Here is a 56,558-nt window from a genome sequence, read left to right as displayed (position 1 = left end):
GCGCTCGCCGTAGACGGCGGCCAGGGAGAGGTCGTGCATGGCGGCCACGACGGTGATGCCGTCGTCGCGGCGCATGTGTTCCACGAGGTCGAGCACCTGTTGCTGACGGCCGATATCCAGCGCGCTGGTCGGCTCGTCGAGCAACAACACCTTCGGTTGCTGCGCCAGTGCGCGGCCAAGGACAGCGCGCTGGAGTTCGCCGCCGGAGAGGGTGCTCGCGACGCGGTCGGCCAGCGGCCCGAGCCCGAGGCGGTCGACCACGTCGGCGACCACCTTCCGGTCCCGCGGTCCCTCGACACCGAAACGGGGGACGTGCGGGGTGCGCCCGAGGGCGATGAGTTCGCGGACCGTCACGCCGTCGGGCACGACGGGACGTTGCGGCATGATCGCGATCATCCGGGCGATCTCGCGCCGTTTGCTGCGGCCGATCCGCCGACCGGCGACGGTCACCTCGCCTTCGACGGAGGTGCCCGCGGGCAGCAAGCCGGCCAGTGCGTGCAGCAGCGTCGTCTTGCCGGCGCCGTTGGGGCCGATCATCGAGACCCATTCACCTTGCGTCACCGTCAGATCCACGGCGTCGACCACGGTGCGGCCGCTGCGCACCACGGTCAGCCCGCGGCAGGTCACCACGTCGGGGGCGCTCATCGGGCCACCCGTCCGCGGCGTAGGACCAGGAGGAAGAACGGCGCGCCGATCGCGGCGGTCACCACGCCGATGGGTAGTTCGGCCGGCGCGATCACCGTGCGCGCCAGCAGGTCCGCGCAGACCAGGAACACGGCACCGACGAGCACGGACAGCGGCAGCAGCAGCCGGTGCCCGGGCCCGACCAGCATGCGCACCGCATGCGGAACGACGATGCCGACGAACCCGATCAGTCCCGATACCGAGACCACCGCCGCGGTGCCGAGCGTGGCCACCGCGATGAGGAGCAGGCGCACCCGGACTGGTTCCACGCCGAGGCTGGCGGCCTCGGTGTCGCCGACGAGCATCACGTCGAGGGTTCGGCGGAAGGCCATCACCACGGCGATGGTCACCAGCACGTAGGGGACGACCACCTGGATCTGGTTCCAGCCGTCGGTGGCCAGCCGACCGAGCAGCCAGGAGTACACCTGACGCAGGGTCTCGCTGTGGCGCTGCATGAGATAGGTCTGACCGGCGTTGGCGAACGCCGCCACGGCGACGCCGGCGAGGATGATGACGGTCTCGCTGCGCCCGCCGCCGACGGTGCGGCCGAGCAGGAGCGTGGCCGTGACAGCGGCCGCGCCGCCGATGAACGCAGCGGTGGGCACCGCCGCCGAACTCATCGACAGCCCGGCCACGATCGCCGCGGTGGCGCCGAGACCGGCGCCGGACGACACGCCCAGCAGATACGGGTCGGCCAGCGGGTTGCGGAATACGCCCTGATAGGCGGCGCCGGCGATGGCCAGCGTCGCACCGACCAGTGCGCCCAGCACCACGCGCGGCATGCGGATCTGCCACAGGATGGCGTGCTGTTGGTCGGTGAGGCCGCTGTCGACGTCGATGCCGGGCAGCGCATCCACCAGGGAGAGCACCACGCCGCGTGCCGACAGGCCGGCGGGGCCGACGAGAATCGCCCCGAGCATCACGGCGGCCAGCAGCACCGTCGCGCCGATGATGATCGCCCAGCGGGCGCGGGGCCGGTTCTGCCAGCGCCCGCCGGCGTCGCCGCGGGTGGAGTCGCCGCCGGGAACTGTCCCGGCGGATACGAGGTCGGTGCCGGTCACCCGACCGGTGCGGGCTGCGTCGCTGGCAGCGTGGCCAGCAGCCCACTCAGTTGCTCCACCAAGTCGGCCAGGCGCGGACCCCAACGCGAGGCGATGTCTTCGTCGAGCACGTACACGCGGCCTTCGCGGACGGCCGTGATCTGGTCCCAACCGGCACGCTTGGCGACGGCTTCCGGGGTGACGCCGCAGCACTGGTTGTCGGCGAGGAAGATCAGATCCGGATTGTCGGTGATGATCTGCTCGGACTGCAGTTGCGGGTAGGTCACGCCGCCGATGTCGGCGCCGGCGATGTTCTTCAGGCCGAACAGTCCGTACACGTGGCCGATGAAGGTGTCGCCGGCCGCGGTGAAGAACGTCTGATCCAGCTCGTGGTAGTAGGTCAGACCGTCGGCCTGCGGGGCCGCGAGGACGGCCTTGTCGATGCGGGTCGTCATCTCGTCGACCAGCTCGGCAGCGGCGTCGCCCTCACCGACGCTCACACCGATCTTCTCGATCTGGGCGTACGCCTCGGCGACGGTGCTCGGCGCGGGCTGGTCCAGGACGGTCACCCCGGCGCGCTCGAGCCCGGACACCACGTCCGGCGCGAGTTCATTCGACACCACCAGGTCGGGGGTGTAGCCGAGGATCGCCTCCAGGTTCGGGGTGTACCCGGACAGGGCGGTCTTCGGGGCGTCCTCCGGGTAGTCCGACTGATCGTCGACGGCCACCACGCGGTCGCCGGCGCCGACGGCGAACAGCGTCTCGGTGGCCGACGGACTGAGCGAGACGATCCGGGCGGCCGCGGTTTCGGTGTCGGTGACCCCGCCCGAGCCGGTATCCGACGAGCAGGAGGCCACGAGGGCGGCGGTCGCGAGGAGGCTCGCGAGGGCGATACCGCGACGGCGGCGGTTGCTGACTGTCATGAAGTAGTTCCTTCTTCCGAGGAATCAAGTCATTCGTCACGACGGAGCTGACCTGACTCATCCGCCGTGTGGCGGCATCACAGTTGCGGGGACAGCGCCGGATTCGCACCGGCTTCACTGGACGTCGTGACGACCCGACCGGCGGTCGGGTCCACCGCGCGATTCTACCCGTGCACCCGCACGCAACAGAACTCGCGCAGTCCGCGATTGGGCCGCGCGGGGACGACCGGAGCGGCGACGGTACTACTATTTCCCCGAGATACAAGTGTTTCCCCGATAGCGGGTTTGGAGAAGGAAAAGATGACGTCCTCGGAGAATTCGGCGTTGGTCGAGCGGGTCGGGCACTACTACGTTGCCGACCACACCTATGAGATCGGGCATGAGAAGGTTCGCGAATATGCGCGCGCCGTGCAGGATTACCACCCCGCCCACTGGGACATCGCCGCGGCGAAGGAGCTCGGTTATAGCGGGCTGGTGGCGCCGTTGACCTTCACCTCGATCCCGGCGATGGCCGCGAACCAGAAGCTCATGCAAGAAGTGGTCGTCGGCTACGAGACCTATGTGCAGACCGAGCAGTCGTTCCACCAGCACCGGCCGATCGTCGTCGGCGACGTGCTGACCACCGACGTCGAGCTCACCTCGGTGCGACGCATCGCGGGCAAGGACATGATCACCATCACCAACACGCTGGTGGATCAGCACGGCGAGACGGTGCACACCATGGCCACCACCGTCGTGGGCGTGTCCGCCGACGAGGTGGATCCCGGGATCGCGCAGGCCGTCGCCAAGGTGATGATGCACGACGTCGACATCCTGTCCGTGGAAGCCGCCGCGGCCGACTACGTGAAGACGGTCCGCGAAGGCGAGCCCGCGCCGCAGTCGCAGGCCGGTGCGACCCGAACCGTCGGTTCGCGCAACTTCGACGACCTCGCCAAGGGCGACGCCCTGCCGGTGCATCACAGCGGCCTCACCCGTGGCGACCTGGTCAACTACGCCGGGGTGGCCGGCGACGCCAACCCGATCCACTGGGACGAGAGCATCGCCAAGCTCGCCGGTCTGCCGGACGTGATCGCGCACGGCATGCTCACCATGGGCATGGGTGCCGGTTCGATCTCGGCGTGGTCGGGCGATCCGGGTGCGGTCAGCAAGTACGCGGTGCGCCTGTCGGCCCCCGCGGTGGTCCCGGCCGACGGTCGCGGCGACATCGAGTACGGCGGCAAGATCAAGTCGCTCGACGCCGAGACCCGTAGCGGCACAGTCATTTTGACCGCGAAGTCGAACGACAAGAAGATCTTCGGCATGGCGACCCTGGACCTTCGCTTCTCCTGACCTGGCCCTGAGTCACCAGTTGTGCGCGGCCGGAAAATAATTGCGTGTAGGTGTTTCGGACCGCGTCGAGGTGTGACATAGTTGTTGGGCGGGTGACAGATCTGTGCCCGCCAATCTGAAGAAGGCAGTAAAACAGCATGGCACAAGGGACCGTCAAGTGGTTCAATGGCGAAAAGGGCTTCGGCTTCATCGCCCCCGACGGTGGTAGCGAAGACGTCTTCGTCCACTACAGCGCGATTTCGGGCAGCGGCTTCCGCAACCTCGAAGAGGCGCAGCGAGTCGAGTTCGACATCGAGCAGGGCCCCAAGGGTCCGCAGGCGACCAACGTCGTTGCGGTCTGATTAAGAGCTCTTCACAGCAACGCCCCGGTTCCTAGAACCGGGGCGTTGCTGCATCGCCGGGGCACTGAACCCCCGCAGCTCCCGCGAAATGCTTCCGTTCCCGCGAGAGGCTTTGGTTCCCGCGGGCGTCGGGAGGGGCCGCGGGAACCGAGAACTCTCGCGGGAAGGGGTGCCGCGGGACTAGGTTTGCGGCATGGACGTGCCGGCGATCGATTTCGCTGCGGAGCTGACTGCGTCGGTGCAGTCGGTGCGCGAATATCTGCGGGTTGCGACGTCGCTCGCTCCCGCCCCGCCGTCGACGACACGCGACGGGTGGATCGCCGTCGAGCCGGGCGGCCGCTCGCCCTGGATGCACATGCGGGAGGTCGGCGTCACGGAGGTCGCGCCGTTCGGAGTGCTCGTGACGTTCGTCTGGCGGCCGCTCCTTGCCGAGGATGAGTCGGTTCGCGATCACGGTGGCGGTGATGCTCGACGTTTCGCGGTATTCCTCGGTGCGGGCAACCTCGTCGAGCAGTTTCAGCTCGATCGGTGGATCACGACGCTGGACCTCGGCCTCGACGGTGCCGGTTGGCGCGACGACGCGGTGCTGATGGGCGGTCTATGGTTCGTCCGACTGGCGGGCAACTGACCGCGGCGGGCCCCTGAGCGGTCCGACATGGACGCAGCTGTACTGACCGGCTTCTGCCAGCGCGGAAGCATGTTCGGTCGGCTGCGGCGATCCTGACCGAACGCGATGCCGCACCCGCGGTGGCGTATCGGGCCGCCCGCTTGGGGAAGGCGATAGCGGACGACGACGCGGGGCCGGTGACGCGCGGCATGCGCGACGGTGCGCTGTCGGCGGAGAAAGCGGACGCGGTGGTGACCGGGTTGGCACACCTGACCGATCGCGTGAACCTATCGGAGGAGAAGCGGGCCAAGGTCGTCGGCGCGCTGCTGGTGCAGACCACGCCGGCGCGGGTGCCCGTCGCCGAACGCGATGATCTGAACGCGATGACGATGGACCGCACCGACGACGGTCGGGTGGCGGTGACCCTGGATCTGGACACACTCGCGGCGGAGGAACTGTGGGCGGCGCTGGATCCGTTGACGCGGCCGGTGCCGGAGCCGGACGGCTCGGAGGACACGCGGTCGGCGAAGCGGCGGCGTGCCGATGCGGTGACGCAGGTGGTGCGGACCTATCTGTCGCATTCGGACCGGCCGGAGTCCGGGGGAGTACTGCCGGAAGCCACGCTTCCAACGCGATGCGTTGTTGGAGAATTCCATATCGACGTCGGGTCCGCGCCGCACGGTGCGGCGCGGACCCACCCGGTCGGGTTGATCAGCCGGTGGCGATGATCAGCGGCACCAGGAGTTCAGCGACGGTCCAGCCGCCGTGGTGGCCCGGCATCATCGTCTCCATCGGTTCGTGGACGCTGCGGGTGAGCAGCGTGTCCCGTCCTGCCACGGCCACCACGTCGCCGATGCGTTCGGTGACGTGCGCGGCGGCGGGGGCGCCGAACCAGCGTTCGGCCAGCACCTGGTCGCGGGTGGCGACGTGCGCGTGGCCGTCGAGTTCGTGTGCCCAGCGTGTGAACACATCGTCGGCGCGACCGGGCTCGGCGTAGACGTGGCGGACGCGCGCCTCGCCGCCGACGGCCCGGACACCCTCGGTCAGCGCCGGCGTGGTGTCGATGTCGATGCGGCGCCCGGCGGTGATCATGCCGTGGTCACCGGTCACCACCAGCGTGGCGCCGGGTTGCAGGGCCTCGACGATGGCCGCGGCCACGTCGTCGATCCGGCGGAGCCGTTCCTGCCACTCCGGGGTGCCCGGTCCCCACCGGTGACCGGCCGCATCGAGGTTGGGCAGATAGGCATAGACCAGCCGAGGTCCCTGATCGCCCGCCGCCAACAGCTCGACGGCTTGGTCGCGCACCGCATTCGGCGACGAGGCATCGCGATAGTCCGCGGGAGTGCCGTAGGCGGCGCGCGTGAGGCCCGACTCGCGGAAGAGTTCGGGCATCAGCGTGATCACCGCGGCGCCGGCGTGGGTGAGCTCGTCGAACGCCGACGGCATCGGCTGGACCTCGGTCGGCGGGTAGAGGCCGTCGGCGGGCGGCCCGTCGGCGGTGTCCAGGGTCCACCGGAGGGCGTTGAGAGTGTGCTCGACGGCCGGATCGAGGTCGCGCGGTGCGAAGCTGTAGCCGAGGACGCCGTGCTCGGCGCACGGCAGGCCGGTGCCCAGACTCGTGAGACTGGTGGCCGTGGTCGACGGAAAGCCGACCCGCAGCGGCATGGCGCGATGGGCGAGGAGCGTCGGCGCGAACACCGAATGTTCGTGCAGCAGCAGGTCTCCCAGTCCGTCGACCATGAGGATCACCACGGTGTGGCTGTCCGGAATGGGGAGTGGTCGGTCGGCGCCGAAGCCCAGTGCGCTGGACGCTGATCCGGCCAGATCGGCGAGGGTGGGGTCGTCGGGCCAAGAGCCGGGGAGCAGTTCGTGGAGACGGTCCATGCCTGCGACGCTACGGAAGCCGACCGCGTTTGTGGCCCACAATGGGGGACATGGACGAGAGCACACCGCCGGTTCGCTATCCGGAAGCCGTGACAGTCGCCGATTTCGCCGCCAACCTCGCGGCCGTCCGGGCGCGGATCGCCGCGGCCGCGGCCCGTGCGGGACGCGATCCCGACGAGGTTCGCCTTCTACCGATCTCCAAGACCGTGCCCGCTGACCGCGTGCGTCTCGCGGTGGCCGCGGGGTGCCGTCAACTCGGTGAGAACAAGGTGCAGGAGGCCAAAGGCAAGGCCGCGGCGCTCGCCGATCTCGACGTCTCGTGGTCGGTGGTGGGCCATCTGCAGACCAACAAGGCCAAGGACGTGGTGGCCTTCGCCGACGAGTTCCAAGCGCTCGACAGCATGCGGGTGGCGCAGGCGCTGGATCGACGACTGGCGGCGGCCGACCGCACTCTGGACGTGCTGGTGCAGGTGAACACGTCGGCCGAGCCGCAGAAGTACGGGCTGGAACCGGCCGACGTGTTGCAGTTTCTGCGCGAGGTGTCGGACCTGCCCACCCTGCGCGTCCGCGGTCTGATGACGCTGGCGCTGTTCACCCCGGACTCCGAACTGGTCCGCCGGTGCTTCCGTCGGCTCCGCGCGGTCCGCGAACGGGTCCGGGACGTGGACGCCGACCTGCTCGGGCCGGGCGAACTGTCGATGGGCATGTCCGGCGACTACGAGGTCGCTATCGAAGAAGGATCGACCTGTGTTCGCGTCGGCCAGGCGATCTTCGGTGCCCGCGCGACCCCGGACAGTCACTACTGGCCCTCGGCCGCCGACCCCGCACCGTCGGGAGACTAGGGTGAATGGCACCGAGTGACATAAGTGATTGGAACGGTGAACTGTGACTGACATCAACACGGCTGCGGCGCGCGGCGGCGATGCTCGTGCCAACACCATCGACGGGATCCTGCGACGCAGCGCCGCCGTCAACAAGGAGCGGGTCGCCCTGCGCTTCGGTGGCCGCGAACTGACCTACGCGGCGCTCGACGACGCTGTCTCGCGGGCCGCGGCTGCACTTCTCGACCTCGGGCTCACGGCCGGCGACCGCGTCGCCGCCTACGGCACCAACTCCGATGCCTACGTGATCGGCTACCTGGCCGCGGCGCGCGCCGGTCTGGTGCACGTGCCGATCAACTACGCGCTCACCGGGGAGGAACTGAGCTACCTGCTGGCGCAGTCCGGCGCCCGCGCCGCGCTGGTGGATCCGGCACTGGCCTCGCAGTTGGACGCGGTCCTGAGCGCGACCGCCGTCGAACATGTACTTCCGCTGCGGGAGGCGGACGGTTCGCTGCTGGAATTGGCGACCGCGGGCGAGGCGCTCGACTTCGAGTCGGCGGCCTCCGGCGAAGATCTGGTGCAGCTGCTCTACACCTCGGGCACCACGTCGAAGCCCAAGGGCGCCATGATGACTCATCGCGCACTGGTCCACGAGTACACGTCGTCGATCGTGGCGCTCGACCTCGCCGCCGATGACAACCCGCTGATCTGCATGCCGCTGTACCACTCGGCAGGCATGCACGTGTTCATGGTTCCGTACCTCGCGGTCGGCGCCACCGTCACGCTGCTGCCCGCGCCGGACATCCCGGAGATTCTGCGGATCGTGGAAGCGGACCGGATCGGTGCGCTCTTCCTCGCCCCGACCGTGTGGGTGCCGTTGGCCGCACACCCGGACCTGGACACTCGCGACCTGTCGTCCCTGCGTAAGGCGCAGTACGGGGCGTCGATCATGCCGGTGACCGTCCTGAATCGTCTCCGCGAGAAGTACCCGGACCTGGGCTTCTACAACTGTTTCGGTCAGTCGGAGATCGGTCCGCTGGCCACCGTGCTGCGCCCGGAGGAGCACGCGGAGCGGCCGTCGTCGGCCGGCCGCGCGGTGCTGTTCGTGCAGACCCGCGTGGTCGACGCCGACGGCAACGACGTGCCCGACGGCGAACCCGGCGAGGTGCTGTACCGGTCGCCGCAGCTGTGCGAGGGCTACTGGGACAACCCGGAGGCCACCGCGGCGGCGTTCGAGGGCGGCTGGTTCCACTCCGGCGACCTCGTGACCCGTGACGCGCAGGGCTACCTCACGGTGGTCGACCGCATCAAGGACGTGATCAACACCGGCGGCATCCTGGTCGCCTCCCGCGAAGTGGAAGACGCGCTCTACACGCACGACGCGGTGGGCGAGGTCGCGGTGATCGGTGTGCCGGACGAGAAGTGGATCGAAGCGATCACCGCGGTGATCGTGGTCCGCGACGGCGCGCAGGTGACCGAAACCGAACTGATCGCCCACGTGAAGGAGCGCCTGGCGCCGTTCAAGGTGCCCAAGGCGATCCGCTTTGTGGAGTCGCTGCCGCGCAACCAGAGCGGCAAGCTGCTCAAGCGCGAGCTGCGCGACTCCTGATCGCCCAGCGGGGACGTCACGACGACGAGGACAACAACCGGACCAGGTAGTTCGCCGAGCGGGCGACGTTCGGGTCCTCGTCGTCGCGCAGGCGCGACAGCGCTGCCACCGTGGGCGGCCCCGGCACCTCGGCCAGGGCCTGCGTGAGGCGCAACCGCGCGCCGGGATCGGCGGCGGCGTTCACCTGCGTCACCAGCAGGTCCACCAGGTCCTCGGCGCGGTCGCGCCGCCGCGCCAGCGCACCGAGGGCCTCGGCGGCATCGACGTCGGCCACGCCGTCGATCACCATCTGCAGGAGCACCGGCAGGGCCTGGGCCACACCCCGCGGCCCGACGGCCAGTGCGGCCCGCCGCCGCAGTACCGGATCGTCGTGATCGAGCAGCGCCGACAGCGTGGCGGTCGCCGCGTCCGACGGTGACTCGGCGATCGCTTCGACGGCGCGACGTCGCACCAGCGGGTCGGGGTCGTCGAGCGCGGACGCCAGCGGGCCGAGCGCTGCATCGCCGGAGCGACGCAGCGCCCACTTGAGCGCACCCGCGGTAATGGGCTCGGTCTCGGCCAGCACAGCCTGGGTCAACGGCTCCGCCAGGCGGACCGCGTCGCCCGCGTCCATGCCGAGTGCGCTGAGTTGGCGTCGTACCGGCTGCACCGACTGCAGGCCGCGGATCAACGGCAGCAGCTGCTCCACCTGCGCCCATCGCTGCGGCGCGCCCGACCGCAGCGTCGACAGGCGCTCCAGCAGATCGGCCTCGGCGGCGAGTCGTTCCTTCGTCTGCGTGATCAGCCGGTCGATCAGTGCGCCCGGGTCCGCCCCGGAATCCGCCAGTGCGACAGCGACTTCCGCGAGGGACAGGCCGAGGGTCCGCAGGCTCTCGATCCGGAACAGGCGCTGGAGATCGCCGTCGTCGTACTCGCGGTAGCCGCCCGCCGATCGCGTCGACGGCGTGAGCAGCCCGATCTTGTCGTAGTGGCGCAGCATGCGGACACTGACGCCGGACTGCTGTGCCACCTCGCCGATCTGCATGGTCGTCTACACCTCGTCCAGTCCGGCGTCGGGGTCGTCGAGCAGCCGCTGTGTGGCGGCGGCGTGCACACGCACCGCCTCATTGTCGCTCGATGCGGCGGCCCGCAGCGGGCTTTCGGCAGCTTGGCCGAGTGCCGCCAGGGCCCGGCTCAGACTGCGGCGCAGCGGCCGATCGTCGCGGCCCAGACGTGCGGCCAACGACCAGGCGAGCGACTCGCGCAGATCGTCCGGCACCAGCACCACCGCGGCGCGCCACGCGCTCGCGGCGAGATCGTCGTCGGGGGAGTCGAGCAGTTCTGGAGTGATCGCCGACCAGCCCCGCGGGTCGCCAATCTTCGACATCGTGTGCAGCGCTTGGCTTTTCGCCTCCGATCCACGGCCGCGGACCTCGCGCAGCAGCAGCGGCAACGTCGCCTCCACGTCCTGGCGAACCAGCGCCCAGGTCAGCATGTCGCGGACGAAGAAATCCCGCTCGATCGCGCACCGCTGCACTAGGAGCGCGGGATAGCGGGCAGCGGGTTCGGTGCCCGCGGCGAGTGCTGCACGCAGCCGCACCGAGGCGTTCGGTGCGGTGAGTGCCGTCGACACCTGTTCGTGGCGCATCGAGACGGTCATGGGCTTCTCCTTACGGTTCCGGGTCGGTACCCGATACCGAGTGAACGGCCTGACACCGTGTCAGGGTCAAAGGGACCATTGCGTGCGCGCAACCATTCGCGCAGAATCGATCCATGTATGCACGCAGAGCAGCGCGTTGGGCGGCATCGCTGGTGACGTTGGGGTTGGTCGTGGGATGCTCGGCCGAGGACGTGGCCCTCCCCAGCGCCACGACCGTCGAGGCGGGTGCGTCAGAGGTGGCGACGGGACTCGACGCGCCCTGGTCGATCGCCTTCTATGGCGACACGCCGCTGGTCAGTGAACGCGATTCGGCACGGATCGTAGAGCTCGACGCCGACGGCGAGTCCCGCGAAGTGGCCCGCGTCGACGGGGTACGTGCCGGTGGTGAGGGCGGCTTGATGGGCCTCGCGGTCCGCGACGACTACCTGTACGCGTACTACTCCACCGCATCCGACAACCGCATCGAACGCTTCGCCATCGACGGCGAGCCCGGCGCACTGTCGCTCCGCGACGGGCAGGTGATCGTCGACGGCATTCCGGTCTCGGCCCATCACAACGGCGGCCGCCTCGCTTTCGGCCCCGACGGCCGGCTGTACGCCACCACCGGCGATGCGGGGCAGCCGGACCGGGCCCAAGACCCGAATTCGCTGGCCGGCAAGATCTTGCAGATCGCCGACCCCGACGGCACCCCGGACCAGGTGCAGGCGCGGGTGTACTCGATGGGCCACCGGAACTCGCAGGGACTGGCGTGGGCGCCGGACGGCACGATGTTCGTCGCCGAGTTCGGGCAGGACACCTGGGACGAGCTCAACGTGATCACCGAGGGCGCCAACTACGGGTGGCCGGTGGTGGAGGGCATCGCCGGGCGCGAAGGCTTCGTCGATCCCGTTCAGCAATGGTCACCGCAGCAGGCGAGCCCCAGCGGCATCGCCTTCCACGACGGGCGGATCGTGATCGCCAACCTGCGCGGGCAACGCCTGCGCACCGTCTCCGCGAGTGCGCCGTGGGGCACCACCGACACCCTCCAGGGTGCCGGTCGACTCCGCGATGCGGTGGTGGCGCCCGACGGTTCGCTGTGGGTGCTCACCAACAACACCGACGGGCGCGGCCGGCCGGGCGCCAACGACGACCGGATTCTGCGCGTCCAGCTCAGCTCTGGCGACGTCGAACCATCTCGGTGATCCACGTCGGCGCATAGGGCGAGGTGCAGTTCGGCGCGGTGGGGTAGTCGCGCAGCACGCCGAGGCGTTCGCCGATCGCGAGCGCGCGCGGTCGCCGGCCGGGGTCCTCGATGCCGATGTGGGCCAGGCACGTGTTCATGGCCCACTGCAGGCGCTCGGGCGCGTCGGCCATCTCCGCTTCGATTACGTCCAGGAGACCGTCGAGGTCGAGGCTCGCGAGGTCGTCGGCCTTGGCCGCCCGCACCACCCGGTCGGCGGTGAGCGCCCAGCCCGCACTGGCGACCACCGGATCGGCGTCGGCCAGCCACGCGACCCGCAGTTCTTCGGCATGCGGGCTCTTCTTCACCACGTAGCCCACCAGCCAGTCGTGCACCTTGGGGGTGCGCGTCTGCCGGATCATGGTGTCCAACTCGTCGCGGCGGAACTGCTTGGGTCGGCACACGAGGATCGCCAGGAGGCGCGCGGCGCTGTCGTCGGTGGCCCACAGGGCTGTCGCGAGATCGGGTTGCGCCTTGAACTTCTTGGCGACCGCGCGCAGCGCCGTGAGGTGCACCGCGTGATCGTCGCCGTGACGGGTGTTGACGGCGAGGAACGTGGGGTCGCGCAACTCCGCGAGTTCGGCTAGGACGTCGTCGAGTACGGGTGCGGTCATGCGGCCGAGGATAGTGCGCCGCGTACCCTCGTAGCCGTGGTTGATCTCGCATATGTCATCGCAGGTTCCGAGGCCACCGGCGGCGCCGGTCTGCAGGCCGACCTGAAAACCTTCCAGGAGCTGGGCGTCTTCGGCGTCGGTACCATCACGTGCATCGTGTCGTTCGACCCGAAGAACGGCTGGGGTCACCGCTTCGTGCCCGTGGAGCCTGGCGTGATCGCCGACCAGTTCGAGGCCGCCAACGGGGTGTACGACCTCGACGTGGTGAAGATCGGCATGCTCGGCACCCCGGCGACGATCGACGTGGTCGCCGACTCGCTGAACAGCCGCCGCTGGCGGCACGTGGTGCTCGACCCGGTGCTGATCTGCAAGGGGCAGGAGCCCGGCGCCGCTCTCGACACCGACACCGCGCTGCGCGAGAAGGTGCTGCCGCAGGCCACCGTCGTGACGCCGAACCGCTTCGAGGCGCAGATCCTCTCCGGCATCGAGCAGATCCAGACCGAAGAGGACCTGATCGAGGCGGCGCGCCGCATCCACGCGCTCGGCCCGGAGTACGTGATCGCCAAGGGCGGCGTCGACCTGCCCGGCGACGACGCCATCGACGTGCTGTTCGACGGCGAGACGGTGACGGTGTTCCGCGCGCCGAAGATCGGGCAGGAGCGGGTCTCCGGCGCGGGCTGCACCCTGGCCGCCGCGATCACCGCGGAACTGGCCAAGGGTGCCGCCGTGGCCGACGCCGTGGCCTTCGCCAAGGAGTTCGTCACCGCCGGCATCGCAGCGCGGGTCAGCGGGAACGCGCCGTTCGACGCCGTCTGGCAGGGCGGCTACGTGGAACAGCTGAGCCTGAACGACTAGCGGTACTCGCTGTTCGCGGCGATCACGCCCGCGCCGCGCAGATAGCCGAGCAGCCCGGTGGTCAGGGGCAGGTCCGCCAAGTCGGCGGGGGCCACCCACCGGACCTCCTCGGCGTCGTCGCCCGAACGCAGGACGCCGCCGGTGACGGTGCCCGCGAAGTCGTGCACCTCGAAGAGTTCGTCGTCGCCGAACGGCACCGTCGCGGTCCACAGTTCTTCGCCGACGGTCACCTCCAGGCCGGTCTCTTCGTGAACCTCGCGCACCGCGGCTTCCTCGAACGTCTCGCCAGGCTCCACGTGACCGCCGGGCACCGACCAGCGGCCGCGCTGCGGGTCGTGGCCGCGCTTGACCAGCAGCACACGTCCGTCCTCGTCGACGAGGACGACACTGGCGGCGAGGACGATGCGCATCCGTCCACCGTAGCGGGGCGCAGTCGCGGTGGGCGTGCCCGATAGAGTCGCGTCGTGCGCAGTCGGGGGATAGTCAGTTGGATGCGGTGGATCGGTGACCTCGGGTGGTGGCTGTTCGTAGTGGCGACCGTGCTGCACATCGGAGCGCTCCCGGGCGACGGAATGCCGCGCCGCTACGCCGACTACGTGGAAACCGACCTCGGCTGGACCGCCTACACGCCCGTCCACAGCATCGGCTCCGGATTCACCCAGTGGAACATCGTGGCCACCGCCGCGGTGGTCGGGCTGGTGGTCGCGGCATGCGCGGCGGTGGCCGAGAGTGTGTTGCCGCCACGCGGTCTCTGGAGTGCGGCCGCACCGGCCGCCACCGCGGTCGGCGCCGGTGTGCTGTTGGTGGGCGCTTCCTGGGCCGATCCGGCGCGGGGATCGGTGGTGGTGACGCCGTGGCTGGTGCTTCTCGTGCTCATTTCCGCGGTCGTGATCCGGGAGGTGGGCGTCCGGTGGACGCGCTCCCGCGTCGACGAGGTCAGCCGTCGAGGAGCTGACGAAGCACCTGCGCCTCACTGATCTGCGGCTCCTTGGTGGCCGTCAGCAGCGTGAGGTTCCCCGCTGCAGCGAACTCACGCAGCCGGGCCAGCGCCTGCTTCTGCTCGTCGTCGGCGAGCTCGTCGCGATACCGCTGCGCGAACTCGTCGAACTTGGCGGGGTCGTGGGCGTACCACTTGCGCAGCCCGGTCGACGGCGCCACTTCCCTGCACCACAGGGTCAGGTGGGCGCGGTCCTTGCTGAGGCCGCGCGGCCACAGTCGGTCCACCAGTACCCGCGCGCCGTCGTCCGGGGCCGGATCCTCGTAGATGCGGCGCACCCGCACGGTCTTCTCCGTCATCGCTGCGGCCCGTCCTCCGGTTGTCGTGCGTTCTGGTCCTGCAGTCCCGCCCCGCCCGCCAGTGCGTCGGCGCGCGCGAGCACAGCCTCCAGCATCTGCGGCGTGAGGCGCCCGGTGAACGTGTTGTGCTGACTGACGTGGAAGCAGCCGAGCAGGATCAGGCGGCGGCCGTCCGGGTGCTGCACCCGAACCTCGGCGCCGTGCCCGAACTTCGGTCGCGGCCGCGGCACCGCCCAGTCGGCGTCGATCAGCACCGACAGCAGCGCCTGCCAACCGAACGCACCCAGCACCACGACGGTGCGCAGGGTCGGCGCCAGCAACTCCAGCTCGCGGGCCAGATACGGCGAGCAGGTGCGCCGCTCGGCGGGGGTCGGCTTGTTCTGTGGCGGCGCGCAGTGCACCGGTGACGTGATGCGTGCGCCGATCAGTCGTAGTCCGTCGTCGACGGACACGGCGTCGGGCTGATTGGCCAGTCCCGTCGCGAACATGGCGGCGTACAGGAAGTCGCCGCTGCGGTCGCCGGTGAACATGCGGCCGGTGCGGTTGGCGCCGTGCGCGGCCGGGGCCAGACCGAGGATCAGGAGGCGGGCATCCGTCGGCCCGAAGCCGGGAACCGCTCTGCCCCAATAGATCTGGTCGACGAACGCGGCCCGCTTCTCGCGAGCCACCTCCTCGCGCCACGCCACCAGTCGCGGACATGCGCGGCACGTGGTGATCAGCGCGTCGAGCGCACCGAGGTCGCCGACCGCCCGGGCGCGCCGCGGGGCGGTGGTGCCGGAAGGAGCCATGACTTCACGGTAGCTGCGAACCGACGGCAGCGGGTGGCCTCGGTCTAGGCTCGGGGCATGTCCGGACCGCAGGCGTCGCCCGCGCTCTCCGCGCTGGTGTCGGCCGCCGCGGAGGCGGCCGCGACGCGTGCGCGCACGGCCAAGATCGCCGCGCTGGCGGCGGCGCTCGCGCAGGTGCCGCCGGCGCAGGCGCCCATCGCGGTGGGCCTGCTGCTGGGCAGCCCGGTGCAGGGCCGCCTCGGCATCGGGTGGCGGACGGTCGCGAACGTGCGCCCGTCACCGGCCGACACCGCGTCGTTGTGCATCGAGGACGTCGACGAGGCCTTCACCGCGTTGGCGACCGCCCGGGGCGCCGGCAGCGCTGCGCGACGCACCGCGGCGCTCACCGACCTGCTCGGCCGGGCGACCGCGACCGAACAGGACTTTCTGGTGCGCGTGCTGACCGGCGAGATGCGCACCGGTGCGCTGGCCGGTGTGCTGACCGATGCGATCGGACAGGCGGCGGCGGTGCCGGTCGCCGTGGTCCGGCGCGCCGCCATGCTGTCCGGGGACCTCGGCGAGACCGCGCGCGCCGCGCTGGCGGGGGAGGACCTGACCCGGATCACGTTGACTCCGGGCGTGCCGGTGCAGCCGATGCTGGCGTCGTCGGCGCCGAGCGTCGAGGAGGCCGTGGCAGCGCTCGGTCCGGTGTCGGTCGAATACAAACTCGACGGTGCGCGGCTGCAGGTGCACCGGGTCGACGGCGTGGTGCGCGCCTACACGCGGAGTCTGGCCGAAGTGACCGACCGCGTCCCCGAGATCGTCGAACTGGTCGGCGGTTTCCCGGGTGGCGACCTGGTGCTCGACGGCGAGACGCTCACCCTCGACGCCGACGGCCGGGCCCGGCCCTTCCAGGACACGATGAGCCGGTTCGGCGGCCGGGCCACCGGCGACCGGCCGCTGTCGGTCAGCTTCTTCGACGTGCTGTACGCGCAGGACCGCAGCCTCGTCGACGCCCCGCTGTCCGACCGGCACGAGCTGCTGCAGGCGATCGTCGGCCCGGCCCTGATTCCCGGTGCCCTGATTCCCGGTGCGCTGATCCCGGGCGACGGTGCGGTTGCCGACTCCGCCGAGCGAGCCCGTGCTGCGCGGGACACGTTCGACGCGGCATTGGCCGCAGGCCACGAGGGCGTCGTGGTCAAGGCACTGGGCGCCCCGTACGCGGCCGGCCGCCGCGGCGCGGACTGGATCAAGGTGAAGCCGGTGTACACCTTCGACCTGGTGGTGTTGGCCGTCGAACGCGGCTCGGGACGACGCGCCGGCTGGTTGTCGAACCTGCACCTGGGTGCCCGCGACCCGCAGGGACGGTTCGGTGACGCCGGCGGTTTCGTGATGGTCGGCAAGACGTTCAAGGGGCTGACCGACGACCTGCTGCGCTGGCAGACCGAGTACTTTCCGACCATCGCCACCGGCGACGACGGGTACTCCCTCGCGCTGGCCCCGGAGACGGTGGTCGAGGTGGCGATCGACGGCGTGCAGCGGTCGAGCCGCTATCCCGGCGGCCTCGCGCTGCGCTTCGCGCGGGTCAAGCGCTATCGCATCGGTGCCGACGTCAAACCCGCCGCGCAGGCCGACACCGTCGACGACCTGCTGCAGCGGCTCCCGCCGCGGGGATAGCCGACCCCGAGACCCCACGTCGGCGGGTGGCGGGCGATCGGCCCTGGCAGAATGAGGCGGAAGAAGCCCGCCTGCCCACGGAGGAACCTTGGCCGTCGTTCGCACCCTCCGCACCGCCGGTGCCGTCGTCGCGACGACGGCCGCCGCGCTCCTGCTGCCGTTGACCACGACGCCGACGGCGCAGGCGGCGCCGCCCAGCCTGCTGGCGCCGGACACCGAGGGACTGACGCCCCAGTTGGCGATCGCCTACACCCTGGCCGCGCACGAAGCCCATGCGGCGGGGGTGCCGCTGTGGATCAACTCGGGCAAGCGCAGCCGCGCCGAACAGGCCGCGCTGTGGCGCGACGGGCTGCGCACGTACGGCAGCGCGTCGGCCGCCCGCCGGTGGGTGTTGCCGCCGAACGAGTCGACCCATGTGACCGGACAGGCGATCGACGTCGCACCCCGCGCGGGTGCGGCGTGGCTGCAGCGCAACGGCTTTCGGTACGGATTGTGCCGCTCGTTCGACAACGAATGGTGGCATTTCGAACTCGCGACGCTCCCCATGACGCCGTGTCCTCCGCGGGTGCCGGACGCCTCCGCTCGGCCGCGTCGCTGACGCCGTGGGCGGGGAGTCGGCTGGCTGCCCCGCAGGGTTCTGCGTCACAATGGAGCGGTGCCCGAGTATCTGTCGTACGAAGAGTTCGGCCGCAGCTTCTTCGAAGTAGCGGTCACCGAGTCGCGTATCGGCGCCGCCTTCAGCGCGATCGCGGGCGAAGAGTTCCAGGTGGGACCACTGCCGGCCGGACCCGGCGGTGTGGTCAAGGTGGTCGCCGACGTGCACATCGCCGATCCGCAGATCACCCGCGTGGTGGGGGAGCTGATCACCTTCACCGTGAAGCTGCCGCTGGCCATCGGACTGCTGATCGATCTGAAGGTCGACCGCATCCACTACGACGTCGAAGGCCTGATCACGCTCCCGTTGACGGTGCGCTGCGCCAAGCCGCTGGAACTGCGCATCGAGGTGGATCCGCCGGCGCCGCGCGACGTGGTGGTGGACGTGAACTCGCGGAACATGCGCGGTGAGATCATCCGCAACCTGGCGCAGGTCGACGCCGAGATCCGCCGGGTGATCGCGAAGACGGTGGCCGAAGAGATCGACAAGCCGGAAGTGCGCAAGGCCCGCTACATCAACGTCGCCGCCGAACTCGCGCGCGCCCTCGAGGGGGCCACCGAGGAGGAGGCGGACGCGCTCGCCAACGTCGCCGAGATCGCTGAGACGGAAGCCTTCGCGGCCCTCGTCGACGACGAACCGCACGGGATCCGCGCCCTGGAGTGAGACGTGTGGGCCGGACTCTGGCAGTGGTCACGGATTCCTGGTTGGCTGGAGCCATGGCCATCAACGAGTCCACAGAAGACGGTTTCTACGTGCAGGCTGATCAGCCGTACGAGCGGGACACCCGCTACATCGAGACCCGCATCACCCGCGACGGCGCCGACGGTTACCCGGTGGAACCCGGCCGCTACCGGCTGGTGGTCTCCTACGCCTGCCCGTGGGCCAACCGCACGATCATCGTGCGCCGGCTGCTCGGCTTGGAACGCGCCATCTCGATGGGCGTGTGCGGCCCCACCCACGACCAGCGGTCGTGGACCTTCGACCTCGATCCCGGCGGCGTGGACCCGGTGCTCGGCATCCCCCGGCTGCAGGATGCCTACTTCAAGCGCATCCCCGGCTATGAGAAGGGGATCACCGTGCCGGCCATCGTCGACGAACGCAGCGGTGCGGTGGTCACCAACGACTTCCCGCAGATCACCATCGACTTCGAGACCGAATGGGTCGACTTCCACCGGCCCGGCGCGCCGGTGCTGTACCCGGAGGATCTGCGCGCGGAGATCGACGAGGTGAACGCGCTGGTCTATCGGGACGTGAACAACGGCGTCTACCGGTGCGGATTCTCCGGTTCGCAGAGCGCGTACGGCGCGGCCTACGACCAGCTGTTCAGCCGCCTGGACTGGCTCTCGGAGCGCCTCGCCACCCAGCGCTATCTGGTCGGCGACACCATCACCGAGGCCGACGTCCGCCTGTTCACCACGCTGGCTCGCTTCGATCCGGTGTACCACGGCCACTTCAAATGCAACCGGCAGAAGCTGTCGGAGATGCCGGTGCTGTGGGCGTACGCCCGCGACCTGTACCAGACGCCCGGCTTCGGGGATTCGACGAATTTCGATCACATCAAGCGGCACTACTACGAGGTGCACCGCGACCTGAACCCGCTCGGCATCGTCCCCAAGGGCCCGGACCTGTCGAACTGGACCACCCCGCACGGTCGCGAGGCCCTCGGCGGCCGTCCGTTCGGCGACGGCGACGCCCCCGCCCCGCTCTCCAACACGGGACACTAGGTCCCAGCGCCCTCACCAGAGACGAAATCCCCTGGTGAGGGAATAGTCCTCCCGCCCCGTTGGTTGGAACTCCGTGGAATACAAGGAGGTCCGCGGAGTGGGGTTCAGGCGTAAGAAGGTCGGTTCGAGTCAAACATTCGCGGCCCTGGCGGTACCCAACTTCCGGATGTACGTCACCGGCGCCTTCGTGTCGAACATCGGCACCTGGATCCAGCGCGTCGCGCAGGACTGGCTGGTGCTGCAGCTCTCCGGCGGATCGGCGATGGCCGTCGGCATCACCACCGCCCTGCAGTTCCTGCCCGCGGTGCTCCTCTCACCGTGGGGCGGACTCCTCGCCGACCGCGTCGACAAGCGGAAGCTGCTCATCCTCACCCAATCGTGGATGGCGATCTCGGCCCTCGGGCTCGGCGCCCTCACCGTCGCCGGCGTCGCCGAGACCTGGCACGTCTATCTCTTCGCCTTCATCTTCGGTATCGGTGCGGCGCTCGACGCCCCCGCCCGGCAGGCCTTCGTCTCCGAGGTGGCCGGCCGCGAGCACCTGACGAACGCGATCGGCCTCAACAGTTCGTCGTTCAACGCCGCGCGACTGATCGGACCCGGCATCGCGGGCCTCACCATGGCCTCGGCCGGCGTCGGCTGGGCCATTCTGACCAACGCCGTCAGCTACCTCGCCTTCCTGGTGGCGCTCAGCATGCTGAACCGGAGCGAACTGTCCCGTTCGGAGCCCGTCGCACGTGCGAAAGGTCAACTGCGCGAAGGCTTCTCGTATGTGGCGCAGCGCGCCGACCTGCTCATCGCGCTCGGGGTGGCGTTCGCCGTCGGCACCTTCGGCATGAACTTCCAGATGACCAACGCGCTGATGGTGCGCGGCGAGTTCCACCTGGGCGCGGAAGCCTACGGGCTGCTCGGCTCGATCATGGGCATCGGTTCCCTCCTGGGCGCGCTGATCGCCGCGCGCCGCGGCAAAGTGCCCAGCCTGCGTTTCGTGGTGGGAGCGGCGACCGTCGTCGGCGTCATCATCACCGTCTCGGGCCTGGCCCCCAACTACCTCTGGTACGCGATCAGCCTGCCGATCACCGGACTCGTGGTCCTGCTGACCTTGACCGCCGCCAACATGTACATCCAGACCAGTGTCGATCCGCAGGTGCGGGGCCGGGTGATGGCGCTGTACATGACGGTGCTGATGGGCGGCACGCCGATCGGTGCGCCCCTGCTCGGATGGCTCGCCGAGATCTTCGGCCCCCGCGCCTCCCTGATCGGCGGCGGCCTCCTGCAGCTGTTGGTGATCGGTCTGGTGATCCTGCTGGTGCGCCGCCGTGCGGTTGCCGCCGCGCCGGTGTCGCAGGTCGACGAGGAGACCGACGTGGTCGACGTCGAACCCGCAGATCCCGATCCGGCAGACCCCGATCCGGCAGTCCCCGATCCCGTGGGCGTCAGCTCGTCGGAGTCCAGCCCAGCAGCACCGCCACGAGTGATCCTGCCAACACCACCGTCGCGACGACCAGTGCCCACGCGGTGACGATCACCACCAGCCACAATGTCCGCAGATAGACGGGCATGAAGGCGGCCAGCAGCGGCTGCCGGGTGGAGTCGGGTGTGATCCGGCCGGTGAACGAACCGACCAACCGGGCGGCCTGCCACAGGCTGCGCGGCCGCCAGATCGACGTGGGCCCGCTCGCGAGGGCGGCGATGTCCGCCAGTTCCGTGCCGGACCGCACGTCGGCGACGTAGTCGCGCGCCTGCGCGGTCAGGTGGTCCGGACGCTCGATGGCGCGGGTCAGCGGGGCGAGTCGACGGTGCACGAGCACCGGCAGCAGCACGGCGGGCAGGCACAGCAGCACCACGATGAGGATGCCGACCGGTACCCGCCACTGATCGGCGTGCCGCCACGACAGGACGCCCACGGTCATGGCCAGCAGTCCCAGGCTCGCGGCGAGCGCCGCGATGGTCAACAGCAGGGCGCGCAGCCCGCGGCCGGTGACGGCCAGGCTGCGCGCGAAACGGTCGGCCACCGTCCGGGAATCGGGCATGGCTCACTGTACCGACGCGACCGGCACCGGTAGCCTTGCGCGAGTGTCCGGAACCGTTGTGAACCCCGCCAGCCCGTCGAATCCCGCGCCGATCAAGTCGGTCAACGCCCGTCTCGCCGACGAACTCGGCGTCGCCGAAGGCCAGGTGGCCGCGGCGGTGAAACTGCTCGACGAGGGCTCCACCGTTCCGTTCATCGCCCGCTACCGCAAGGAAATCACCGGCAGCCTCGACGACGCGCAGCTGCGTCGTCTCGAAGAGCGACTGACCTACCTGCGGGAACTGGACGAGCGTCGGCTCGCGGTCCTGGCGTCGATCGAGGAGCAGGGCAAACTCACCGACCAGTTGCGGGCGGCCCTGATGACCGCCGACACCAAGGCCCGGATCGAAGACATCTACCTGCCGTACAAGAAGAAGCGGCGCACCAAGGCGCAGATCGCACGGGAGGCCGGCCTGGAACCGCTCGCCGACGCGCTGCTGGCCGATCCCACGCTCGTCCCGGATGAGGCCGCCGCGGCCTACCTCGGCGAGGACGTGGCCGACGCCGCCGCCGCTCTCGACGGTGCGCGCCACATCCTGATCGAGCGGGCCGGGGAGGACGCTGAACTGGTCGGCGCCGTCCGCGAGAAGTTCTGGGCCCAGGGCCGACTGGCGACCGCACCGAAGTCCGAGCAGATCGCCGCCACCCCCGCCGCGCAGAAGTTCCGCGACTACTTCGACTTCAGCGAGTCGCTGGAGACCATACCCAGCCACCGGGTGCTCGCCGTGCTCCGCGGCGAGAAGGAGGGCGCGCTCAGCCTGACCTTCGACGGCGGCGAGGACGAGGACTACATCACCCTGGTGGCGGCCACGCTGGGCATCGACCGCAGCGCACCGGGCGCGGCCACCGACTGGCTGGCCACCACCGCCCGCTGGGCATGGCGCACCAAGCTGCTGATCTCGGCCACCATCGACGCCCGCCTGGGCGTCCGCAGCCGCGCCGAGGAGCAGGCGGTCACGGTCTTCGCCACCAACCTGAAGGACCTGCTGCTGGCCGCCCCGGCCGGCACCCGCGCCACCCTGGGCCTGGATCCCGGCTTCCGCACCGGCGTGAAGGTCGCCGTGGTCGACGGCACCGGCAAGCCACTGGACACCGCGGTGATCTACCCGCACCAGCCCGCCAACAAGTGGGACCAGGCCAAGGCCGGTCTCGCCGCGCTGATCGCCAAGTACGACGTGGAGCTCGTCGCCATCGGCAACGGCACCGCCTCGCGCGAGACCGATGCGCTCGCCACCGAGCTGATCGCCGACCTGCGCACGGCCGGACGGGCCGCCCCGGCGAAGGCCGTCGTCTCCGAAGCGGGCGCATCGGTGTACTCGGCCTCCGAGTACGCCTCCACCGAGCTGCCCGACATGGACGTCTCCCTGCGCGGCGCGGTGTCCATCGCCCGCCGCCTGCAGGATCCGCTCGCCGAACTGGTGAAGATCGACCCGAAGTCGATCGGCGTGGGGCAGTACCAGCACGACGTGACCCCCGGCACCCTGGCCAAGAGTCTGGACGCGGTGGTCGAGGACGCGGTGAACGCCGTCGGCGTGGACCTCAACACCGCGTCGGTGCCGCTGCTGTCGCGCGTGTCCGGTGTGACACCGACCCTGGCGCAGGCCATCGTGAACCACCGCGACGGAGTGGGCGCCTTCGCCAGCCGCAAGGCGCTGCTCGACGTGCCGCGCCTGGGCCCCAAGGCGTTCGAGCAGTGCGCGGGCTTCCTGCGGATCACCGGCGGCGACGATCCGCTCGACGCCTCCGGCGTCCACCCGGAGTCGTACCCGGTGGTGCGCCGCATCCTGGACCGCACCGGCCTCGCCCTCGGCGAACTGATCGGCGACACCCGGACCCTGCGCACCCTGCAGCCCGCGGAGTTCGCGGACGAACGCTTCGGCGTGCCCACCGTCACCGACATCCTGAGCGAACTGGAGAAGCCGGGCCGCGACCCGCGTCCGGCATTCGCGACCGCCACCTTCGCACAGGGCGTGGAGAAGGTCGCCGACCTCAAGCCCGGCATGGTGCTCGAAGGCGTCGTCACCAACGTCGCCGCGTTCGGTGCCTTCGTCGACGTCGGCGTCCACCAGGACGGCCTCGTGCACGTCTCGGCGATGAGCGACAAGTTCGTTTCCGACCCGCACGAGGTGGTCCGCTCGGGCCAGGTGGTGAAGGTGAAGGTCCTCGAGGTGGACACCGACCGCCAGCGCATCGGCCTCACTCTGCGTCTGAACGACGAACCGGGCGACCGCGCCAAGCGCGGCGGTGGTCGGCCCGGCGGCGATCGGCCGGGCAACAACCCCCGGGGCGGTAAGCCCCACTCGGGCAACCGCCAGGGTGGCAACACGCGGGGTGGTGGCCGCCAGGGTGGGAATCGTCAGGGCGGCGGGGGACGCTCGGACAGCGCCGCCTCGGGCTCCATGGCCCAGGCATTGCGGGACGCCGGCTTCGGTCGCTGACCCTTTCGCGGTTTCGGCGCATTGGTACAGGTGTTCGAGTAGGATCGTCCTATGACGAACCGCACACTGCGCATGGCCATGATCACCGTCGACACCACCGACGCGCTCGCGCTGAGCGACTGGTGGCGCGACGCCTTCGACGCGACCGTTCTGCAGGAGAACGAGGGCTTCTTCGTGGTGCTCAGCCTGGGCGAGGGGATGCCGCTGCTGGCCTTCCAGCAGGTGGAGGACCCGGACGGCGTCGAAGGTCCGCTCAGTGCGGCCCCGGCCGATCGCGCCAAGAACCGGATTCATCTGGACCTGGTGGCCGACGACAGGTCGGCCGCGGTGGCCCGACTCCTCGATGCGGGGGCCACGCTGATCGCCGAGCGCGAGATGCCCGGTATGAGCTGGGTGACGCTCGCCGATCCGGACGGAAACCAGTTCTGCGTCGCCGCGGCCGCCGATCACTGACCGCCGGTTACAGGTCCTCGCTGGCGAGGTAGCGGCGACGCGCCGACAACAGCTGTACCTCCGGTCGCGACGCGGCGAGGCGTTCGACGGCGTCGAGCACATCGACCACGTGGGCGCGGTCGGCGCTCACCGCGGCGGCCCCGAGGCCGGCGCGCCGGTGCAGGTCACGGTGTTCCACCTCGGCGACCGAGACGTCGTACTTGCGGGCGATCTCGGCCACGATCGGGCGCACCACCGAACGCTTCTCTTTGAGCGAGTGCACATCGCCGAGCAGGAAATCGAGTTCTACAGTTCCAATCCACATACGGGTGCCGAGCCTAACGCACGCGGGCGCCCGTGGGATAGAGCTGTTTGGCGAGTGCCCGCTTGTCGGCGACCGCCGCGGCGACCTCGTCAGCGGTATAGCCGCCGGCGACGGGACGGTCGGGGATCGGATCGTCGCCGGACAGGATCGGCCAGCGGCTGCCCAGGTCGGCGAGCGAGGCGTGCTTGGTGCCGTAGTAGTCCGGTTTCGGGACGACGGCGACGCCGGAGTCGCCGGCCGCGGCGGCCAGCAGATGCGGGTGGAAGCGGGTGGACAGCCAGGTGGCGCCGTGCCCGGTCGGCAGGCCGTCCCGCCACACGTCGAGGAAGGTCCGGATCCGGGCGCCGTCGAGGCGATCGCCCATCAACGTCGGCACGGTCATGTCGTAGCCGGGGATGGCCTCGACCACGGTGACCTGCTCGGCAGGCACCGCCCAGGCGTCCAGGATCGCGGTCAGCAGGTCGGCGAGGGCCGCCGGACCGCTCGCCTCGCCGCGACGGAAGTCCTCGGTCAGGTCGCTCTGGGCACAGAGCACCACCTCGCCGCTCGGCGGTACGTCGGTGGGCTGCTGCAGGCGCGGTGACAGCCACGCATCGTCGCCGTGCCGGGTGGCCGTGGCGATGCCGTCGAGCAGTTCGAAGGACGGCCGATCCCGGACGTCGAACACGGTGAATTGCGCTGCGTCCGTGAGGAAACGGGTCAACGCCTCACCCTCGAGCGCCGGGACCAGGCCCTGCCCGGTGGCCACGGCGCGGGCACCGGTGACCCGGGAGACCTCGGCGATCGCCGCGACCAGGGCCATCTGATGCGGCCACACCCGGTTGATGTAGCCGCCGCCGACCAGGTGAATGGTCTTGGCGCGCAACAGCATCTCCACACCGGAACCCTCGGCGGGCGCCACCCCGAAGCGGCTCGCGGCCGCGGCCACCCACTCCCAGGGCCGCTCCGGATCGATGGCGGAGTCCTCCGGCGCCGAGTTCGCGTGGTGGGTCAACTCCCACAGGGTGTTGACGAAGATCGCCCGCGAATTGGCCTGCCGCAGAAGGAGATTCGCCGATCCGGGCCGACCGCAGTCGACGACCACGGTGGCCAGCGGACGGTGCCGCGCGAAGTAGCGCAGCCACGCCTCCATGATCAGCTCGTCGCCGTAATTGGGGTAGCCGGCCGGACCCACCAGGTAGATCAGGTCGTGGAACTCGAAGGCGCGCCGCGCCTGCCTGCGCAGCGTGGCCAGGCGAGAGGATGCAGTGTTCACGGTGGAGAAGTGCCGGTCAGTCCTCGGTGTCGCCGATGAGGGTGGCGACGTGATCGGGGACGAACTTGCTCAGCGAGCGGGGCGGCCGGACGTAGTTGCCCGACGACAGCGGCCGCTTGGGCAGCTTCACCACCGGGCTCGGCACGCTCGTGTACGGGATGGTGGAGAGCAGGTGCGCGATCATGTTGAGGCGCGCGGCTTTCTTGTTGTCCGACTCCACCACGAACCAGGGGCTGGCGGAGGTGTCGGTGTGCACCATCATCTCGTCCTTGGCGCGCGAGTAGTCCTCCCACCGGTAGATGGATTCCAGATCCATCGGGGAGAGCTTCCACTGGCGCACCGGGTCGTCGCGGCGGGCGCGGAACCGGCGGAGCTGCTCGGCGTCGGACACCGAGAACCAGTACTTGCGCAGCAGGATGCCGTCGTCGATCAGCATCTGCTCGAAGATCGGGGTCTGGCGCAGGAAGCGGGTGTGCTCCTCGGGGGTGCAGAAGCCCATCACCTTCTCGACGCCGGCGCGGTTGTACCAGGACCGGTCGAGCAGCACGATCTCACCGGGAGCGGGCAGGTGCGCCACGTAGCGCTGGTAGTACCACTGGCCCTTCTCCCGGTCGGTCGGCGCGGGCAGCGCGGCCACCCGGGCGACGCGGGGGCTCAGGTACTGGGTGATCCGCTTGATGGCGCCGCCCTTGCCCGCGGCGTCGCGGCCCTCGAAGATCACCACGACGCGTGCGCCGGTGGCGCGGACCCATTCCTGCAGGGCGACCAGTTCGGTCTGCAAGCGGAAGAGCTCGGACTCGTAGGCCTTCTTCGACAGCGAGTTCTTCGGCTGCGACTTCTTCTTGGTCTTTTCCTGCTTGCTCATAGCGTGATCCTAGTGTGCGGTGCGGGTAGGGAGAGGCGGACTGTTCTACAGTGCGTCGACGGCGGCGATCTCGGCCTGCAGCTCGGCCACCGAGGCGTCGATACGGGCGCGGGAGAACTCATTGATCTCCAGCCCCTCGACGATCTGCCAGTCGGTGCCGTCCGAGCGGACCGGGAACGAGCAGACGAGACCTTCGGGAACGCCGTAGACGCCCGGCGAGACGATGGCGGCCGACGTCCAGCTGTCACCCGCGGTGCCGAGTGCCCAGTCGCGCACGTGGTCGATGGTGCCGTTGGCGGCGGAGGCCGCCGAGGAGGCGCCGCGCGCGGCGATGATCGCCGAACCGCGTTGCGCCACCGTCGGAATGAAGTCGTCCACCAGCCAGTCGCGGTCGGCCGCGAGTGCCGCGCCGGTCAGCTCGCCCGCGCGGGCGTGGAAGATGTCCGGGTACTGGGTGGCCGAGTGGTTGCCCCAGATGGTGATGCCGCTGATCGCGGTCACCGGCACCTCGGCGCGCCCGGCCAGCTGCGCGATGGCCCGGTTGTGGTCGAGCCGGGTGAGTGCGGAGAAGCGTTCGCGCGGAATGTCGGGCGCGTTCCGAGCGGCGATCGCGGCATTGGTGTTGGCCGGATTGCCGACGACGGTGATGCGCACGTCGTCGGCCGCGACCTCGCCCAGCACTTTGCCCTGTGCGGAGAACACCGACGCGTTGGCCGACAGCAGATCGGCGCGCTCCATGCCCTTGGTGCGGGGCTTGGCGCCGATCAGCAGGGCCTGCTGCACACCGTCGAAGGCGGCGCGCGGATCGTCGAAGATCTCCACCGACGCGAGCTGCGGCAGGGCGCAGTCGTCGAGCTCCATCGCGATGCCCTCCGCGGCGCCCAGGGCGGCCGGCAGTTCGAGCAGGCGCAGGTGCACCGGCTGGTCGCGGCCGAGCATGGCGCCGGCGGCGACGCGGAAGAGCGCGGCGTAACCGATGGTGCCTGCGGCGCCGGTGACCGTCACCGTGACGGGCGGCTTGGTGAAGGCGGTGGAGTGGGTCGAGGAGGTGGGCATGTGAGCGCCTTTCGTCGGTCCCCGGCGGGAAAACCGGGGGCGGGGCTGGGTGCGGGCGAGTTCGGGCGTCAGTTCGCGCGCAGACGCAGACCCGCGTTCGGGTCGGCGTCGTTGGTGAGTGCGAGCTCGTTGCCGTCGATGCGGTAGGTCACCGAACCGCGCAGCGTGTCGAGGACGACCTGTTCCACGCGGGCGATCTCGGGCGGGCACGCCATCTTGGTGGCGGCGATCCCGCTGAAGGTGATCTTGTCGCCGGTCACCGTGGCGTTGCCGCGGAAGTTGTTGCAGCCGGTGGACCCGGAGACCGTGCCGTCGTCGGCCAGCCGGAGGTTCGGGGCGGAGTCCTCGATGGCGCGGGAGGACTCGACGGCCTGCTCGGTCACGATGGCGGTCACCGTCCAGGTGGTGCCGGTCAGTGCGGTGTTCGCGCGTTCGACGAGGGTCACCGCGCGGCGGGCGTCGCCCTCCCCGCGGCTGAGCGTGAGGGTGGTGTCGTCGGCGAGGGACCAGGTCAGCGGGCCGGACAGGAAGTCGGCGAGCCACGCGTCGGCCTGCTCGGCCGGACCAGGACAGGCCATCATCGTGGAGGCGAGCTGCCCGGGCGTCATCGTCGAGCCGTCGAAGGTCACCTCGCCCATGTGGCGATTGCAGCCCGCGGTGGCCGCGATCCGGCCGGGCTGGGGGAAGGTCAGTTCCATCGGACCGCCGCCGGGGATCGCCGGGCCGGTCACCTCGGTGGACAGATAGGTCTTGCCCACCAGCGCCGACGGCTCGGACTGGGCGGCGGCTTCGTCGGAACCGCATCCGGACAGGGCGGCCACGGCGACCAGCGCCAGCACCGCGTTCAGACGGAGGATTCTGCGGTAGGAGCTCACACAGACAACGGTAGTGCACTGACCCCATGCCCGTGTCGGCTCGACCCGCGTACGGTAGATCACGATTCGTACCCGGACGCCGTCCGTTCGGGGGTAGCCACGGCAAGGAGTTGGATAGTCACCGATGGGTAAGTTCTCGAACGCGATGTGGCGCATGCTCGGTGCGCAGGCGACGCGGAACCAGTCGAAGTCGGTGGCGATGATCGAAGCCTCGACCGCTCACGACGACTGGGCGCAGGCGCTGACCGACGACGAATTCGCTTCGGCCGCAGCCGAACTGGACGTCACCACCGAGAGCGGCCGCACACGGTTCCTCGCCTTGGCGCGGGAGGGCGGCACGCGAGCCCTGGAGATGACGCCGTTCGACGTGCAGTTGCAGGGTGCGCTGCGCATGCTCGACGGCGACGTGGTGGAGATGGCCACCGGTGAGGGCAAGACCCTGGCCGGCGCGATCGCCGCCGTCGGTTTCGCCCTGTCCGGGCATTCGGTGCACGTCATCTCGGTGAACGACTACCTCGCCGGTCGTGACGCGAAGTGGATGAAGCCGCTGTACGACCTGTTCGGCATCGACGTGGGCGCGCTGTCGGAGAAGGCGACCCCGGACGAGCGGCGCGCGGCCTACGGCTGCCCGGTGACCTACGGCTCGGTCAATGAGATCGGCTTCGACGTCCTCCGCGACCACCTGGTCCTGACCGCCGAGGCTCTCGTCGCGCCGGTGCCCGACGTGGCGATCGTCGACGAGGCCGACTCGGTGCTCGTCGACGAGGCACTGGTGCCGCTGATCCTGGCGGGCGCGACCCCGGCCGCCATTCCCAACAGCGCGATCTTCGACGTCGTCTCGCGTCTGAAGGCTAAGCACTACGACATCGACGCCGACGGCCGGAACGTCTCGCTCACCGAAGAGGGCGCGCAGCTCGTCGAGGCCACCCTCGGCGGCATCAATCTGTACGACGAGGAGCACGTCGGCTCCACCCTGGTGCACGTCAACGTCGCGCTCTACGCGTACTACCTGCTCGAACGCGACGTGGACTACATCGTCCGCGACGGCGGGGTGCACCTGATCAACGCTTCGCGCGGCCGCGTGGCCCGTCTGCAGCGCTGGCCCGACGGCGTGCAGGCCGCTGTCGAGTTCAAGGAGGGTCTGGAGCTGACCGAGGCCGGCGAGGTGATCGACACGATCACCGTGCAGGCGCTGATCGGCCGCTACCCGAAGGTCGCAGGCATGACCGGCACCGCCATCGCCGCCGGCGAGCAGTTCCGGCAGTTCTACGGCCTCGAAGTGTCCCAGATCCCGTCGAACGCGCCGAACATCCGCGAGGACGAGCCGGACCGCGTCTACGACACCAAGGCCAACAAGGTCGAGGCCGTCGTCGACTTCGTGGCCGCCACGCACGAGACCGGACAGCCGATCCTGATCGGCACCCACGACGTCGCCCAGTCCGAAGAGCTGGCCTACTTCCTGGAGCGCGCCGGGGTCACCGCGGTGGTCCTCAACGCCAAGAACGACGCCGAAGAGGCCGCGATCATCGCCGAGGCCGGCCGCAAGAACGCGGTGACCGTCTCCACGCAGATGGCCGGTCGCGGCACCGACATCCGCCTCGGCGGCTCGGACGGCGACGACGACGCGCGCGAGGAGGTCCTCGACCTCGGGGGCCTGTGCGTGGTCGGTACCGGTCGATACGACACCGAGCGGCTGGACAACCAGCTGCGCGGCCGCGCCGGCCGCCAGGGCGACCCGGGCCGGTCGGTGTTCTTCTCCAGCCTGGAGGACCCGCTGGTCACCAAGAACATCACCACGCTGCGCGAAGTGCAGGCCGACGCTCCGGACGGCCTCCTGGGACCCAAGGGCATCGAGACCGTCGAGCAGGCGCAGCGCATCGCCGAGGCCGCCATGCTGACCCTGCACTCGAACACCTGGAGCTACAACAAGCAGGTCAACGAGCAGCGCGAGTCGATCGTGCGACGTCGCATGAACGTGCTTAAGACCGACGCCGCCGCGCGCGACCTGGAGAAGGCCGAGCCCGAGCGCTGGTCCGAGCTCGCCGAAGACCTCGACGACGAGGTGCTGACCGAGGCGGCCCGCGAGATCGTGCTGTACCACCTGGACCGCGCCTGGGCCGATCACCTGGCCTACGTGGCCGACGTGCAGGCCAGCATCCATCTGCGGGCGCTCGGTGCGCAGAGCCCGCTGGAGGAGTTCCACAAGCTGATCTTCGGCGAGTTCGCCCAGATCGTCGACGAGGCCATGACCGCGGCGGCGGCCACCTTCCGCGAGGTGACGATCACCGCCGACGGCGTCGACCTCGACGGGGCCGATCTGCACCGCTCCACCATGACCTGGACCTACCTGGTCAATGAGAACCAGTTCTCCGCCGGTTCGCAGGCGATGCAGGGGATTGTGGGCATCTTCCGATGACCCGGGCACCCGGCCCGTCGGCACCGGCCGCCCCGCCGGAACCCGCCGACACGCTGTGGACGGTGCCCAACGCGCTCAGCCTGATGCGGCTGGCGCTGATCCCGGTGTTCGTCTGGCTCCTCATGGGTGCCGACTCGCCCGGCTGGGCGCTGGCGATCTTGATCGTCTCGGGGCTCTCGGACTGGCTCGACGGCAAGCTCGCCCGCTGGCTCGATCAGTCGTCCAAGATCGGTGCGCTGCTCGACCCGGCGGCCGACCGGCTGTACGTGATCGTGATTCCGATCTGCTTCGGACTCAAGGGCTACGTGCCGTGGTGGATCATCGGGCTGATCGTCGCGCGCGACGTGCTGCTGCTGGGCACCGCGCCGCTGCTCAAGAGCCGCGGCATCACCGCCCTGCCCACGCTGTACATCGGCAAGGCGGCCACGTTCGCGCTGATGAGTTCGTTCCCGTGGCTGCTCGGTGGGCAGATCGACGGGATCGTCGGCACCGTGGCCTTCCCGATCGGCTGGGCCTTCCTGATCTGGGGCGTCGGCATGTACCTGTGGACGCTGGTTCTGTACTGGATCCAGACGGTGCAGGTGGTGCGGACGCTACCCAGGGGGATGGCAGCGGCCGGCACCGCCGACCGATAGAGTTCTACGCGGCGTGCGCACAGCGCGTCGTCCGAGAAGCCGGGGCCGAGGCCCCGGACGCAGAAAGGTGAGACCGTGACTTCCACCCAGGTTCCCGCGGAACTGCGCTACACCGACGACCACGAGTGGCTCCGCAAGGTCGGACCGTCGACCGTGCGCGTGGGCATCACCGACTTCGCGCAGGATGCGCTGAACGACGTGGTCTTCGTGCAGCTGCCCGACGTCGACTCCGAGGTGACCGCCGGTGAATCGTTCGCCGAGGTGGAGTCGCACAAGAGCGTCTCGGACATCTTCGGCCCGCTGGCCGGCACGGTCTCGGCGACCAACGACGCCGTCGTGGACGCGCCGGAACTGGTCAACTCGGACCCCTACGGCGAGGGCTGGCTGGTGGAGATCACCGTCGCCGACGACGCCGATCTGGACGCCCTGATGGCCGCGCTTCTCGACGCGGACGGATACCTCCAGGTCATCGCCGACTGATCGGCGAGGAACCCGGCGCAGTAGAATTCCAACCATGCCCGATCGTCGGCGACTCGCTGACGGCGACGGGGGTGAACCGGTAGGTTCTCTGGGTAAGAGATCCTGCCCGCGAACGCACTCAACGGCGAGGAGTGTTCGCTGCCATGTATGTGCTTGACAGGACCGACCCAGGGTCGGCGAAGGAGTTGTGGTGAGCGGTAAAGACGACGGTTACGAAGCACCGGTGGAGACCACTTCGGTATTCCGTGAGGAGTTCATCAAGGAGATCGACGCGCCCGCGACGACTCCGGAAGCCGGTGAGACCGGTGTGGAGCGGCTGCTGCCCGGCACGGCCCTTCTGGTAGTCAAGCGCGGCCCCAACGCGGGCTCGCGCTTCCTGCTGGACCAGGCGACCACCTCGGCCGGTCGCCATCCCGACAGCGACATCTTCCTCGACGATGTGACGGTCAGCCGTCGCCACGCCGAGTTCCGCCTGTCCGGCAACGACTTCAAGGTGGTCGACGTCGGGAGCCTCAACGGCACCTACGTGAACCGTGAGCCGGTCGACGACGCCACGCTCACCAGCGGTGACGAGGTGCAGATCGGCAAGTTCCGTCTCGTCTTCCTGTCCGGCCCCCGCGCCGGAGAATAGGACTGCCACCTCCCGTGACAGCGAACGCTGCCCGCGCGGATTCCGCGCGCTCGGACGTCGGAAGCCGGTCGATGTCGATCGGTGCGGTCCTCACGCTTCTGCGCGAGGACTTCCCGGACGTGACCATCTCCAAGATTCGCTTCTTGGAGGCGGAAGGTCTGGTGACGCCCGAGCGTGCGCCGTCGGGCTACCGCCGGTTCACCGAATCCGACTGCGAGCGTTTGCGATTCGTCCTGACGGCGCAGCGCGACCGCTATCTGCCGCTCAAGGTGATCCGCGAGCAGCTGGATGCGATCGACGCCGAAGCAGCGGAGGGCCCGGGTGCGCGGCTGCTGTCGTCGGCCCGCAGCGCGGTGGCCCCGGCCACCGACTTCGCCACGCGGGGCGGTCGTGTGTCGCGGGAAGCGCTGATCGAGCGCACCGGCGTGGACAACGCCTTCATCAGCGAGCTGATGCGCAACAGCCTGCTGGCCTCCGGCCCGGGCGGTTTCTTCGACGAGGACGCGGTGCGGCTGGTGGAAGCCGCCGCTGCCCTCGCGAACTTCGGTTTGGAGACGCGCCACCTGCGCGCCTTCAAGGTGAGTGCCGACCGCGAGGCCGGTCTGGTCGCGCAGATCGCCGGCCCCATCGCCAAGGGCAAGGGGACCGGTGCGCGTGACCGCGCCGAGGAACTCATCCGGGAGATGGCGGCGCTGTCGGTGACGCTGCATACTCAACTGGTGAAGGCCGCGGTCCGCGGCGTCCTCGACTGAGTGCCTCGACCGAGCAGTGCGCAGTACAGGTAGAAAGGGCTGAACCATGGGTGAGATGCGAATCGTCGGGATCCGAGTGGAGGCCCCGCAGAACCAGCCCGTGCTGCTGCTGCGTGAGGCCGAAGGCGCTCGTTACCTGGCCATCTGGATCGGACAGAGCGAAGCGGCGTCGATCGCGCTGCAGCAGCGCGGTATCGAGCCGCCGCGGCCGTTGACGCACGACCTGATCGTGAATCTGTGCGCGGCGTTCGACCAGGAATTGACGCAGGTCCGCATCGTGGACATGCAAGAGGGCACCTTCTACGCCGAGATGGTCTTCAGCGGCGGTGCCGTGGTCTCGGCCCGGCCCTCGGATGCGATCGCCGTGGCGATGCGCGTCGGTGCGTCGATCGTCGCCAGCGAAGAGGTGCTCGACGACGCCGGCCTGTCGATGCCCGACGAAGACGGCGAAGCACCGGGCGAAGCCGCGAGTGACGACGATCTCGAAGCCTTCCGCGAGTTCCTCGACCACGTCTCGCCCGAGGATTTCCTCGGTCCCGAGTCCTGACGGTCACGGAACGGTCACTGCCCGGTCACCGTTGACCTACACCTCAACTTTAGGTTGAGGTTTGCCCGCGCGTCGCGTTGTTTCGTCGCCCCGCAGTCCCTAGTTTCAATGTCAACGCCGTCGCCAACTCGCGCGGCCGACACACTGAACCGATTCGGCGGAGTATCCTCGTTGAGAGGACTTCCACCGGTCCGATGTTGCGTGAGGGAGACACCGTGGGCGACCAGCCTTCTGATCCGCGTGCCGACGAGCAGAGCGTGCTCGATAAGCGAGTGACCGAACCCGTACAGGGCGGCCTCGACGAAGTGGCGCCGGGGCTGTTCCCGAACGACACCGTGCCCGACGAGCTCGTCGGGTACCGCGTGCCGAGTGCCTGCCAGATCGCCGGCATCACCTACCGCCAGCTCGACTACTGGGCCCGCACCTCGCTGGTGGTGCCGTCCATCCGCGGCGCGGCCGGTTCCGGCAGCCAGCGGCTGTACTCCTTCAAGGACATCCTGGTCCTCAAGATCGTCAAGCGACTGCTCGACACCGGCATCTCGCTGCAGAACATCCGCGTCGCTGTCGACCACCTCCGCCAGCGCGGCGTGGAGGACCTCGCCCGCATCACCCTCTTCTCCGACGGCACCACCGTCTACGAGTGCACCTCCGCCGAGGAGGTCGTCGACCTCCTGCAGGGCGGTCAGGGCGTGTTCGGCATCGCCGTCTCCGGCGCCATGCGCGAGCTCACCGGCACCATCGCCGACTTCCCGGGCGAGCGCGCCGACGGCGGCGTCACCGAGACCGCCCCGGAGGACGAGCTGGCCGCCCGCCGGAAGAATCGCACGCGTCGCACCGGATAGCTCCTCGGCCCCGGTGTGGGTAGACTGACGGCCACGTCGCTGAGCTGCGGGAGAGAGTCCCATCCGGGGCCGCCGAAGGAGCAACACCTCTCCGTCAAACTCTCAGGCAGAAGGACCGTGGCAACAGTCGGCGTCTCTGGAAAGTGACCGGTTCGTACCCTCTTGCGGGGTGTCGGCCGGTCCGCCCACGGTGAAAGGCGCCGCCGCGGCCTGCATGGTCTCGGCGCGCTGAATCTCTCAGGCGTCCCGCTCCGGCGTGACATGACAGAGGGGGAGGGCCCTTGTCCGGCGCCGCGCCGGACCGACCAGACGAGGCCGTCCCGCCATGACCGAAATCCTGCCCGCACCCTTCGTGGCCCGCCACATCGGACCCGACGCGGACGAGACCGCACGTATCCTCGAGGTCCTCGGCGTGGCCTCGCTCGACGAACTCGCCGAGCGCGTGGTGCCCGCCGCGATCGCCGATCCGGCCGGCGCGCTGGCCGCCCTCGACGCGCCGCTCACCGAAGCCGAGACCACCGCGCGCCTGCGCGAGCTGGCCGGCAAGAACACCGTCGCACGCAGCATGATCGGCCTGGGCTACTACGACACCCACACCCCGGCCGTCCTCAAGCGCAACATCATCGAGAGCCCCGCCTGGTACACCGCGTACACTCCGTACCAGCCGGAGATCAGCCAGGGCCGCCTCGAGGTGCTGCTGAACTTCCAGACCATGGTCGCCGACCTGACCGGCATGGAGGTGGCCAATGCGTCGATGCTCGACGAGGCCACCGCGGCCGCCGAGGCGATGACCCTGCTGCGTCGTGCCGGCAAGTCCAAGTCCCCGCGCCTGGTGGTCGACGTCGACCTGTTTCCGCAGACCCGTGCGCTGATCGAGACCCGCGCCGAGCCGCTCGGCATCGAGGTGGTCGAGGCCGCACTGGATGCGGAGGCCGCCGACGGCGGGCTGCCCGAGGGCGAGTTCTTCGGCGTCATCCTGCAGGTGCCGGGCGCGAGCGGACGCGTGGTCGACGCGACGTCGATCATCGCCGCAGCCCACGAGCGCGGTGCGCTGGTCGCGGCCGGCGTGGATCTGCTGGCCGCCACCCTGATCACCCCGCCCGGCGAGCAGGGCGCCGATGCGTGCTTCGGCACCACCCAGCGCTTCGGCGTGCCGATGGGCTTCGGCGGACCGCACGCCGGCTACCTCGCCGTGCACACCAAGCTCACCCGTCAGCTGCCCGGCCGCCTCGTCGGCGTGTCCAAGGATGCCGACGGCAACCTCGCCTACCGCCTGTCGCTGCAGACCCGCGAGCAGCACATCCGCCGGGAGAAGGCCACCAGCAACATCTGCACCGCGCAGGTCCTGCTGGCCGTCCTCGCCGCGATGTACGCCTCGTACCACGGCCCGGCCGGCCTGACCGAGATCGCGCAGCGCGTCCACGGTCGCGCGGTCGCGCTGGCCACGCGCCTGGCGGCGGGCGGTCGCACGGTGGCCCACCGCCGGTTCTTCGACACCGTCGAGGTGCGGGTGCCCGGCGAGGCCGCGGCCATCGTCGCCGCCGCCAAGGCCGACCACGGGATCAACCTGCGCCTGATCGACGCCGACCGCGTCGGCATCGCGTGCGACGAGACCACCACCGAGGCCGACGTGGCCGATGTGCTGGCGGTGTTCGGCATCGCCGCGGACGGGCCCGCGGACGAGGACTTCGTCGTCGAGGTCGCCGACCGCACCAGCGGCTTCCTCGGCCACCCGTCGTTCCACCGGTACCGCACCGAGACGGCCATGCTGCGCTACCTGCGCATGCTGTCGGACAAGGACGTGGCACTGGACCGCAGCATGATCCCGCTGGGCTCGTGCACCATGAAGCTCAACGCCACCACCGAGATGGAGCCGATCACCTGGCCCGAGTTCGGCGGCCTGCATCCCTTTGCGCCGCTGGAGGATTCGGTCGGCATCCGGGAACTGATCACCACCCTGGAGGACTGGCTGGTGGCCATCACCGGCTACGACCGGGTGAGCCTGCAGCCCAACGCCGGCTCGCAGGGCGAGTACGCGGGCCTGCTCGCGATCCGCAAGTACCACCTCGCCGCCGGCGACACCGAGCGCGACATCTGCCTGATTCCGTCGAGCGCGCACGGCACCAACGCCGCGTCCGCGGTGATGGCCGGCATGCGCGTGGTGGTGGTGGCCTGCCGCGAGAACGGCGACGTCGACACCGACGACCTGCGGGCCAAGATCGACAAGCACCGCGCCGAGCTCGCCGCGATCATGATCACCTACCCGTCCACGCACGGCGTCTTCGAGCACGAGGTCACCGACATCTGCGCGGCCGTGCACGATGCCGGTGGCCAGGTGTACGTCGACGGCGCCAACCTGAACGCACTGGTCGGACTGGCCCGCCCGGGCCGGTTCGGCGGCGACGTCTCGCACCTGAACCTGCACAAGACCTTCTGCATTCCGCACGGCGGCGGCGGCCCGGGCGTCGGTCCGGTGGCGGTGCGCGAGCACCTGGCGCCGTTCCTGCCCAGCCACCCGCTGGCGTCGGAGCTGCCGGACACCGGGATCACCATCTCGGCGGCACCGTACGGATCGGCGTCGATCCTGCCGATCACCTACGCCTACATCGCGATGATGGGCGCCCAGGGGCTGCGCGAGGCCACGCTGACCGCGATCGCCTCGGCCAACTACATCGCGCGGCGGCTGGACGAGTACTTCCCGGTGCTCTACACCGACCCGAACGGCTGGGTGGCTCACGAGTGCATCCTGGATCTGCGCGACCTCATCAAGGAGACCGGGGTCAGCGTCGACGATGTGGCCAAGCGTTTGGCGGACTACGGCTTCCACGCGCCGACGATGAGCTTCCCGGTGGCCAACACCCTGATGGTGGAGCCCACCGAGAGCGAGAACCTCGACGAGATCGACGCCTTCATCGACGCGATGGTGGCCATCCGCGGGGAGATCGCCAAGGTCGCCGACGGCACCTGGACGGTTGACGACAACCCGCTCGCCGGCGCCCCGCACACCGCGGAATGCCTGGCGGCCGAGTGGGATCGCGGCTACGACCGGATGACCGCGGTGTACCCGAGCGGTCTGCCGTCGGCCGGGGCGCGCGCCAAGATCTGGCCGTCGGTGCGCCGCATCGACCAGGCCTTCGGCGACCGGAACCTGGTCTGCAGCTGCCCGCCGATCGAGGCGTTCGCGCAGGACTGACTCTCCCGGCCTGACGGGGAGTAGCGTCGGTCGCACGATCGATCAACCCCGGAGGCCGTCGTGAGCCGAGTCCGCGTGCACAACCTGTTCATCTCGCTCGACGGCTACAGCGCGGGCACCTATGTGACCGAGGCCGAGCCGATCGGCAAGGCCCGCGTTCTCTTCGGCGACTTCGACGACCGGGTCATCGAAGACGTCCACCGGGTCGACGAGCCGATCACCGCCGACCGGATCTTCACCAGCACCTGGGGGCAGGGGATCGGCGCGGAGATCAAGGGGCGCCGCAAGTTCGGGCCGCAGACCGGACCGTGGGGTGACGACGACTGGCGCGGCTGGTGGGGTGACGCACCGCCGTTCCGGACGCCGGTGGTGGTGTTGACCCACCACGAGCGCGCACCGCTGGCGTTCGACAACGGCACCGTCTTCCATTTCGTGAACGCCGAGCCGGCGGAGGCGTTGGCCTTCGCGCGGGACCTGGCCGACGGCGGCGACATCCGGCTCGGCGGCGGACCGTCGACCGTTCGTCAGTTTCTGCAGGCCGATCTCGTCGACTTCCTCCACCTGGCCACGGTGCCGGTGGTGCTGGGGGAGGGCGAGTCGATCTGGCCGGGCTGCTCGGGGTTAGAAGAGCGCTTCGACGTCGAGACGCTCGTCAGCGCCAGCGGCCGAACGCACCGGCTGTTCAACCGGCGGTGAGCGCCGGGTACCAGATGTCGGTGAGCACGTCGACGGCGGTGTCCGCGGACACCTCGATGGTGCCCTGCAGCGCCCACCGGGCGAAGAAGCGTTCCAGTTGTGCCACCAGCAGTTCGATGCGCAGGCGCGCCTCCACGTGCTGCGCGGTCGGCCAACTCGCCAGGTAGCGCGGCATCGCTTCGGGGAGAGCGTCGAGGCCGTCGCGCACCGTCACGGTGAAATCCGGTTCGAGCGCCGTGGCCTCGTCCCACGCGGTGAGCATGTCGCGATGCTCGTCGAACCAGCCGATCGCAGCACTCAACCACTGCCGGAAGTGTTCTTTGGAGCCGCTCGCGAGGGCGTCGTCGAGTCCGTCGTAGAACTCGACCGCGGAGAGCGCGTCGTCGGCACTGACCGCCCGCAGGATCTCCACCTTGCTGGGAAAGTGCAGGTAGAAGGTGGCGCGGCTGCAGCCGACGGCACCGGCGATGTCGTCGACCGTTACTGCCGCATAGCCGCCCGCGGCGAACTGTGCGCGCGCCGCCTCGATCAGCCGGGCGCGGGTGGCGCGCTTCTGTTCCTCGCGCATGCCGCCGCGGCGCGGGGCTGATTTGACGTCGCTCCCGCCTTTCAGCGTCGTGCACGCGACCGCCAAGCGCCTGCAGGACCACGGGATCCCGTTCGATTGCTTCGAGGCGTCCGACGACGTGGGCGGTACCTGGTACTACCGCAACCCGAACGGCATGTCGGCCTGCTACCAGAGCCTGCACATCGACACCTCCAAGTGGCGGCTGGCGTTCGAGGACTTCCCGGTGCCGGCCGACTGGCCGGACTTCCCGCACCACTCGCAGCTGCACCAGTACCTGCGCGACTACACCGACTACTTCGGACTGCGCGAGAAGATCGAGTTCACCACCAAGGTGGAGAACGCTCGTCGCGAGGCCGACGGCACCTGGACCGTCACGCTGTCCAACGGCGACGAGCGTCGCTACGACTTCATCGCGGTCTGCAATGGCCACCACTGGGATCCGCGGACCCCGGACTACCCGGGCGAGTTCGCCGGCGAGCTGATTCACAGCCACTCCTACAACGACCCCTTCGATCCGATCGACATGCGCGGCAAGCGCGTCATCGTGGTGGGCATGGGCAACTCCGGCCTGGACATCGCCTCGGAACTGTCGCAGCGCTTCCTCGCGAAGCGGCTGACCGTCTCCACCCGTCGCGGCATCTGGGTGCTGCCCAAGTACATCGGCGGCGTGGCCGGCGACAAGAGCGTGGTGCCGCCGTGGATCCCGAAGAAGGTCTCGCTCAAGCTGATGCGGCGCTTCATCCGCAAGAACATCGGCGCGATGTCGAACTACGGTCTGCCCGAGCCCGACCATCAGCCGTTCGAGGCGCATCCGTCGGCCAGCGGCGAGTTCCTTGGCCGCGCCGGGGCCGGTGACATGGACTTCAAGCCGGCCATCTCGCGGCTCGACGGGCATACGGTGCACTTCGTCGACGGCACCTCGATCGAGGCCGACGTCATCATCTGCGCCACCGGCTACCACATCAGCTTCCCGTTCTTCGACGATCCGGCGCTGGTGCCCGACGCGAAGAACCGCCTGCCGCTCTACAAGCGGATGTTCCTGCCCGGCGTCGACAATCTCGTGTACATGGGCCTGGCCCAGCCGATGCCGACCCTGGTGAACTTCGCCGAGCAGCAGAGCAAGCTGCTGGTCGCCTACCTCACCGGGAACTACGGTCTGCCCGATGCCCCCGCGATGGCGGCCACGATCGCCGCCGATGAGCGCACCTACCTCGGTCGCTACTACGACTCGCCGCGGCACACCATCCAGGTGGAGTTCGACCCGTATGTGCGGGACTTGAAGAAGGAGATCGACCGCGGCGCCAAGCGGGCGAAGGCCACCGTCGGCCGCTCCGCGCGGTCGACCCACGAGGCGCCGGTCGGGGCCCTCCGGTGACCCTGCCGACGCACATGTGTGCCCTGCACTTGACCGACCCCGACGTCGCCGAGATCCGCGAGGTGCCGGTGCCGACGCCGGCGGCCGATCAGGTGCTACTGAAGGTCGGGGCGGCCGGGATCTGCCACTCGGATCTGCACCTGCTGCATTTCCCGTACAAGGTGCGCGAAGAGCCGCTCACCATGGGGCACGAGATCGCCGGCACCGTGGTCGCCGTCGGCTCGGCGGTGACCGACGTCCCGGTGGGCCGGCGGTGCGCCGTGTACCTGTGCTGGTCGTGCGGTGTGTGCCGGGAATGCGTCAGCGGCAACGAGAACGTCTGTCTCGCGGCCGGGCGTACCGCGATGCCGCCGTGTCCCGGGCTGGGGCCGGACGGCGGGATGGCCGAGTACGTCGCGGTGCCCGCGCGGTCGGTCGTCGACCTTGGGGACCTGCCGTTCACGCAGGCCGCGCCGATCGCTGACGCGGGTCTGACCAGCATGCACGCCATCGCGGGTGTGGCCGACCACCTGCGGCCGGGCGCCACCGCCCGGATGGTGGGGCTCGGCGGCGGAGTGCCCGGCGTGTCTGCCGAACCGGCAGGCGACCCTGGGTGGCCGTGGGGTGGGTCGATCCGCAAGTCCTACGGCGGCACCCGTCGCGACCTGATCGACGTGATCGCGCTGGCCAGGGCGGGCAAGGTGACGGCCGCCGTGGAGACGTTCCTGCTGGCGCAGGCGCGCCCGGCATTCGAACGGTTGGACGCGGTGCGATCCGAGGGGGGCGTCTTGCTCCCGTGATTGTCAGATGCGGTAATAATCAAGAGAGAGAAATGATCCACACCACACTCGGAGGACAGTAGTGACTGACTCAGCAGACCCGCAGGACTTCGTCGCGGCCGTATATGCGGGCCTCTCGGCGCCGGGAGCGCCCTTCGAACTGCAGCAGGAGGAAGTACTCGGCACCGAGATCCCGGTGCTGGTGCATCGCGACCGCTCGTTGGGCGCGGTGCTCGCCGATTCGGTGCGGTTCGGTGACCGGGACTATCTGATCACCGAGGACTCCCGCGTGACCTTCGCCGAGCATGCCGCCATGGTGGCGGCCTTCGCGACGGCGCTGCGCGACCGGTACGGCGTCGGCAAGGGCGACCGTGTCGGCATCCTGGCCGCCAACACCCCCGAATGGGTGGTGGCATTCTGGGCGGCGCAGACCCTCGGCGCCATCGCCGTCGGCTACAACTCGTGGTGGGCGCCGCGCGAGGTGGCCCACTCGGTGGAACGCACCGAGCCGACCGTGATCGTCGCCGATGCCAAGCGTGCGGCGGTCCTGGTCGAGGCCGGTGTCGACGTCCCGGTGATCACCATGGAAGAGACGATGCCCGCGCTGCTCGCCGAGTTCGCCGGCGCGGCGCTGCCGGAGACCGACGTCGACGAGGAAGATCCCGCGGTCATCCTGTTCACCAGCGGTACCAGCGGTCGACCCAAGGGTGCGGTGCACTCGCAGCGCAACGTCCTCGGCGTGATCGACTACCACCGGCACAGCGATGCCGTGCTGGCCGCCTTCACCGGTGCCGAATGGACCAAGGAGTCCGTGTCCGAACGGCGCTACCTGCTGACCTCGCCGCTGTTCCACATCGCCAGCCTGCACAATCTGGCTCTGCCGCGGCTGGCCACCGGCGGCGCCGTGGTGATCTACCAGGGCGCCTTCGAGCCCGAGCGCGCACTGGCCCTGGTCGCCAAGGAGAAGGTCACCAACTGGGCCGTGGTGCCCACGATGGCCCAGCGCATCCTGGAGGTCGACGACCTCGACCAGTTCGACCTGTCGGCGATGTCGGCCTTCGCGCTGGCGTCGGCCCCGTCGTCCCCGGCACTGCAGCAGCGGCTGCGGGAGCGTCTGCCGTTCGCGCAGTTCTCCCTGGTCGACAGCTACGGCATGACCGAGTGCGCCACGGCCATCGCGGTCGCCACCCCGCTCGACCTGATGGCGGTGCCCGGCAACGTCGGACGCCCCGTGTTGGGCGTCGAGATGGAACTGCGCGACCCGGAGGGAAACCGCGTCCCCGACGGCGAGCTCGGCGAGGTCTGCGCACGCAGCGCCTACGTGATGCTCGGCTACTGGAACGACGAGGCGGCCACCGCGGCCGCGATCACCGAGGACCGCTGGCTGCGCACCGGCGATTACGGCGTGATCGACGGCGGACGACTCTTCCTCACCGGCCGGCGCTCGGACCTGATCCTGCGCGGCGGCGAGAACATCTACCCCGTCGAGGTGGAGCAGGTGCTCGACGAGCACCCGGCCATCGACGAGTCGCTGGTGCTCGGCATCGACGACGCCGACCTCGGTTCCACGGTCGGCGCGGTGGTGGTGCTGCGCGAGGACCTGCCCGCCGACGAGACGCCCACCGAGGAGGAACTGACCGCGTTCGCCCGCGAGCGGCTGGCCTACTTCAAGGTGCCGACCACGTGGCGGATCACCTCGGATCCGTTGCCGCGCAACGCGACCGGCAAGACCATGCGCGCGAAGGTGACGATCTGACATGAGTGATACGACGCCCCCTCGGTTCGCCGGACGGACCGCACTCGTCACCGGTGCCGCCTCCGGCATCGGGGCCGCCGTCGCGCGCCGACTCGTGGTCGAGGGGGCGTCGGTCGTCGCCGTGGACATCGCCGCCGACGCACTGGCGCAGCTGGCCGTCGACCTCGGCGACGCCTGCGCGCCCGTCATCGCCGACGTCACCGACGAGGACGCGGTCGCCGCCGCGGTCACGGCCGCTGTGCAGCGGTTCGGCGGTCTCGATCTGGCCTTCAACGTCGCCGGGTCTTCGCGCTACGGCGCGGTCACCGACCTGGCGGTGGAGGACTGGGACTTTACCGTCGACCTGGTGCAGAAGGCGGTGTTCCTGTGCGTCAAACATCAGGCCCGCCAGCTGGTGGCGCAGGGCCGCGGCGGGGCGATCGTCAACGTCGCCTCGCTGAATGCCCACATCCCGATGGTCGGCGGGAGTCCGTACTCCACCGGCAAGGCCGGGGTGGAGATGTTCAGCAAGAACGCCGCCCTGGAACTGGCCCCCGCCGGGATCCGCGTCAACGCGGTGCTGCCCGGCCTCATCGACACCCCGTTGGTGGCCCCGGTCCTGGGCTACGAGCCCGCCAAGGACTTGTTCTTGGAGCGTATCCCGCTGCGCCGCCCGGGCAGCCCCGACGAAGTGGCCGGCCCCTGCCTGTATCTGGCCTCCGACGACGCCGCCTACATCACCGGCACCTCACTGGTGATCGACGGCGGCTGGGAGATCTCCAACTACGCGGACCTGTCGAACCTCGGCACGGCCTGACGATCTGACCAGCACGAAGGAAAGAAGACGACGATGACTTTCGACACGGTGATCACCGGCGGACGAGTGTTCGACGGAACCGGAGCGCCCGCGGTCCTGCGGGACGTCGGCATCCGCGACGGTCGCGTCGTCGCGGTCAGCCCCACCCCGCTCGACACCGACGGCGTGGACCGGGTGATCGACGCGAAGGGCAAGTGGGTGATGCCCGGCATCATCGACATCCACACGCACTACGACGTGGAGGTGCTCGCCAATCCGGTCGCGTCGAGGCGATTCCCCGCCAGCACGTGGTGAAGACCCTCGACGACCACAAGACGTGGTCGGGGCCGGCCGAGTACGTGCCTGCCCTGCAGGCGCGTCCGCTCGGCCCGAACGTGGCGGCCTTCGTCGGCCATTCGGACATGCGGGTGGCCCAGATGGGTCTGGTGCGCGCCACCACGCATGAGGTGAAGCCGACGGCAGCCGACCTGGCGGCCATGGAGCGCATGCTCGGCGACGCGCTGGACGAGGGCTTCGTGGGGCTGTCGTCGCAGCAGTTGCTGTTCGACAAGCTCGACGGCGAGGTCTGCCGGTCGCGGACGCTGCCGTCGACGTACGCCACGCGCAGCGAGAAGCGTCGCCTCAACGCGATCCTGCGCAAGCGGCGTCGTGTGCTGCAGGGCGGCCCCGACGTGGCGCGCCCGCAGACCCTGGTGTCGATGGTGCTCTCCAGCCTCGGCATCGGTCGGCCGAACCTCAAGGTCAGCCTGCTCTCGGCCGCCGACATCAAGGCCATCCCCGGCGTGATCCACCTGTTCCCGCTGATGGCGAAGGTGATCAACAAGCTCGGCGGCGACTTCCGCTGGCAGCACCTGCCGGTGCCGTTCGAGGTCTACTCCGACGGCATCGACCTGCCGGTGTTCGAGGAGTTCGGCTCCGGTGCGGCCGCGCTGCACCTGGCCAATCAGATCGACGAACTGCAGGCCCTGTTGGCCGACGAGGACTACCGCCGGTGGTTCCGCAAGGACTACGACAAGAAGTACGGTCCGCGCGTGTGGCACCGCGACTTCTTCGACGCCGAGATCGTCGAATGCCCCGACGAGACGGTGGTCGGCAAGACCTTCGGCCAGGTGGGCCTGGACCGCGGCGGCCTGCACCCGGTGGACGCCTTCCTGGATCTGCTGGTGGAGCACGGCGACAAGGTGCGCTGGCGCACCACCATCTCCAACCACCGCGAGGACGTGCTGAACAAGCTGGCCGCCGACCCCGGCATCCAGCTCGGCTTTTCCGACGCCGGCGCGCACCTGCGCAACATGGCCTTTTACAACTTCGGCCTGCGCTACCTGCACCGCGTGCACGCGGCCGCCGAGGCCGGGCAGCCGTTCATGACGGTGGAGCAGGCCGTGCACCGGATGACCGGCGAGCTGGCCGACTGGTACGGCCTCGACGCCGGACATCTGCGCCCCGGCGACCGCGCCGACGTGCTGGTGCTGGATCCCGCGCACCTCGATGCCACGCTCGATGCCTACGCGGAGGCGCCCATCGAGGACTGGGGCAACCTGTCGCGCATGGTCAACCGCAACGACGACACGGTCTACCGCGGTCCTGGTCAACGGCCGCTACGTGTTCGGCGAGGGCGTCGCCGACCCGGCGCACGGTGTCGAACGCTCCGGCGAGTTCCTGCGCGCCACCACCTAGGACTCACTGGGATGACAGAGGCTATCGCGGCGTGTGCTGCGATGAGGAGCAGCGGCCGATGATTGGCCCCGAAGTCCGGGAAGAAGCCGCAGAATTCTTGGTCGATGCTATCGAGTACCTCCGTGCGGGGGGTGTGACCAGCGAGATCATGTCCACGTTGAACTCCGTCGATCCTTCACATGAGGACGGATCCGATTTCATCGACTACTTCCTCGTGGACTTGATGGGCACAGCATCGTCGTACATCAAGACCCAGTTTCCGTCGAACGAAGATTCGCATCGACTGGACCTCTTGTTGTCGGCCGCGTCCTCATTGACGAAAGACATCTCCGGGCTGTCGATCACCGACCTAGAGCTGATGATCAACACGTATCAGAAGAAGGCGACGACGCCTCCGGAATTCGACAGGGTTTCGGCGTCCCTCATGATTCACACGCTTCTCGCGCCAGTTGGAAGGCGACGGCTACTCGAAGAGCGGGCGAGGTTTGCTGAGGCATATATCAGGGTGCAGCCGGGTCTCAGCGGATCGGTGGAGTAGGCATGGTTCGGGAAGCTGTCGTCAACGAGTGGGTCGTTGCGCTGGTCGATGCGTACCAGTTGGGCGATGGAGGGCGAGTGCTTCAATCGCTTGCGGAAGCTGATGAGGACGAAGACCTTCTACTCATCACAGTGGATGCGTTTCTTATGACGATGGCGTCAGTCGCGATTCGCGAAGCACTCAGCCACTCTGACTCCACCGAGGGCAGCAGAAGCCTCGCGGAGTGGACGCACGGTGTCGCGGCTGGACGTAGCGGAATACGCGATCTCCCCATTCGGGAGTGGGCGGGGATCATCTGCTCCGCGGCAGGCGATCTGAATGCGGGCATTCCCACCGATACCGGTCGGAGAGTTGCCCTCTTCGCGACGTTGCTGTCCATGTTCAGCGAGGACGGCGAGTCTGCGCTCCTGCCGTATCAGAGACTCCGGGAGGAGAGCGTGAATCTTTCCGAAGCGGCACGGTTGCACTTGGAGAACACTCAATGGAGCTTTGGGCCTGAGAATGCGTAGATGAGATCCGAGCATCTGCCGAAACGCCGCGCTCGTCCGTCACGATCAACGGTGTCGCCGGCGACACCGGTGATCTGCTCAGGACTCTGAGCGGAGGGTCTTGTCGATCTCCACCGAGGCGGCGGGTTCGGGGATCGGCAGGGGATCGGTGACCTCGTCGAAGGTCACCGTGGCGGTGTTCTCCGGGAGCGGACCCGCGCCGCGGAAACCGGCCTGGGTGAGAAGCTTCATCTGCTCCGGCTTGCGCGCGAAGGTGAAGAACTCGGCGGTCGCATCGGCCACGAAGGCCTGCACCTGGGTGCCGGCGAGGGTGATCACCGGGTAGTCCACCTGCGGGGTGGGGCCGGTCGGCGCCACGGCGGCGACCTTGGCCTCGGCGTCGTCCTTGGTGATCAGGTACAGGTGCTGTTCGGTAATCGGGACGGCGCGGATCGGCGCGGTCGCCGGAACGGTGGTCTCGCTGATCGACTGCACGGCCGCATCCACGGAGCCGTCACCGGCACTGGGCGGCGCCGACATCAGCTGGGTCACGGCGGCGACGACATCGCTCGACGAGGCCTGCTCGGCGGTGAGCGGCCCGGTCGCGTCGGCGGTCACCGCGGCGACGGCCTGCGCGGCCAGCGAGGTGGCGTCGGACTGCGGGCCGGTGGGCATGGCCATGCGGATCGACCCCCAGCTGCTTCGCCCGAACGCGGCCAGGGAGTTGGCGCGGGTCAGCGCGGGCAGGTCGCCCCAGGCGATGCCGCCGTCGGCGGCGGCGGCCAATGCCGGTTCCACCGCCAGCCGGACGGGGGAGGTCACCAACGACTGCGGGCTGCCGGCGAGCGTGGCGGGTGCGGCGATTTCGAGCGCGGCGGCCCACACCGACGATTCGGGCACCCAGGCGCCGGGGTAGGCGCCGTACGCCTGCGCGTCCCAGGTCTTGGCGGTGAGCCCTTCGAGGGTGGCCTGCGCGTCGGCGGGGCGGACCTCGACGTTCACGCAGTGGTCGCGGACGATCGGATCGAGCGCGTTGTAGGCCTTCGCCATCTCCTGCAGGGCGGGGGCGATCGCCGGATCGGCGATGATGGGCACCACGCCTTCACCTTCGAGGCAGCTCTCGGCGACGGCGCTGCCGTCGTCGATCCGCTCGCCGTATCCACGCCAGGCCACGACGATGGCCACGATCAGGATCAGGCTCAGCGCGCCGGCCAGAAGCGGTCGGCTGAACAACTGTCGGGTGCCGCCGCTGCGGTGTGTCCCCACTGGGTGTCCCCTTCGTCGTTGGCGCGACCGCCCGGGGCCGGACGGCCGGGGCGCCGCTGTCACTACTCGTCTATATCAGTGCCGAGCGCGTTGTGGTGGGCGGCGCGCGGAAGTCGCCGCAGGTCATCAGAAATCGAGCCCGGACAGCGAACTGTCCGGGCTCGAATTCCGTGGTGAAACGATCAGGCGTTGGCGGCCTTGTACTCGCGACGTGCGCGGTGCAGGATCGGCTCGGTGTAGCCGCTCGGCTGCGCCGCACCTTCCAGGATCAGTGCCTTGGACGCCTGGAACGCGATGTTGTCGGCGAAGTCGGGCGCCATCGGCCGGTATGTCGGGTCATCGGCGTTCTGGCGGTCGACGACTGGTGCCATCCGCTCCAGGGCGGCGACGACGTCGGCCTCGGTGACGATGCCGTGCCGCAGCCAGTTGGCGAGCAGCTGGCTGGAGATCCGCAGGGTGGCGCGGTCTTCCATCAGGCCGATGTCGTGGATGTCGGGCACCTTGGAGCAGCCGACGCCGTGATCGATCCAGCGGACCACGTAGCCGAGGATCGACTGGCAGTTGTTGTCCAGTTCCTCGCGCTTCTCCTCGTCGCTCCAGTTCGGGTTCGCCGCGAGCGGGATGGTGAGGATGTCCTCGAGCTTGGCGGGGTCGCGCTTGGCGATCTCGTTCTGGCGCTCGAAGACGTCCACCTCGTGGTAGTGGATCGCGTGCAGGGTGGCCGCGGTCGGTGACGGCACCCACGCGGTGTTGGCGCCGGCCGTCGGGTGCGCGATCTTCTGCGCCAGCATGTCGGCCATCAGATCGGGCATGGCCCACATGCCCTTGCCGATCTGCGCCTTGTGCTGCAGGCCCGCGGCCAGACCGGTGTCGACGTTCCAGTCCTCGTAGGCCTTGATCCACGCCTGCTGCTTCATGTCGGCCTTGCGGACCATCGGCCCGGCCTCCATGGAGGTGTGGATCTCGTCGCCGGTGCGGTCGAGGAAGCCGGTGTTGATGAACACGACGCGCTCGGAGGCGTTGGCGATGGCGGCCTTGAGGTTGGCCGTGGTGCGACGCTCCTCGTCCATGATACCGACCTTGAGGGTGTTGCGCGGCAGGCGCAGGACGTCCTCGACGCGGCCGAACAGCTCGGCGGTGAAGGCCACCTCGGCCGGGCCGTGCATCTTGGGCTTCACGATGTAGATCGAGTCGGTGCGCGAGTTCTGCAGACCCTCGGCAGCCATGCCGTGGATGCCGATCGCGGAGGTGACCAGGGCATCCAGGATGCCCTCGGGGACCTCGTTGCCGTCGGCGTCGAGGATGGCCGGGTTGGTCATCAGGTGGCCGACGTTGCGGACGAACAGCAGCGAACGACCGTGCAGCTCGACGGGCTTGCCGTCGCGCCCGGTGTAGACCCGGTTCGGGTTCAGCACGCGGGTGAAGGTCTTGCCGCCCTTGGTGACCTCTTCGGCCAGGTCGCCCTTGTTCAGGCCCAGCCAGTTGTGGTAGCCGAGAACCTTGTCCTCGGCGTCGACCGCGGCGACCGAGTCCTCGAAGTCCATGATCGTGGTGACCGCGGACTCCAGCTCGACGTCCTTGATGCCAGCCGGATCGGTGGAGCCGATCGGGGAAGCCGGATCGAAGAGGATATCGACGTGCAGTCCGTGGTGGCGCAGCAGGATCGACGACGGCGCGGTGGCATCGCCGGTGTAGCCGACGAACGCGTCCGGGTCGGCGAAGGTGGTGGTCTCGCCGCCGGCGTTCACGTCACCGAGGACGACGGTGACCTTGTCGCCGTCGACCACGTAGCGGGTGGCGGCGGTGTGGCTGCCGGTCTCCAGCGGGACGGCCTTGTCCAGGAAGGCCTTGGCGAAGGCGATGACCTTGTCGCCGCGGACCTTGTTGTACGAGCGGCCCTTCTCGGCGCCGTCGGTCTCCGGGATCACGTCGGTGCCGTACAGCGCGTCGTACAGCGAGCCCCAGCGGGCGTTCGACGCGTTCAGCGCGAAGCGGGCGTTGAGGACCGGGACCACCAGCTGCGGGCCGGCGGTGTCGGTGATCTCGACGTCGACGCCGCCGGTGGTGATCTCGAAGTCGGCGGGGGGCTCGACGAGGTAGCCGATCTTCTTCAGGAAGTCGATGTACGCGGCCTGATCGGGGCTGCCGGCGTTGTCTCGGTGCCACTGGTCGATCTGGGTCTGCAGGTCGTCGCGGACCGCGAGCAGTTCGCGGTTGCGCGGCGCGAGATCGTTGATGACGGCAGCGGCACCGGACCAGAAGGCGTCCGGATCGATTCCGGTGCCGGGCAGCGCCTCCGTGTTCACGAAGTCGTACAGCACCTCCGCAACCTGCAGTCCATGGACATTGACGCGTGCAGTCATGGCGACCCTTCTCTAGCTGGTGATCTCTCGTCCGGGTCAACCCCCGAAGGGCCCGGTGCATTCCCCGCGCACGTGTGCGGACGTGCGCGGGACACGATCATGGTACTAGGCCTCCTACCTGCTGGTATTCCCAGGTCCCGGGGGCCTCTCGCGATGTGTGGACGGTCACCGGGGGTTCCGGCGGTGGCCTCGGCGCACAGCGGGTGCTCGGCGGTGAGGGTGATCACCGCCGACGCGCCGCGGTCAGCCGATCCGATGCGTGCCGTCGCGCAGATCGCCGACGAAGGCCTCGGCCAGGTCGGCCAGCGCGATGACGCCGACGAGGGTGCCCGCCTCGTCGATCACGCCGGCGAGGTGGGCGCTGGCGCGCCGCAGATGCGTCGCGGCCTCGTCGAGCGGGGTGCTGGCGGCGACCCGCGGAAGGGGACGGATCTTGTCCGAGCCCAGGATGCTCTCCGGTCCGAGATCCTCGTCCAGGATGTCCTCGAGGACGTCCTTGAGGTGCAGGTAGCCGATGTACGAGCCGTCCAGGCCGAGCACCGGGAACCGGGAGTAGCCGGTCTCGCGGACCGCGCGTTCCACTCCGCCCAGCCGCGGGCCGAGGCGGCCGGTGGCTGCGTCGACGGCCACGTTCACGGTGCGGACCTCGCGCAGCGGGATCATCACCTCGTCGACGGTGCGTTCCACCGTGTGCAGTGCCCGCGTCAGCCGCTCGTGCTCCTCGGCATCGAGCAGTCCGAGTTCGCGCGACTCGACGATCATCTCGGCCAGTTCGGTCTCGTTGACCGTGGAGGCGACCTCGTCCTTGGGATCCACGCCGAGCAGGCGCAGCAGACCGTTGGCCACCGTGTTGTAGAACCAGATGATCGGGCGGACCAGCCGGATGAACAGCAGCTGCACCGGGATCATCAGCATGGCAGCGCGTTCCGGGCCGGCCAGCGCGATGTTCTTCGGCACCATCTCGCCGAGCAGGATGTGCAACACCACCACCAGACTCAAGGCGATGACGAAAGCGATCGGATGCAGGAACGACGCGGGGACGTTCATCAGATCCAACGGCTTCTCGATCAGATGCGCGATGGCCGGCTCGCCGACGCGGCCCAGCAGAATCGAGCAGATCGTGATGCCCAGCTGGGAACCGGCGAGCATCAACGACAGCTGCTCGGAGGCCTTGATGACCGTGCGGGCCCGCTTCTTGCCGCTCTCCTCGAGGGCGACGAGTCGGTCGCGGCGCGCCGCGAGCAGTGCGAATTCCGCGCCGACGAAGAAGGCGTTCGCCGCCAGCAGTACGACGGTCAGGATCACGCCCCACCAGTCACCCATGGTCGACCTCCTGCGTCTGCGTGTCGGCGTCGTTCTCCGGCGCGGCCGGATGGATCGGAGTGAGCCAGACGGCGTCCACCCGGTGTCCGTCCATCGCGACGACGGTGGCCCGCCAGCCGGTCAGGTCGGCGGGATCGCGGTCGGGATCGATGCTGCGCGCGGGGAGGTCGACGATGTCGCCGACCTCGGGGATGGCGCCGAGCAGGAACATCACCTGGCCGCCCAGCGTTTCGTAGGCGCCGTCGGGTGCGCGGTAGCCGGTGGCCTCGGCCACCTCGTCGTTGCGCAGTAGGCCCGAGCAGCGGAAACCGTTGCCGACGCGGGTCACCTCGGACTCCTCGTCGTCGTGCTCGTCGGTCACGTTGCCGAGGATCTCCTCGATGAGGTCCTCGGAGGTGACGATGCCCGCGGTGCCGCCGTACTCGTCGACCACCAGGCAGATCTCCAGGCCGTCGGCCTTGATGCGGTCCATCAGCGCGTCGCCGTCGAGACTGCCCGGCACGCGCGTCATGGTGCGGGCCAGCGAGCGCAGCGAGGTGGTGGTCTGGGCGTGCGGCGGCACGGTGAACGACTGCTTGATGTGCACCACGCCGACCAGATTGTCCATGTCGCCGTCCTCGGCGAGCACGAACCGCGAGTGCCCGGTCTCCGAGGCGGCCGACACCAGATCGCGCACAGTGTCGCTGGGCGACAGGGCCCGCACGCGCACCCGCGGGGTCATCAGGTCTTCCGCGGTCAGGGCGCCGAAGCGCAGCGAGCGGTCCACCAGTCTGGCGGTGTCCGGATCCAGGGCCCCGCGCAGCGCCGAATTGCGCACCAGCGCACCGAGTTCGGCGGCCGAGCGGGCCGACCCCAGTTCATCGGTGGGTTCGATGCCGAAGCGTCGCACGATCGCGTTCGCGGTGCCGTTGAGGCCGACGATGACCGGTTTGAAGATCGTCGAGAAGGCCATCATCGCGCCGGAGGTGGCGCGGGCCACGCTCAGCGGGTGAGTGATGGCGAGGTTCTTGGGCATCAGTTCGCCGAGCACCATCGACAGCGAGGTCGCGATGATCAGCGCCAGGGCGAGGGTGATGCCGGCGATGGCGGCCTCACTGAACGGGAGACCGCCGAGCAGGGGGTTCATCAGCTGGGCGAGCACCGGTTCGGCGAGGTAACCGGTGATCAGCGTGGTGATGGTGATGCCCAGCTGGGCGCCGGACAGCTGGAACGACAGGGTGCGGTGCGCGCGTTCCACCGCTCGTGCGCGGCGATCGTTGCGGCGCACCACGTCGTCTTTGACGGTGGAGCGTTCGAGCGCGGTCAGCGAGAACTCGGACGCCACGAACAGGGCGGTGCCCAGTGTCAGCGCGAGGAAGCCGACGAGTTTGGCGATGATCAGGAATATCTCCACGAGGTCGGTCACCAGCCCCCGGGCAGCGGTCGGCCCTCGGCGAAGCCCGCGGCGGACTGCACCCCGAGCACCACCTTCTCGTGCAGTTCGGACAGGGTCCGTGCTCCGGTGTAAGTGGCGGTGCTGCGCACTCCGGCACAGATGTGGTCGATGAGATCCTCCACGCTGGGTCGTTCCGGATCGATCCGGATGCGGGACGAGGAGATGCCCTCCTCGAAGAGTGATTTGCGGGCGCGGTCGTAGGCGCTGTCGGCGGACGAGCGGGCGGCCACCGCACGCTTGGACGCCATGCCGAAGCTCACCTTGTATTCGCCGTCGGCGTCGGTGTGCAGGTCGCCGGGCGACTCGTAGGTGCCGGCGAACCAGGAGCCGACCATCACGTTGGCGGCGCCGGCGGCCACGGCGAGCGCGACATCGCGGGGATGCCGGATACCACCGTCGGCCCAGACCGCGGCGCCGAGCTGGCGCGCGGTGGCGGCGCATTCGGCGACGGCGGAGAACTGCGGGCGGCCCACGCCGGTCATCATCCGGGTGGTGCACATCGCGCCCGGGCCGACACCGACCTTCACGATCGAGGCGCCGGCGTCGATCAGATCGCGCGTGCCCTCCGCGGAGACCACGTTGCCTGCGGCGATCGGCACACCGAGATCGGCGTCGGCGACGGCGGCCAGCGCGGTCAGCATCTTCTCCTGATGGCCGTGCGCGGTGTCGACGACGAGGAGGTCGGTGCCCGCCGCCACCAGTGCCCGCGCCTTGCTCACCACGTCGCCGTTGATGCCGACGGCGGTCGCCACCCGCAGGCGCCCGTCGGCGTCGACGTTGGGGCGATAGATACCTGCGCGCAGCGCGCCGACGCGGGTCAGCACGCCGGTGAGGCGGCCGTCCGGGTCGGTCAGCACGGCCATTTCGACGTTGGCCTCGGTGAGGGCGTCGAACACCTGTCGTGGATCGGTGCTGTCGGGAAGCAGGACGGGGATCGGGTGCATGCTCTCGCGGAGCTGCCCGAACATGTCCAGTTCGCCGCCGGGCGGGGTCCGGGGGATCAGGCCCACCGGACGCCGGTCGTCGTCGACCACCACGAGGAGGCCGTGCGCGCGCTTGGGGATCAGGGCCTGCGCGTGGGCCATCAGGTCGTCGGGTCCCAGCGTCACCGGGGTGTCGGCGACCAGGTTCCGCGACTTCACGAAGGCGATGGTGTCGGCGGCCGCGGCCTCCGGGACGTCCTGGGGGAGCACCACCAGACCGCCGCGGCGGGCCACCGTCTCGGCCATGCGCTTGCCGGCGATCGCGGTCATGTTGGCCACCACCAGCGGAACGGTGGTGCCGGTGCCGTCGGTGGTGGCGAGGTCGACGTCGAACCGCGAGGCGACGTCGGACCGGTTCGGGACCACGAACAGATCGTCGTAGGTCAGGTCGTAGTCGGGACGATGCCCGGACAGGAAGCGCACTACTGGCCTTTCCGGCGGGGAGCGACGGTGACCCGCGCGGCACGGTGCTTCATCGGCCGCGCAGTCGATTGAGTTCGGTAAGCCAGGGCACGGCGACGGCCAGCGTCGGGACCACCAGCAGGGCGACGGCCAGCGCGTAGGCGGTGGCGGAGACGCGGCGGATATCGCGGGCGGCCGGCTGAAAGGTCAGTCGACGCAGCCGAGTGATCGTGGTGGGACCGCCGAGCGCCATGGCGCCGCGGGGCGCGGTGGCATCCGCGCAGGCCACCAGGGCGCGGCCCACGCTGGTGCAGTCGGTGGCGCGGACGGCCTGATCGTCGGCCAGGGCCTCGACCAGCAGGCGCACCGCGGTCAACGCCGACGCGGAGCGCACCCAGCGGGGGAAAGCCGCGTGCAGAGCGAGGAAGCCCTCCAGCACCAGGTCGTGGCGGGCGCGCAGGTGTGCGCGTTCGTGCTCGATCACGGCGGCGACCTCGTCGGCGGAGAGCCGTGCCAGGACCCCCTCGGACAGCACGACACGGGAGCGCAACCCGGGTAGGCAGTAGGCCATCGGGGCGGGTACATCCAGAATGCGCAGGTCGGTGTCGGCGCGGTGGCGCAACTCCGCGCGGTCGAGGAGATCGATCAGGGCGCGATGATGGCGGCGACGATGACGTGTGCGGACGCCGATGGTGGCGACGGTGACGATCAGTCGCAGCCCGATGACGACGGTGGCCGCCAGGACCAGTAGGGACATCGTCCAGGTGAACGCGCCGAGGTCGTCGAGCCACTCGTGGATCGGGCCGGTGACGATCGCGATACCGGTGCTGAAAGCGGAGAGGACGGCGGCGAGTGCGATCGCCTGCCACAGGGTCAAGGCCGCGCGCGGCGCATACAGCGGCCACTCGGCGCGGGCGAGGGCTTCCGGAATGGGACCGACGAGCGCCAAGGTCAAGATGCCGAACAGCAGCGCGGTCATCGTGGCTTCCTTGGTCGGTGAGCTGGAGGTCGTCGGTCGGGAGTCGTCGGTGGTGCAGTACTGACTACGGGAGCCAGGATACGGGGCGCCGCGCAGATCCGCTCAATGGACCGCGTCGGCGTCCAGATGGGCGGCTTCGAGCTCGTCGAGCGCCAGGCGCAGAGCGGCGGCTTCGTCGGCGCCGACCCGGCCGACGAAGGACACCAGTGCCGCGTGCCGCGAGTCGGGCGCATCGGCGCCGCGGAGGGCGTCGACCATCAGGCTGGCGACGAGGTCCTCGCGGGGGCTGGCGGCCGCATAGCGGTGCGCGCGATCGGTGCGGATCTGGGTCACCAGATCCTTTTTCGCCAGGCGCTGCAGCACGGTCATCACCGTGGTGTAGGCCAGCGATCGAGTCTTGGCCAGCTCAGCGTGCACCTGACGGACCGTCTGCGGTGTGGGCGAGGCCCACAGCGTGTCCATCACGGCGCGCTCAAGGTCACCGAGGCCGTTCATCTTTCTCATCTTACGCCCGCTCCAAACTTGTTCTTCGGTCGTATTCATCGGTGTAACGGTTGGCGGCCCCGGGAAGTTCCCGCGGGCCCCTTGACTCAAAAAGTAAGGTTAGCCTACAGTATCTTTCAGGGATCGCGAGAGTGTCCTGAGGGCTGCAGAGACCCCC

At 69.6% G+C, this 56,558-nt stretch carries 55 protein-coding genes, 1 pseudogene and 2 riboswitches (1 of these 58 only partly in view); of the genes and pseudogenes, 32 read left to right on the top strand and 24 right to left on the bottom strand.

What is annotated here, in order from left to right:
- The 3 genes from ABD989_RS10445 to ABD989_RS10435 all read right to left on the bottom strand — a co-directional run.
- Positions 1–645: the 5' portion of an ABC transporter ATP-binding protein gene (locus ABD989_RS10445; RefSeq protein ID WP_345313446.1), read on the bottom strand. It extends 225 nt beyond the left edge of the window; only the first 645 of its 870 coding nucleotides appear in the window; it begins with the start codon at positions 643–645; its stop codon lies beyond the left edge, outside the window.
- Positions 642–1,604: a FecCD family ABC transporter permease gene (locus tag ABD989_RS10440; RefSeq protein ID WP_246997097.1), complete on the bottom strand. Its 963-nt coding sequence runs from the start codon at positions 1,602–1,604 to the stop codon at positions 642–644. Before ABD989_RS10440 ends, ABD989_RS10445 begins: the two co-directional genes overlap by 4 nt.
- A 137-nt stretch (positions 1,605–1,741) precedes the next feature.
- A complete protein-coding gene (locus ABD989_RS10435) occupies positions 1,742–2,647 on the bottom strand; it encodes an ABC transporter substrate-binding protein (protein WP_246996291.1) in 906 nt (301 codons plus the stop codon).
- A gap of 26 nt (positions 2,648–2,673) precedes the next feature.
- A riboswitch (cobalamin riboswitch) is annotated at positions 2,674–2,817 on the bottom strand.
- Positions 2,818–2,947: 130 nt separating this feature from the next.
- On the opposite strand from ABD989_RS10435, the gene ABD989_RS10430 reads away from it, so the two are divergent.
- The 4 genes from ABD989_RS10430 to ABD989_RS10415 all read left to right on the top strand — a co-directional run bounded on the left by ABD989_RS10430 (position 2,948) and on the right by ABD989_RS10415 (position 5,652).
- The gene (locus ABD989_RS10430; protein WP_345313445.1) at positions 2,948–3,976 is read left to right on the top strand and encodes a fused (3R)-hydroxyacyl-ACP dehydratase subunits HadA/HadB; all 1,029 of its coding nucleotides are present in this window, start codon (positions 2,948–2,950) and stop codon (positions 3,974–3,976) included.
- 137 nt (positions 3,977–4,113) lie between these two features.
- Positions 4,114–4,317, top strand: a complete 204-nt coding sequence (locus tag ABD989_RS10425; RefSeq protein ID WP_246996287.1) for a cold-shock protein — start codon at positions 4,114–4,116, stop codon at positions 4,315–4,317.
- A 193-nt stretch (positions 4,318–4,510) separates the two neighbouring features.
- Entirely contained in the window at positions 4,511–4,945 is a 435-nt protein-coding gene (locus ABD989_RS10420) for a hypothetical protein (RefSeq protein ID WP_345313444.1), read from the top strand.
- 119 nt (positions 4,946–5,064) lie between these two features.
- Positions 5,065–5,652 (top strand): DUF222 domain-containing protein, encoded by a 588-nt coding sequence (locus ABD989_RS10415; protein WP_345313443.1) that lies wholly within the window; start codon positions 5,065–5,067, stop codon positions 5,650–5,652.
- On the opposite strand, the gene ABD989_RS10410 is transcribed toward ABD989_RS10415, so the two are convergent.
- Positions 5,636–6,808 carry an alkaline phosphatase family protein gene (locus ABD989_RS10410; protein WP_345313442.1) on the bottom strand — a complete coding sequence of 391 codons (1,173 nt, stop codon included), beginning with the start codon at positions 6,806–6,808 and terminating at the stop codon, positions 5,636–5,638. The two genes, ABD989_RS10415 and ABD989_RS10410, sit on opposite strands and share 17 nt — an antisense overlap.
- A gap of 50 nt (positions 6,809–6,858) precedes the next feature.
- Here ABD989_RS10410 and ABD989_RS10405 point away from each other — a divergent pair, with 50 nt between their 5' ends.
- Positions 6,859–7,650, top strand: coding sequence for a YggS family pyridoxal phosphate-dependent enzyme (locus ABD989_RS10405; RefSeq protein WP_372493257.1), 792 nt, complete (start codon positions 6,859–6,861; stop codon positions 7,648–7,650).
- A gap of 43 nt (positions 7,651–7,693) precedes the next feature.
- Positions 7,694–9,238 (top strand): fatty acyl-CoA synthetase, encoded by a 1,545-nt coding sequence (locus ABD989_RS10400; RefSeq protein WP_246996277.1) that lies wholly within the window; start codon positions 7,694–7,696, stop codon positions 9,236–9,238.
- Between the two features lie 16 nt (positions 9,239–9,254).
- Here the strand turns inward: ABD989_RS10400 and ABD989_RS10395 are convergent, their stop codons facing one another.
- Together ABD989_RS10395 and ABD989_RS10390 are read right to left on the bottom strand one after the other, a co-directional pair.
- Positions 9,255–10,262 carry a HEAT repeat domain-containing protein gene (locus ABD989_RS10395; RefSeq protein ID WP_345313441.1) on the bottom strand — a complete coding sequence of 336 codons (1,008 nt, stop codon included), beginning with the start codon at positions 10,260–10,262 and terminating at the stop codon, positions 9,255–9,257.
- 6 nt (positions 10,263–10,268) lie between these two features.
- A complete protein-coding gene (locus ABD989_RS10390) occupies positions 10,269–10,877 on the bottom strand; it encodes a HEAT repeat domain-containing protein (RefSeq protein ID WP_345313440.1) in 609 nt (202 codons plus the stop codon).
- Between the two features lie 113 nt (positions 10,878–10,990).
- Here ABD989_RS10390 and ABD989_RS10385 point away from each other — a divergent pair, with 113 nt between their 5' ends.
- Positions 10,991–12,058, top strand: a complete 1,068-nt coding sequence (locus ABD989_RS10385) for a PQQ-dependent sugar dehydrogenase (RefSeq protein WP_345313439.1) — start codon at positions 10,991–10,993, stop codon at positions 12,056–12,058.
- Here the strand turns inward: ABD989_RS10385 and ABD989_RS10380 are convergent.
- The gene (locus ABD989_RS10380) at positions 12,027–12,710 is read right to left on the bottom strand and encodes a DNA alkylation repair protein (RefSeq protein WP_345313438.1); all 684 of its coding nucleotides are present in this window, start codon (positions 12,708–12,710) and stop codon (positions 12,027–12,029) included. The genes ABD989_RS10385 and ABD989_RS10380 overlap by 32 nt on opposite strands.
- Before the next feature lie 36 nt (positions 12,711–12,746).
- On the opposite strand from ABD989_RS10380, the gene thiD reads away from it, so the two are divergent.
- Positions 12,747–13,565 carry a bifunctional hydroxymethylpyrimidine kinase/phosphomethylpyrimidine kinase gene (gene thiD, locus ABD989_RS10375; protein WP_246996272.1) on the top strand — a complete coding sequence of 273 codons (819 nt, stop codon included), beginning with the start codon at positions 12,747–12,749 and terminating at the stop codon, positions 13,563–13,565.
- Here the strand turns inward: thiD and ABD989_RS10370 are convergent.
- The gene (locus ABD989_RS10370; protein WP_345313437.1) at positions 13,562–13,975 is read right to left on the bottom strand and encodes an NUDIX hydrolase; all 414 of its coding nucleotides are present in this window, start codon (positions 13,973–13,975) and stop codon (positions 13,562–13,564) included. The two genes, thiD and ABD989_RS10370, sit on opposite strands and share 4 nt — an antisense overlap.
- An 81-nt stretch (positions 13,976–14,056) precedes the next feature.
- On the opposite strand from ABD989_RS10370, the gene ABD989_RS10365 reads away from it, so the two are divergent.
- Positions 14,057–14,542 (top strand): hypothetical protein, encoded by a 486-nt coding sequence (locus ABD989_RS10365; RefSeq protein ID WP_345313436.1) that lies wholly within the window; start codon positions 14,057–14,059, stop codon positions 14,540–14,542.
- Here the strand turns inward: ABD989_RS10365 and ABD989_RS10360 are convergent.
- Both ABD989_RS10360 and ABD989_RS10355 read right to left on the bottom strand, forming a co-directional pair.
- Positions 14,502–14,861 (bottom strand): DUF488 domain-containing protein, encoded by a 360-nt coding sequence (locus ABD989_RS10360; RefSeq protein ID WP_345313435.1) that lies wholly within the window; start codon positions 14,859–14,861, stop codon positions 14,502–14,504. The two genes, ABD989_RS10365 and ABD989_RS10360, sit on opposite strands and share 41 nt — an antisense overlap.
- Positions 14,858–15,649 carry a uracil-DNA glycosylase gene (locus tag ABD989_RS10355; protein WP_345313434.1) on the bottom strand — a complete coding sequence of 264 codons (792 nt, stop codon included), beginning with the start codon at positions 15,647–15,649 and terminating at the stop codon, positions 14,858–14,860. The genes ABD989_RS10360 and ABD989_RS10355 overlap by 4 nt, the downstream gene beginning before the upstream one ends.
- Positions 15,650–15,706: 57 nt before the next feature.
- Here ABD989_RS10355 and ABD989_RS10350 point away from each other — a divergent pair, with 57 nt between their 5' ends.
- The 5 genes from ABD989_RS10350 to ABD989_RS10330 all read left to right on the top strand — a co-directional run bounded on the left by ABD989_RS10350 (position 15,707) and on the right by ABD989_RS10330 (position 21,203).
- Positions 15,707–17,305 carry an ATP-dependent DNA ligase gene (locus ABD989_RS10350; protein ID WP_345313433.1) on the top strand — a complete coding sequence of 533 codons (1,599 nt, stop codon included), beginning with the start codon at positions 15,707–15,709 and terminating at the stop codon, positions 17,303–17,305.
- Between the two features lie 88 nt (positions 17,306–17,393).
- Entirely contained in the window at positions 17,394–17,903 is a 510-nt protein-coding gene (locus tag ABD989_RS10345; protein ID WP_425556519.1) for a M15 family metallopeptidase, read from the top strand.
- 57 nt (positions 17,904–17,960) lie between these two features.
- Entirely contained in the window at positions 17,961–18,623 is a 663-nt protein-coding gene (locus tag ABD989_RS10340) for a hypothetical protein (RefSeq protein WP_345313432.1), read from the top strand.
- 53 nt (positions 18,624–18,676) lie between these two features.
- Positions 18,677–19,684: a glutathione S-transferase family protein gene (locus ABD989_RS10335; protein WP_345313431.1), complete on the top strand. Its 1,008-nt coding sequence runs from the start codon at positions 18,677–18,679 to the stop codon at positions 19,682–19,684.
- 97 nt (positions 19,685–19,781) lie between these two features.
- On the top strand, positions 19,782–21,203 hold the full coding sequence (locus tag ABD989_RS10330; protein ID WP_345313430.1) for an MFS transporter: 1,422 nt from the start codon (positions 19,782–19,784) through the stop codon (positions 21,201–21,203).
- Here the strand turns inward: ABD989_RS10330 and ABD989_RS10325 are convergent.
- On the bottom strand, positions 21,118–21,714 hold the full coding sequence (locus tag ABD989_RS10325; RefSeq protein ID WP_345313429.1) for a hypothetical protein: 597 nt from the start codon (positions 21,712–21,714) through the stop codon (positions 21,118–21,120). The two genes, ABD989_RS10330 and ABD989_RS10325, sit on opposite strands and share 86 nt — an antisense overlap.
- On the opposite strand from ABD989_RS10325, the gene ABD989_RS10320 reads away from it, so the two are divergent.
- Both ABD989_RS10320 and ABD989_RS10315 read left to right on the top strand, forming a co-directional pair.
- On the top strand, positions 21,713–24,190 hold the full coding sequence (locus ABD989_RS10320; protein ID WP_345313428.1) for a Tex family protein: 2,478 nt from the start codon (positions 21,713–21,715) through the stop codon (positions 24,188–24,190). The two genes, ABD989_RS10325 and ABD989_RS10320, sit on opposite strands and share 2 nt — an antisense overlap.
- A gap of 51 nt (positions 24,191–24,241) precedes the next feature.
- Positions 24,242–24,643, top strand: coding sequence for a VOC family protein (locus ABD989_RS10315; RefSeq protein WP_345313427.1), 402 nt, complete (start codon positions 24,242–24,244; stop codon positions 24,641–24,643).
- Positions 24,644–24,650: 7 nt separating this feature from the next.
- Here ABD989_RS10315 and ABD989_RS10310 read toward each other — a convergent pair whose 3' ends face one another.
- The 5 genes from ABD989_RS10310 to ABD989_RS10290 form a co-directional block, all read right to left on the bottom strand.
- Positions 24,651–24,947: a DUF503 domain-containing protein gene (locus ABD989_RS10310; RefSeq protein WP_345313426.1), complete on the bottom strand. Its 297-nt coding sequence runs from the start codon at positions 24,945–24,947 to the stop codon at positions 24,651–24,653.
- Between the two features lie 13 nt (positions 24,948–24,960).
- The gene (locus ABD989_RS10305; protein ID WP_345313425.1) at positions 24,961–26,202 is read right to left on the bottom strand and encodes a polysaccharide pyruvyl transferase family protein; all 1,242 of its coding nucleotides are present in this window, start codon (positions 26,200–26,202) and stop codon (positions 24,961–24,963) included.
- A gap of 16 nt (positions 26,203–26,218) precedes the next feature.
- Positions 26,219–27,067: a polyphosphate kinase 2 gene (gene ppk2 / locus ABD989_RS10300; RefSeq protein ID WP_345313424.1), complete on the bottom strand. Its 849-nt coding sequence runs from the start codon at positions 27,065–27,067 to the stop codon at positions 26,219–26,221.
- A 45-nt stretch (positions 27,068–27,112) separates the two neighbouring features.
- Positions 27,113–28,123 carry a malate dehydrogenase gene (locus tag ABD989_RS10295; RefSeq protein WP_345313423.1) on the bottom strand — a complete coding sequence of 337 codons (1,011 nt, stop codon included), beginning with the start codon at positions 28,121–28,123 and terminating at the stop codon, positions 27,113–27,115.
- A 68-nt stretch (positions 28,124–28,191) separates the two neighbouring features.
- Complete coding sequence (locus tag ABD989_RS10290) at positions 28,192–28,998, bottom strand: META domain-containing protein (protein ID WP_345313422.1); 807 nt, start codon at positions 28,996–28,998, stop codon at positions 28,192–28,194.
- 124 nt (positions 28,999–29,122) lie between these two features.
- Between ABD989_RS10290 and secA2 the strand changes: the two genes are divergently transcribed.
- The 9 genes from secA2 (at position 29,123) to ABD989_RS10245 (ending at position 39,190) form a co-directional block, all read left to right on the top strand.
- Entirely contained in the window at positions 29,123–31,414 is a 2,292-nt protein-coding gene (gene secA2 / locus ABD989_RS10285; protein ID WP_345313421.1) for an accessory Sec system translocase SecA2, read from the top strand.
- The gene (locus tag ABD989_RS10280) at positions 31,411–32,049 is read left to right on the top strand and encodes a CDP-alcohol phosphatidyltransferase family protein (RefSeq protein WP_345313420.1); all 639 of its coding nucleotides are present in this window, start codon (positions 31,411–31,413) and stop codon (positions 32,047–32,049) included. The genes secA2 and ABD989_RS10280 overlap by 4 nt, the downstream gene beginning before the upstream one ends.
- A gap of 75 nt (positions 32,050–32,124) precedes the next feature.
- A complete protein-coding gene (gene gcvH / locus ABD989_RS10275) occupies positions 32,125–32,529 on the top strand; it encodes a glycine cleavage system protein GcvH (RefSeq protein WP_246996253.1) in 405 nt (134 codons plus the stop codon).
- Between the two features lie 190 nt (positions 32,530–32,719).
- Positions 32,720–33,160, top strand: coding sequence for a glycogen accumulation regulator GarA (garA, locus tag ABD989_RS10270; RefSeq protein WP_246996251.1), 441 nt, complete (start codon positions 32,720–32,722; stop codon positions 33,158–33,160).
- 14 nt (positions 33,161–33,174) lie between these two features.
- Complete coding sequence (gene ftsR, locus ABD989_RS10265; protein ID WP_486327076.1) at positions 33,175–33,912, top strand: transcriptional regulator FtsR; 738 nt, start codon at positions 33,175–33,177, stop codon at positions 33,910–33,912.
- A gap of 46 nt (positions 33,913–33,958) precedes the next feature.
- Positions 33,959–34,459 (top strand): bifunctional nuclease family protein, encoded by a 501-nt coding sequence (locus ABD989_RS10260; protein ID WP_246996249.1) that lies wholly within the window; start codon positions 33,959–33,961, stop codon positions 34,457–34,459.
- A gap of 215 nt (positions 34,460–34,674) precedes the next feature.
- Positions 34,675–35,301 (top strand): MerR family transcriptional regulator, encoded by a 627-nt coding sequence (locus ABD989_RS10255; protein ID WP_425556518.1) that lies wholly within the window; start codon positions 34,675–34,677, stop codon positions 35,299–35,301.
- Between the two features lie 37 nt (positions 35,302–35,338).
- Positions 35,339–35,429: riboswitch (glycine riboswitch) on the top strand.
- A 197-nt stretch (positions 35,430–35,626) separates the two neighbouring features.
- Positions 35,627–38,494 carry an aminomethyl-transferring glycine dehydrogenase gene (gene gcvP, locus ABD989_RS10250; protein ID WP_345313419.1) on the top strand — a complete coding sequence of 956 codons (2,868 nt, stop codon included), beginning with the start codon at positions 35,627–35,629 and terminating at the stop codon, positions 38,492–38,494.
- 60 nt (positions 38,495–38,554) lie between these two features.
- Complete coding sequence (locus ABD989_RS10245) at positions 38,555–39,190, top strand: dihydrofolate reductase family protein (RefSeq protein ID WP_345313418.1); 636 nt, start codon at positions 38,555–38,557, stop codon at positions 39,188–39,190.
- Here the strand turns inward: ABD989_RS10245 and ABD989_RS10240 are convergent.
- Positions 39,177–39,758 carry a TetR/AcrR family transcriptional regulator gene (locus ABD989_RS10240; RefSeq protein ID WP_345313417.1) on the bottom strand — a complete coding sequence of 194 codons (582 nt, stop codon included), beginning with the start codon at positions 39,756–39,758 and terminating at the stop codon, positions 39,177–39,179. The genes ABD989_RS10245 and ABD989_RS10240 overlap by 14 nt on opposite strands.
- Here ABD989_RS10240 and ABD989_RS10235 point away from each other — a divergent pair.
- The 7 genes and pseudogenes from ABD989_RS10235 to ABD989_RS10205 all read left to right on the top strand — a co-directional run bounded on the left by ABD989_RS10235 (position 39,757) and on the right by ABD989_RS10205 (position 47,167).
- Entirely contained in the window at positions 39,757–41,133 is a 1,377-nt protein-coding gene (locus tag ABD989_RS10235) for a flavin-containing monooxygenase (protein WP_425556517.1), read from the top strand. The genes ABD989_RS10240 and ABD989_RS10235 overlap by 2 nt on opposite strands.
- Positions 41,134–41,147: 14 nt before the next feature.
- Positions 41,148–41,912: an alcohol dehydrogenase catalytic domain-containing protein gene (locus tag ABD989_RS10230; RefSeq protein WP_345313415.1), complete on the top strand. Its 765-nt coding sequence runs from the start codon at positions 41,148–41,150 to the stop codon at positions 41,910–41,912.
- A gap of 61 nt (positions 41,913–41,973) precedes the next feature.
- Positions 41,974–43,647, top strand: coding sequence for a steroid-24-oyl-CoA synthetase (casG, locus tag ABD989_RS10225; protein WP_345313414.1), 1,674 nt, complete (start codon positions 41,974–41,976; stop codon positions 43,645–43,647).
- 1 nt (position 43,648) lies between these two features.
- Complete coding sequence (locus ABD989_RS10220; RefSeq protein ID WP_345313413.1) at positions 43,649–44,443, top strand: SDR family NAD(P)-dependent oxidoreductase; 795 nt, start codon at positions 43,649–43,651, stop codon at positions 44,441–44,443.
- A gap of 33 nt (positions 44,444–44,476) precedes the next feature.
- Positions 44,477–46,120, top strand: a pseudogene (locus tag ABD989_RS10215) (N-acyl-D-amino-acid deacylase family protein).
- Between the two features lie 58 nt (positions 46,121–46,178).
- The gene (locus ABD989_RS10210) at positions 46,179–46,658 is read left to right on the top strand and encodes a hypothetical protein (protein WP_345313412.1); all 480 of its coding nucleotides are present in this window, start codon (positions 46,179–46,181) and stop codon (positions 46,656–46,658) included.
- A 2-nt stretch (positions 46,659–46,660) separates the two neighbouring features.
- Positions 46,661–47,167, top strand: a complete 507-nt coding sequence (locus ABD989_RS10205) for a hypothetical protein (protein ID WP_345313411.1) — start codon at positions 46,661–46,663, stop codon at positions 47,165–47,167.
- 78 nt (positions 47,168–47,245) lie between these two features.
- Here the strand turns inward: ABD989_RS10205 and ABD989_RS10200 are convergent, their stop codons facing one another.
- The 7 genes from ABD989_RS10200 to ABD989_RS10170 all read right to left on the bottom strand — a co-directional run bounded on the left by ABD989_RS10200 (position 47,246) and on the right by ABD989_RS10170 (position 56,401).
- On the bottom strand, positions 47,246–48,412 hold the full coding sequence (locus ABD989_RS10200) for a hypothetical protein (protein WP_345313410.1): 1,167 nt from the start codon (positions 48,410–48,412) through the stop codon (positions 47,246–47,248).
- 182 nt (positions 48,413–48,594) lie between these two features.
- On the bottom strand, positions 48,595–50,775 hold the full coding sequence (locus ABD989_RS10195; protein WP_345313409.1) for a malate synthase G: 2,181 nt from the start codon (positions 50,773–50,775) through the stop codon (positions 48,595–48,597).
- Positions 50,776–51,018: 243 nt separating this feature from the next.
- On the bottom strand, positions 51,019–52,098 hold the full coding sequence (locus ABD989_RS10190; protein WP_345313408.1) for a hemolysin family protein: 1,080 nt from the start codon (positions 52,096–52,098) through the stop codon (positions 51,019–51,021).
- Complete coding sequence (locus tag ABD989_RS10185) at positions 52,091–53,491, bottom strand: hemolysin family protein (RefSeq protein WP_345313467.1); 1,401 nt, start codon at positions 53,489–53,491, stop codon at positions 52,091–52,093. Before ABD989_RS10185 ends, ABD989_RS10190 begins: the two co-directional genes overlap by 8 nt.
- 8 nt (positions 53,492–53,499) lie before the next feature.
- Positions 53,500–54,939 carry a GMP reductase gene (gene guaB1, locus ABD989_RS10180; RefSeq protein ID WP_345313407.1) on the bottom strand — a complete coding sequence of 480 codons (1,440 nt, stop codon included), beginning with the start codon at positions 54,937–54,939 and terminating at the stop codon, positions 53,500–53,502.
- A gap of 49 nt (positions 54,940–54,988) precedes the next feature.
- Positions 54,989–55,897, bottom strand: coding sequence for a M56 family metallopeptidase (locus tag ABD989_RS10175; RefSeq protein ID WP_345313406.1), 909 nt, complete (start codon positions 55,895–55,897; stop codon positions 54,989–54,991).
- Between the two features lie 102 nt (positions 55,898–55,999).
- Positions 56,000–56,401, bottom strand: coding sequence for a BlaI/MecI/CopY family transcriptional regulator (locus ABD989_RS10170; RefSeq protein WP_345313405.1), 402 nt, complete (start codon positions 56,399–56,401; stop codon positions 56,000–56,002).
- Between the last annotated feature and the right edge of the window lie 157 nt (positions 56,402–56,558).

The sequence above is a fragment of the Gordonia alkaliphila genome (assembly GCF_039542465.1).
Taxonomy (GTDB): domain Bacteria; phylum Actinomycetota; class Actinomycetes; order Mycobacteriales; family Mycobacteriaceae; genus Gordonia; species Gordonia alkaliphila.
This window is presented reverse-complemented; position numbering and strand designations above follow the sequence as displayed.

Coding starts and splice junctions, on each gene's coding strand:
- ABD989_RS10440 (WP_246997097.1), bottom strand. CDS start 1,604: ATGCTCGGGGCGATTCTCGTCGGCCCCGCCGGCCTGTCGGCACGCGGC.
- ABD989_RS10435 (WP_246996291.1), bottom strand. CDS start 2,647: ATGACAGTCAGCAACCGCCGCCGTCGCGGTATCGCCCTCGCGAGCCTC.
- ABD989_RS10430 (WP_345313445.1), top strand. CDS start 2,948: ATGACGTCCTCGGAGAATTCGGCGTTGGTCGAGCGGGTCGGGCACTAC.
- ABD989_RS10425 (WP_246996287.1), top strand. CDS start 4,114: ATGGCACAAGGGACCGTCAAGTGGTTCAATGGCGAAAAGGGCTTCGGC.
- ABD989_RS10420 (WP_345313444.1), top strand. CDS start 4,511: ATGGACGTGCCGGCGATCGATTTCGCTGCGGAGCTGACTGCGTCGGTG.
- ABD989_RS10410 (WP_345313442.1), bottom strand. CDS start 6,808: ATGGACCGTCTCCACGAACTGCTCCCCGGCTCTTGGCCCGACGACCCC.
- ABD989_RS10405 (WP_372493257.1), top strand. CDS start 6,859: ATGGACGAGAGCACACCGCCGGTTCGCTATCCGGAAGCCGTGACAGTC.
- ABD989_RS10395 (WP_345313441.1), bottom strand. CDS start 10,262: ATGCAGATCGGCGAGGTGGCACAGCAGTCCGGCGTCAGTGTCCGCATG.
- ABD989_RS10390 (WP_345313440.1), bottom strand. CDS start 10,877: ATGACCGTCTCGATGCGCCACGAACAGGTGTCGACGGCACTCACCGCA.
- ABD989_RS10385 (WP_345313439.1), top strand. CDS start 10,991: ATGTATGCACGCAGAGCAGCGCGTTGGGCGGCATCGCTGGTGACGTTG.
- ABD989_RS10380 (WP_345313438.1), bottom strand. CDS start 12,710: ATGACCGCACCCGTACTCGACGACGTCCTAGCCGAACTCGCGGAGTTG.
- ABD989_RS10370 (WP_345313437.1), bottom strand. CDS start 13,975: ATGCGCATCGTCCTCGCCGCCAGTGTCGTCCTCGTCGACGAGGACGGA.
- ABD989_RS10365 (WP_345313436.1), top strand. CDS start 14,057: ATGCGGTGGATCGGTGACCTCGGGTGGTGGCTGTTCGTAGTGGCGACC.
- ABD989_RS10360 (WP_345313435.1), bottom strand. CDS start 14,861: ATGACGGAGAAGACCGTGCGGGTGCGCCGCATCTACGAGGATCCGGCC.
- ABD989_RS10355 (WP_345313434.1), bottom strand. CDS start 15,649: ATGGCTCCTTCCGGCACCACCGCCCCGCGGCGCGCCCGGGCGGTCGGC.
- ABD989_RS10350 (WP_345313433.1), top strand. CDS start 15,707: ATGTCCGGACCGCAGGCGTCGCCCGCGCTCTCCGCGCTGGTGTCGGCC.
- ABD989_RS10335 (WP_345313431.1), top strand. CDS start 18,677: ATGGCCATCAACGAGTCCACAGAAGACGGTTTCTACGTGCAGGCTGAT.
- ABD989_RS10320 (WP_345313428.1), top strand. CDS start 21,713: ATGGCTCACTGTACCGACGCGACCGGCACCGGTAGCCTTGCGCGAGTG.
- ABD989_RS10325 (WP_345313429.1), bottom strand. CDS start 21,714: ATGCCCGATTCCCGGACGGTGGCCGACCGTTTCGCGCGCAGCCTGGCC.
- ABD989_RS10315 (WP_345313427.1), top strand. CDS start 24,242: ATGACGAACCGCACACTGCGCATGGCCATGATCACCGTCGACACCACC.
- ABD989_RS10310 (WP_345313426.1), bottom strand. CDS start 24,947: ATGTGGATTGGAACTGTAGAACTCGATTTCCTGCTCGGCGATGTGCAC.
- ppk2 (WP_345313424.1), bottom strand. CDS start 27,067: ATGAGCAAGCAGGAAAAGACCAAGAAGAAGTCGCAGCCGAAGAACTCG.
- ABD989_RS10295 (WP_345313423.1), bottom strand. CDS start 28,123: ATGCCCACCTCCTCGACCCACTCCACCGCCTTCACCAAGCCGCCCGTC.
- secA2 (WP_345313421.1), top strand. CDS start 29,123: ATGGGTAAGTTCTCGAACGCGATGTGGCGCATGCTCGGTGCGCAGGCG.
- ABD989_RS10280 (WP_345313420.1), top strand. CDS start 31,411: ATGACCCGGGCACCCGGCCCGTCGGCACCGGCCGCCCCGCCGGAACCC.
- ABD989_RS10260 (WP_246996249.1), top strand. CDS start 33,959: ATGGGTGAGATGCGAATCGTCGGGATCCGAGTGGAGGCCCCGCAGAAC.
- gcvP (WP_345313419.1), top strand. CDS start 35,627: ATGACCGAAATCCTGCCCGCACCCTTCGTGGCCCGCCACATCGGACCC.
- ABD989_RS10235 (WP_425556517.1), top strand. CDS start 39,757: ATGCCGCCGCGGCGCGGGGCTGATTTGACGTCGCTCCCGCCTTTCAGC.
- ABD989_RS10240 (WP_345313417.1), bottom strand. CDS start 39,758: ATGCGCGAGGAACAGAAGCGCGCCACCCGCGCCCGGCTGATCGAGGCG.
- ABD989_RS10230 (WP_345313415.1), top strand. CDS start 41,148: ATGTGTGCCCTGCACTTGACCGACCCCGACGTCGCCGAGATCCGCGAG.
- ABD989_RS10220 (WP_345313413.1), top strand. CDS start 43,649: ATGAGTGATACGACGCCCCCTCGGTTCGCCGGACGGACCGCACTCGTC.
- ABD989_RS10210 (WP_345313412.1), top strand. CDS start 46,179: ATGATTGGCCCCGAAGTCCGGGAAGAAGCCGCAGAATTCTTGGTCGAT.
- ABD989_RS10205 (WP_345313411.1), top strand. CDS start 46,661: ATGGTTCGGGAAGCTGTCGTCAACGAGTGGGTCGTTGCGCTGGTCGAT.
- ABD989_RS10195 (WP_345313409.1), bottom strand. CDS start 50,775: ATGACTGCACGCGTCAATGTCCATGGACTGCAGGTTGCGGAGGTGCTG.
- ABD989_RS10190 (WP_345313408.1), bottom strand. CDS start 52,098: ATGGGTGACTGGTGGGGCGTGATCCTGACCGTCGTACTGCTGGCGGCG.
- ABD989_RS10175 (WP_345313406.1), bottom strand. CDS start 55,897: ATGACCGCGCTGCTGTTCGGCATCTTGACCTTGGCGCTCGTCGGTCCC.
- ABD989_RS10170 (WP_345313405.1), bottom strand. CDS start 56,401: ATGAGAAAGATGAACGGCCTCGGTGACCTTGAGCGCGCCGTGATGGAC.